The sequence below is a fragment of the Lacticaseibacillus mingshuiensis genome (assembly GCF_016861785.1).
Classification (GTDB): Bacteria; Bacillota; Bacilli; order Lactobacillales; family Lactobacillaceae; genus Lacticaseibacillus; species Lacticaseibacillus mingshuiensis.
The window spans coordinates 57047-113160 of record NZ_BOLS01000003.1 but is presented as its reverse complement, the minus strand read 5'-3'; the positions used below and the strand labels follow the sequence as shown (position 1 = coordinate 113160).

The following is a 56114-nucleotide window of genomic DNA, read 5'->3' as shown; positions in this document are numbered from 1 at the left end:
AGGTCGCGCGCGATGGTCTCGTTCATGCCGCGCTTGAATAACGCCCCGACTGCACTGCCGACGATGATCATCACCGTATTGAAAAGGGTCCCTGTCATAATTTGCCTCCGTTTGTCTATGCCTTCGATTATAGCCATTGCGCAGGGCCAAAGGTCAAGGCTGTTTGCTTGTTTTCACACCCGGCCGCGGGTATCATGGGCGCAACTGGAGGTGGGCACATGATTCTTTTGGGGAAAAAATGGCGCGCTGCGCTGGTTTTGGCGCTGGGCTTCTTGTTTCTGGCTGGCTGCCAGCCCAGTCGGCAAAACACAGCGCGTCCCGCGCCGGAAACAGTGCTGTATGTTCATGGCTACAGCGGGGGCAAAGGCTCGACCAATTTTCTGATCAATTATGCAGTGACGCATGCCGGCGCGACCAAGGCGTTAGTGGCCACTGTCAGTGGATCCGGGAAAGTCCATTTTACCGGGCGCTGGCCTCAAACTGCGACGCGGCCACTTGTGCAGGTGATTTTTCAGCAGAATCGCGACCCTGACCCCGCACACCTGAGATTGTGGCTCCGGAATGTGACACGCGCCTTGAAGCAGCGCTATGGCGTCACGAAGATCGGCATCGTCGCGCATTCCATGGGCAACAACGCGACCCTGGCGTATGAGCTGCGTGATGGGAAAAAGCCTGGCCAGCCGCAACTCGTGCATTACGTTGCCATCGCGCCCTCGATCAATGGCATTGTGGACCCAAACATCGGGGATGCTGCGCTCACCGGCATCACGGGCAACGCGACCGGCGCGCAGTTCACGCATAATGTTTTTGCCAAAGATGGCCGACCGAAATACCAAACGCCAGATTATCGGCAAATGGCCGCTCGCCGCAACCAATGGCCAGCAGGCGTTGAAGTTCTCAATTTGATTGGCGACCTCAAAGACGGCTCCGAAAGTGATGGCCGGGTTCCGGTCGCAAGTGCGCGCAGCCTGCGGTATTTGGTGCCGACCGCTACTTTGTACGCGACACGCATTTTCACCGGCAAAACCGCCCAACACAGCGCGCTGCACGAAAACGCCCAGGTGGCCGAAGCCGTGGATGACTTCATTTGGAAATGAATCCGGCACGGCCAAGTTACGCCCCGTTTCACTGACAGGCCAGATATGCTAGGATGAGAACGATATGAGAAAAATGAAAAGAGGGGTATCATGGCAGATCAGTTGAAACGGAGTGAGGCACCACTGGCGCTCACTTGGAATTTGCAGGATCTTTTCGAAACACCGGCGGATTTTGCGGCCGCGTTGGCGGATTTGAAGCAACTCGGGGCCGATTTGGCGACCCAAGCCGACGAGTTCACCAAAGACGGGGACCATTTTCTCAAGGCAGTGCGTGATTATTTCAATGCCCTGGTAAAGTTGACCCGCGCCTATTTGTACGCGGAACTGGAAAATGCGCAGGACACGACCGACGCGACCGGCCTTCAGGATTGGGCGGATGTCCAGGCGGTCGGGACGGCCTTTGACCAAGCGACGGCCTGGTTCGCACCGGCCATCGTGGCGCTGGATGAGGCGACCCTGACCGAATTTCAGAACAACACGCCAGAACTCGCGGATTACGCGCGCCAGCTTGCCAAGATTCGCACACAGGTCGGCCATGTGTTGCCGCAAGAACAAGAAGCCCTGCTGGCCCAACTCAGCTCGAGCCTCAATAGCGCCGGTGCGATTCAAGAAACGCTGGATGACTCCGACCTGACATTTGGCCAGATCGACTATGATGGCAAGACGCAGGCGCTGACCAAGGGCTTGATGGGGCCGATCGCGACCTCTGCGCCGCGTGACGTCCGCCGTATCGCCAGCAAACAATTCCAGACCAGTTATTATGACCATCGCTTTACCTTCGCGAAGACGCTGAACGACCACATGCACGCGCAAAATACGATTGCGAAGATCCGGCATTACGACTCCGCCCGGCAGATGGATCTGGCGGCCAACGCGGTGCCAGAATCCGTATACGACACCTTGATCGAACAGACACACGCGCATTTGGACCTGCTGCATCGGTATTATGCCCTCCGCAAAAAGGTGCTGGGGCTCGACCCGATGTACGGCTATGATGGCAGCGTGCCGTTGACCGGAAAAAAGCCGCCGATCGCGCCGACCTATGAGGAAGCCAAAGCCACGGCGCTGAAGGCCCTGGCCCCACTTGGCGAGGACTATTTAGCTCATCTGCGCGCTGAATTTAATGGGCGCTGGGTCGATGTTCTTGAGACCAAGGGTAAGACTTCTGGTGGCTTTGAGAACTTCGCCAATGGCACCCATCCGTATATTTTGCTCAACTGGGCGGACACATACGGCGACATGAGCACCCTGGTCCATGAAAGTGGCCACGCGATGCAAAGTGTCTACTCGGATGAGAATCAGTTGCCATGGAACTCGTGGTATCCGATCTTCACCGCTGAGATCGCCTCGACGACCAACGAAAGTCTCCTGAATGCATACATGCTTGAGCAGACCAAGGACGACAAGGAAAAACAGATCTACCTGTTGACGGAGGCCGTCAGTGATTTCACTGGCACACTGTATCGGCAGGCGGAATTCGCCGAATTTGAGCAATTCATGTACGAAACAGAGGCGAACGGCACGCCGCTGACTCCGGAAACCCTGACGACGAAGTGGGATGAGATCGATGCCGCGTACGCCGGGCCGGCCGTGACTCCGAATGATTGGCCGAAAGCCTACTGGGCTCACATTCCGCATTTCTTCTATAACTACTACATGTACCAGTACGCGACATCCAAGGCGATCGCGACTAGTTTTGCCCACCGCATCTTGACGGAAGGCGACGCTGCCGCTGCGCAATACAAGCAGTTCCTGTCCGCTGGCGACTCGCAGACGCCGGTTGATGTGTTGAAAAATGCTGGGATCGATGTCACCAAGGCCGATTATCTCGAGGAAGCCTTTGCGACATTTGAGGCCCAACTTAGTCAACTCGAAGCGCTGTTAAGTTGACGATTCGCCAATAAAATGAACGATTCGCCAAACTGGGGGTCGCAACTGTCTGCGGATGGCCGGAAACCGCGTCCTGGCGCGGTTCTTGTCTGCGCGGTGCGGCTTTCGAGTGGCGGTTCAGATTGTTGACAAGAAACCGCTTACCATCTAAAATAAAGTAGAATTCTCGATTGCAGGTGTAGGCCTTGCTAACCTACTGCTCCCCTGTACAATTAGTCGGAGATCCACCCGGTGCGCCGGGTTCCGAGCATCATCAGCTTTTCCCGGGGCCACTTGGGCGAGGTCCGCTGACTTAGTTCAAGTGGTATAAAGCCACGACGGTCACCATTACTACTATAGTGACTAGAGGTAGCGACAGTTCCATCGCCGTTACCCGCCAAGGTGAAAAGGGTCCCGCCAGTTGGTCGCATGCTGGCGGTCACATAGGGCACTGCAGTCACGTAATCGCATAAAATCAAAATTGGGGCCTTTCGGGGCCTCTTTGTCGTGGGTTCGACGAGAACAAATCCACTTTTCGAAAAAATTTTCGAACCACGCAAAATTTTCCAGCCATAGAAAAATGCAGCGCCGATTTTCACCGGTGCTGCATTTTTTTGTTCCCATACTTTCAGGCCTCACTCGCCTGCGGAAGATCCAATCCCGGCACCGCGTTCAGTGTCGCATCGGCGAAGTGGCCTTTTGCCAATTCGATGTGCGCGGCGGCCCCGATCATCGCGGCATTGTCGCCGGTCAGCCGAAGTGGCGGCACGATCACATCTACGCTTGGAAACGCCTCGGCCAGCGCGGCGGTCAATTTTTCCTTCAAGCCTTGGTTGGCCGCGACCCCACCGGCGACGATCAATTGCTGAACCGGATACTGCTGAAGCGCCTTGATCGTCTTGTGCGTCAGAACATCCGTGACCGCGGCCTGGAAGCTCGCCGCCAGATCATTTTTATCCAGCGCTTGCCCCAATTGATCCGCATGATGGACCGTGTTGATAAACGCTGACTTCAACCCACTGAAGCTGAAGTCCAGGTTGTCTTCTTGATCCATCGCGCGTGGAAAATCAAAGGTGTCTTTGCCCAGATGTGCCATCGCATCGACCTGCTTGCCTGCCGGGTACGAAATGCCAAGCACACGCCCGATCTTGTCGTAAGCCTCCCCTGCGGCATCATCGCGAGTATCCCCGATGATGGCAAACTCGCCGGGGGCCGAAACAGTCACCAGCTCCGTATGCCCACCGGAGACCACCAGCGCTAACAGCGGATAGACCAGTGGCTTGACAAAACGCGCTGCGTAAATGTGTCCGGCCAAATGATTGACGGGAATGAGCGGCAGATGATGCGCGAAGGCAACGACCTTTGCCGCAGTCACCCCAATCAACAGCGAGCCGACCAAGCCGGGGCCATATGTGACTGCGACCGCCGTCAGCTCGTCAAAGGTCACCTTGGCCTCGGCCATGGCTAAGTCGATACATTCGGTGATCTGCTCAACATGATGGCGGCTCGCGACTTCTGGCACGACCCCGCCGAAACGTTTATGCGAGTTGATCTGGGTGGCGATGATGTTGCTCAAGATCGTCTCACCATTTTCGATCACCGCCACAGACGTTTCGTCGCAGCTACTTTCAAAAGCTAAAATCAATTCCCGCTCAGCCATCTTTTTCCCCTTCTAATTCAAAGGTAACCACATGTCCATCGCGTCTTCGTGATGCGCCACATAGTACCCCTTCTTGATCTTGCCATCCTTAAAGCCCAGCGCATGATACAGCGCCTGGGCCACCACATTGTCCGTTCGCACCTCAAGCGTCATTTTCGTCGCCCCACTTGCGATCGCTCGATCGATCATTTCCTGCATCAAAAAGCGACCGAGTCCCTGATGCTGAAAAACCGGCGACACGGCGATATTGGTGATGTGGGCCTCGTCTTTACTGAACCAGCAACCGACATAGGCGGCTAACTGGCCATCTTCCGTTTCGGCCACAACATATAGCGAATGCGCGGTTTTGCGGAGCTCGGAGATGAAGGCCACGCGGTCCCACGGCGTCTCCGCATAAATGCGGCGCTCAAGATCCAACGCCGCATCGATATCATCGGTCGACATTTTACGCAGATGATAGACCCGCGTCTTGATTGTCACCACTTGGGGTTCAAACAACAGATCATCTTCTCCGCCGCGGTCAAACCATGATCTAAACTTTCTCAACATAAGGCTCATGTCCTGCTTCTTGATGTGTTTTCAGCCAGGTGGTCTCGGCTTCTGTCAGCCGCAGATAGCGCGGCACGAAAGCATCGATGTCTGCGACAGGCGCCGCGATCCGTCCCAAGGCGCCCAACCGACTGGCACGCGGCAAGGCCGAGACCGGATCCGCAAAGCGCGCGAGACTCCCAAGTTGTTCGACGATCGTTTCCCGCATGCTCAAAGCGTCCGGGCCGGTGAAAACAGTTGGCTGACCGAGGGCGGCGATCTGTGCCAACACCTCAGTCAGTGCAAGATGTCGATCCGCGATCACCGTTTTGAGCCGGCCATCATCCGTCCATTGATACCCGCCGGCAAAAACATTTCCACGCCGGGCATCCATCAAGGCGACGATCAGCTCTGACGTGTGGCGCTCACCAGCAGCCAGCGCTGCCAAACTCGAAACGCCGACCAATTCTTTATGCAGGGTCGAGGCAAACGTCTTAGCCGTCGTGACCGCGATGCGCAATCCCGTATAGGACCCGGGACCCGCCGCCACCACGAACCGATCGATGTCGTCTGCGCCAAGCCCGCTGGCCGCCAGCAAACTTTCAATTGTCGGCAGCAATTGCTCGCTGTGATCTTTCATCCGCCGGTTCAGGGTGGTCTCGGCCAGTAGTGTCGCATCTTCCATGACCGCCACACTCATCGCCTGCTCAGATGTATCTAACGCCAGCAGCTTCATGAAAAGTCCTCCCATCATATCTTTGTTGATTGTAACACAACCTGCGAAGATGCAAAGACGGGCAACGGTTCAGTATCGCTGCGCCGCGCATTAAAAAAGCCGAGGCCATCGCCCCGGCGTGTGGTACTAAAACGCAATATGCGGTTTGACCCGCTCGACTGTTTTCAAAACAGCATAACCCAACGCGACGTTGATCGGCAGCTCGATCAGGTTCTTGACCGTCCGAACGCCGATGATGCCCTGCCATGGCGTGCCCATGATATTCAGCCACAGCGTGTTCAGAAAAATGTTGGCGATCACCATGACCAACACGAACGGAATGATCGTGCGAACCAGACTGACCTTCCGCTCGTGCAAAAACAGGCCATACAGAATCGCGGCCACGGCGGCGGTCAATGTGAAGCCGGGAAAATTGCTCCCTGGCGAAAACAAAATGGTCTTGAATTGATCTGCAAATGCAGCATCGACCGCGCCCCACCATGGGCCAAGGTAATACCCCATCAGAACCGTCGCCAGAAACGCTGGCGAGATCTGAAGCCACGTGTTGCCAAACGAAAATCGGCTCAAGATCACGGAAAATACCATGAACATGGCCATGTACACCACGGTGCGGGTGGACATTTTGGGACTAGACAAAGATAAAACAGGTTGTTGCATGATGACAATCTCCCTTTGTAGGAGACGCCTAACCCAATAGGCGAATGCGGCTGCCGTACCGCGGCCAAAGCCTTCGTCCGCTGTTCACATTCCGTTCCAGCGGCACTTAACGCACGGCAACCTACTCCTTTATTTTTTGGTGCGGCTTCATCATACCGCAGCCTTCATGAAAAGAAAATATTCGTGTTTTGCCGCTGTGCCATGAAAATGGGATGACCCTCATCGCGACTTCACCGCCCACTCAGCGGCGATTCAGACGCCTACCGCTTGCGTTTTTTGGCGGTACGGCATAAGCTCAGAGCAAACCCGAAAAAAGGAGCTTGCGCAATGAAAAAAATTCTTGTGCTACATACCGGTGGCACGATCTCGATGCACGCAGATGCAAGCGGCGCCATTTTGCCCAGCGAGACCAATCCACTTTTGGCGATCGACGCGGCAATGCCGGCCAATGTCACATTGATCACCGAAGAGGCTTTCAACCTGCCTTCCCCGCACATCACCCCGGAAAAGATGCTCGCCCTGTCCTTGCGCATTCATCAGGCGGAAGACGATGGCATCGATGGCGTCGTGGTCACTCACGGCACCGACACGCTGGAGGAGACTGCCTATTTTCTCGATCTGACCCTGGACAGCACGATTCCGGTCGTTGTGACCGGGGCAATGCGCTCAGCCAACGAGATCGGCACCGATGGCAGCTACAACTTTATTTCTGCCATTCGCACGGCGGCCAGTGATGGGGCCCGCGGCAAAGGGTGCCTGGTCGTGATGAACGATGAGGTGCACACCGCGCGTTTTGTGACGAAAACCCATACGACTAACGTGGCGACATTCCGCACCCCAACTTTTGGCCCGATCGGCTTGGTCACCAAAAATGGCGTCCGCTTCTTCCAGGAGCTGATCAACTATCGCGCCTGCCCGATCGATCATGTGGTTGAGAACGTCTTTTTGCTCAAAGCATACGCCGGCATGGACGGCACACTTTTCGACGCACTGCCAGAGAACACCAACGGCCTTGTGATCGAGGCGCTGGGCGCCGGCAATCTGCCACCTGCCAGTCTCCCAGCGCTGGGCCGCCTGCTTGCCCGCGGCGTCCCGATAGTTCTGGTCTCTCGCTGTTTCAACGGCGTGGCGGAAGACTTTTACGATTACGAAGGCGGCGGCGTGCAGCTCAAACAAATGGGCGTGATCTTCTGCCAGGGTTTGAACGGCCAAAAAGCACGCATCAAACTGATCGTCGGGTTGTCCGGTGGCAAGACCGGCGCCCAACTCGCGCGGTACGTGAACAATGCCGTTAGCTGAGCTCACATTGCCGGCGCTGTACCACAAGCTCGCGCAACAAGGACCGTCTGGCTGGTGGCCCGCCGACTCAAAATACGAGATTCTTGTCGGCGCCATTTTGGTGCAAAACACCAACTGGACCAATGTCGCAAAGAGTCTCGCGAATTTACGCGCCAGCACCGAATTTGATCCAGCAAAACTTGCGGCCATGTCGCAAGAAGCACTGATCGAGCAGATTCGCCCAAGTGGGTTTTACCAAAATAAGAGTCGGGCCCTCCTCGCGCTGTTTGCCTGGCTGAAACGTCGCGATTTTGACCTGCCCGCGATCGCCCAGACCCCGCTTGACCAATTGCGCCCACAGCTTCTTGCGCTACCCGGCATCGGTCAGGAAACAGCGGATGCCATGCTACTATTTGTTTTCGACCAGTCGGTATTTGTCGCCGACACCTACGCAAGGCGATTATTCACTTGGCTCGGCCAGCCCACCGCAACATACAGCGCTTTCAAGGCCAAGACACACGAAGTTGACGCCTGGCCACTTCACGACGCGCAGGAATTGCATGGCCTGATCGATAATTTTGGCAAAACAGTGAAAGATCCGGCGACTTTTGCGGCCAGTTCACTGGCTGGCATGACGCTGGTTCTGTGAGGCCGATGAGCCGGATTAATTTTTCGCCATTCAAAAAGCACCACAGGACACCGCAGCAATGTGCGTGTGCCTGTGGTGCTTTTTTGGCCGGTGCGAACTCAGTGCCGGTCGCGCCAACGCAGCTGGGCTTCGGCGTTCACCACGCCATCCGTGACCACCTGATGCGCCGTTTCCAGGCCATCCGCGCTGACGGTGAATTGCGCCTCGGGCTGCGTCCCATAAGCAACCTCCCGGGCATATTTGATGCTGGCGCCGGTCAATTCATGCGAATTGAGAAAATCTGCCCCGAGCGAATCTTCCATCCAGTCTAAGTACCGAGTGTTGTGCACATGGCCATTCTCGTCGATGTCAAAATACCGCACACGATATGGCACCGCCTGTACCTCACCACTCAGCTTGGCCAGCCGCGGAAAGCGTTTGACGTGGGTGTCAAACGGCGCGCCGACACGCGCCGCAAAATCGGCGATTACGGGAATCAGCTTGCGCGTCGTCAGGTCCATCATCACCCACGCCCCAGTGAACCGCATCAGCTCGTTGCCAGCCTCATCCTTGATCCAGTAATCGCGATACGTCATCAATTTGTTGTAAGTCGTGGCGGCGGTTCCCAAGGTCAATTGCTCTTCGGCCTTTGGCATCCGGTTGATCGTCATTTCGTACTGCGTGATCACCCAGCCTGCGCCGTGTTTGGCTAAAGCCGCAATGCCGGCGTCGAGTTGATCGAGCTGGTGCTCAGACCCCATCAGCGCGATGTCCACCGCGCTGGCCAGCGAGATCTGCCCTTTTTGATTGCCCAGATACACTGGGACTCGGTATGGCTCTTCGTAATTCATTGTGCATCCCCCTCATCCAACTCGTGATAGGCGTTGTAGACGACTTGTTTCTTGACCCCGTTGCGTTTGGCCACTGTCTTGATCGCATCATTCGGCCGCGCCCCGGTTGCAATGGCAGCCTCGACTTGCGCCTTTAGCGGTAAGTCAGGCGCCTGCAGCGGCTCATCCGGTGCACCGGCCACCAAGATCACGAATTCGCCGCGCGCCTCTTCCGACATCGCCGCCGCCAATTCGCTAAGCGTCCCACGCAAAAACTCCTCGAATTTCTTGGTCAGTTCCCTGGCCAAAACAGCTTGGCGGTCGCCGAACACTGTTTGCATCATCGTCAGCGTCTTCGCCACTCGAAATGGTGATTCGTAAAAGATCATGGTGGCCCGCTCGTTGTTCAGCGCCTCAAGTGCCGTGCGCTGCTCCCCCTGTTTTCGCGGCAAAAAACCGTAAAACAGGAACGGCTGTGGCACCAATCCGGACGCGATCAATGCAGTCAATCCGGCATTCGGGCCAGGCAGGGGCACGACCGGCACGCCAACCTCGATCGCTGCGTGCACCAATTCCTTGCCCGGATCTGAGATGGACGGCATGCCGGCATCGGATAGTTGGGCGATGTTCTGTCCTTCTTGAAGGCGGGCCAAGAGCTCCGGAATCCGCGCCTGTGTATTGTGTTCATGAAAACTGATCTGCTTGGTGGCGATGTCAAACCGGTTGAGCAACTTTTGCGTGTTGCGCGTGTCCTCAGCGGCGATCAGATCAACGGCCTGGAGCGTGTCGATGGCGCGCTGCGTCATGTCACCCAGATTGCCGATCGGCGTCGGCACCAAATAAAGCGTCCCACTCTCATGCGCGGCAAAACTCGACACGCGCTGCATTATTGCTCACCATAGATGATATCCACGCAAAAGGCGCAGGGTTCATCATCGATTCGCCGCTGACCGTAATAATAGGGGCAGACATGAAATCCTTCTTCGTACAGGCTTTCGAGGTTCTGCTTGGATTTGGACAGTTCAACATCGCCGTTGGAGCGATGCTCGGGACTATTTTCCATCGCCTGCAAGTGCTCGCGCAGGTGCTGGTTCTCCATTTCAAGCTCCGAATTTTTGGCCAAGACATCTGCCATTTCGGCCTTGATCGCCCCGAGTTGGGCAAGGATGCTGGACGTTTGCTGCTCCAATTTGACGATGCCGTCGTATAGCGCTTTTTTTTCCATATCTATCCTTCTAACAAAGTGAGTATCAACTGCTCCGTGGTGGACTGAAAGGTGACGTTTTGGCTGAGCTGGACCTGCGCCTTGAGCACCGCGCTCAAGGCACCTTCCAGCTGTTTTTCCGACTGGTCCGCCAGCAGCTCGATCAAGGGGCCACCGAACGTCGCGGGCACCTTCGCGTGAAAATGTTGGTTCAACGCGTCTTGGTAGACAAGCGCAATCAGCGACAGCAGGACCTGCTGATCGGCCGGCTTTGGTGCGAGCGGCACCAGCGTCGTTTGCACCTGCACAAAGGCCTCGTCGTCATGGGCGGCGACCAGCCCGATCACAGTCTGGACCTTCGCCACCTGTTGCTGAAACGTCTCATCAGCTGCCACGGTCTGGGCCGTCTGCACATCCGCGCTCAAGGCCGCAGCCACTGCGGCAAGCGAAGGCGCAACGCCACTTTGATCCAGCGCGGCGATCACGGTCTCGCGACGTGGCGGCGGAAAATTGATCACTTGCGCCCGTGACAAAATGGTCGGCAGCAACTGATTTTTCGCGGTGGTGGTCAGGATGATCACCATCCCCGGCACCGGCTCCTCGTAAAATTTCAGGAGGCTGTTGGCGGCCTGGGCGGTCATTTTATCCGCATCATCGATGATGAACACACGCTGATTGCGCTCGACGCCTGTTTTCGCCATTTCCGCCTTCATGTCGCGAATATCATCGACCTTCAGACTGCGCAAGGCCGTTTGCAAGATCACCACATCCGGATGATTGCCCGTCAGCACCCGCTGACATTCACTGCAGGTGTAATCCGGCTCACCATTTTTCTGGACATGTTCACAAAAAAGGCGCAAGGCGATCCACGCGGCCAAGTCATGCTTGCCGGTTCCGCTTGCACCGTTAAATACATAGGCCTGCGACAACTGCCCGCGCGCGATCACTGAGGCAAACTGATGAACCAGCTTGGGCTGCAGCGTCGCAATATCAAAAGCACCCATTAGAACCGCTCAAATTGTTCGATTGGTAGCACAAACACGGTCGCGCCACCGACTTGCACTTCGATCGGGTAGGACATGGTGCTATCCGCGGTGGTATCCAGGTGGACCGGCGGGGTCATGAACTGTTCACGTGTCTGGGCGCTGTCTTTGATGATCTGCAAGACCTCATCGACACGCTCGTCTTCGATCCCGATCAAAAACGTGGTGTTGCCAGACTTTAAAAAGCCGCCCGTCGTCGACAATTTGGTTGCCCGAACGTTTGCGTCGATAAACTCGCTTGAAAGCAGGTTGCTATCCTTATCCTGAACGATGGCTAAGATCAATTTCATGATGATTCCCTCCTTAATCGCTGGTCATGACTGCCAATCTGAGACTAAATGTTGCTGCAGGACGCTGAGACACTCGGCGATCACCTGCGGCAGCGGCTGTGTGGCGTCGATCGTGTGAATGCGTGTCGGCGAAGCGGCCGCCAGATCCAAGTACGCCTGACGCACGCGCAGATGAAACGCCTCTTTTTCCTGATCCAACCGGTCGTATTGCCGCTCGCCTTGATGTGCCTTAATGCGGGCCAGGCCCACTGCACTTGGCACATCCAGGTACAGCGTCAGATCCGGCTGCCGGCCCGCTGTCGCAAACAGGTTGATGGCGCGCACCGCGTCTTCCCCGATGCCCCGCCCGGCGCCTTGATAAGCGATCGAGCTATCGACAAAGCGATCACAGATCACCACGCGCCCCGCCGCCAGCGCCGGCTCGATCACCTCGACCAAGTGTTGCCGGCGTGAGGCCGCGTATAGCAACGCCTCAGTCCGCGCGTCCATCGCGGTGTTGGCCGGGTCCAAAATGAGCTCGCGGATCTGTTCGGCGATCGGTGTGCCGCCTGGTTCGCGGGTCAAAAGGGCCGGCTGGCTCAAATGTGCGTTCAATCGTGGCATCAACCCGTTCAAGACACTTGTTTTGCCCGCGCCGTCGGGTCCCTCAAAAGTGATCAATTGGCCCACGCCAACGCCCCCATTTCTCATCCAGTTACTCCTAGTTTACTTGAAAAACGACGTGAAAGAAACTGCCAGCCTTCGGAAATCATGCCCGTCTACTAAAAAACGGCCGGGTCGCCCCGGCCGTCCGTCGTTTAGCGGCCATTTGCCGCGCTGAGCTGCTCGGCCGCCGTTTTTTGAATGATCGCACCAGAGACCTTGCGCACCCGGGCCTCCCGGTATAAAAAGTCAAACAGGGCTTCCTGCAGGGCGAGGCTGGCACGGGTCTGCTCATCGACCTCGCGAAAGGTCCGCAGCAAATTTCTTTGATGCGCCATGCGGCCGCGAACATCTGTCACGGCATCCATCAGCGCCTGGTCCGCATTTTCCTTGATTGCCGGTTTTGCTTTGAAAAACATCGCGCACCTCCTATAACTCAGTGCGGCCCTCGACCGCCTTCAACAAGGTCATCTGATCGGCATATTCAATGTCAGAACCCACCGCCAGGCCATGTGCCAGCCGCGTCACCTTGATGCCGGCCGGCTTGATCAAACGAGCCAGATATTGCGCGGTGGCTTCCCCTTCTGGCGTGGCGTTAGTCGCAACGATCACTTCGTCCACCGCCGCGTCATCTTTGAGCCGCTGCAAAAGACTTGAGATGTTGAGATCTTCTGGCCCGCGCCCATCGATCGGGCTGAGGACACCATGCAGCACATGATACAGGCCGTGATAATCCCCGCTGCGATCGATGCTCATGACATCTTTTGGCTGTTCGACCACCAAGATCGTCTTGTGGTCCCGGCTGGGGTCCTTGCAGATTGCGCACGGGTCCTCATCCGTGATATTGCCACAGATCGAGCAGTAATGCAGGTCGTTTTTGGCAGCCGTCAAGCTGCTGGCGAAGGTCTCGACGTCCTCTTTATTCATATCGATGGTGAAAAAAGCGAGCCGGGTCGCTGTTTTGCTGCCGATACCCGGCAACTTCATATAACTATCGATCAATTTTGCGATCGGATCTGGATATTGCATCTTAACCTCGCTACATCGGCAAGCCTTGTGTGAACTTGCCCATTGTCTTTTGTGTCTTTTCTTCGATATCAGAAAGCGCCTTGTTGACCGCTTCGATGATCAGATCCTGGAGCATGTCCGGGTCGTCAGGGTCGATCGCCTCGGGCTTGATGGTCAGATCCTTCAGCTTCTTGTCGCCGGTGAAGACCACGGTCACCATATCTTCAGCCGACGTGGCGGTGAATTCGGTCCGGTTCAATTCATCCTGAGCTGCCGTCATGTTACTTTGGAGCTTCTTCATCTGTTTCATCATACCTTGCATATTGCCCATGCCACGCATAGTCGTCACCATTCCTTTTTAATCATTTTTGATCGTGATATTGTCTGCCTGCCCAAAAAGATCGCCGATCGTTTTCACGACCGGATCCGCTTGCGGCTTTTTCTTGGTCTGCGTCGTCGGTGCGCCTTTTGTTTTCAGATAGGTGCTGCGAATGTCCGGCCAGTCCACGGCCTCGACCAAGACGATGACCGGTCGTTTGCCAGTCAGCCGCTCCAGCCCATTTTCCAGCTCCGCCATCAGGGTCTCGTCGCTGTTGGCGCGTGCGACGAAGATGTCGAACTGAAATTGGACGATCACCCCATCCGGACTGGCCGCGACAGGCTTTGAGACGTTCATCATCGCCCGTTTTGGCGGCGTCAGCATGCTGAGCAGATCCGGCCAGACCTCCTTGAGCGATTCGAGATCGCCTTTGGTGGCTTTTTCCAAAATCGGGTAGATGTGCGCCTTGTCGACCTGCTTCGGGCCTTTTTTCCGCGCTGGCCCTTTGGCTGAGGCCGGCGCACTTTTCGCAGTCAGGCGGCCCAGCGCTTCCTTGAGCGTCGTCACCTGTTGCGCCAAGTCTGCGACTTCTTGACTGCCAGCGGGGTCGACTTGGGCGACCGGCACGCTCACGGCTGGCCGCTCGCCCAAACGAACCGTTGCGACTTGCAGGTACAGCGCCGGATGATTGGTCAGGCGCAACTGTTGCTGCGTTTCATTGAGCACATCGATCATGTGGTAGAGCTGTTCGGCGCTCAACTGGCCGGCCAGGTCCTTGAAGGCATCATCTAACAGTGCTGCCTGGGTCGCATCGATCAAACTCGGGGCCGCCTGATAGACCAACAAGTCGCGCAGATATTCGATCAGGTCCTCGATCAGGCGCCCCGCGTCCTTGCCCGCCGCCAGCAACTCCGCGATCGTCGTCAGTGCTTTGGCCACATCGCGGCTCGCAATGGCCGCCAGATACACCCCAAGCTCGGCGGTGCTGGCGCTGCCGGTCACATCCAGCGCATTTTCCGTTGTGACATGGTCGTCGCCAAACGCCATCACCTGGTCGAGGATGGACAAGGCGTCACGCATCCCGCCTTCCGCGGCCCGGGCGATCACCGCCAGTGCCGTGTCGTCGTAAGTGATGCCTTTGTCGTCGAGAATGAAGGCCATGCGCTTGATCAGATCTTCCGGCGTGATTCGGCGAAAATCAAAGCGTTGGGTCCGCGAGATAATGGTCGCCGGAATTTTTTGCGGCTCGGTCGTGGCGAGAATGAAGACCACATGCGCAGGCGGCTCTTCCAGCGTTTTGAGCAGCGCATTGAACGCGCCGGTCGAAAGCATGTGCACTTCGTCGATGATGTAGACCTTGACCCGCGCCTGGGTCGGGGCGTATTTTGCCTTGTCCCGAATATCGCGGATCTCATCGACGCCGTTGTTGGACGCGGCATCGATCTCGATGACATCCGTCAGGCGCCCTTCGTTCATGGCCACGCACAGCTCGCAAGTATTATCCGGCTCGCCATCTTGGAGGTGCTCACAATTCAGCGCCTTGGCCAGAATTTTCGCGACTGAGGTCTTGCCAGTCCCGCGCGGCCCCGTGAAGAGGTAGGCGTGGCTGGTCTGCCCAGTGATCAGCGCATTTTTCAGCGTCCGCACGATCGCCTCTTGCCCGATCACGTCGGCAAATTGTTGCGGCCGCCAGACCCGGTACAATGCTTGATATGCCATCGTCACGCCTTCCTTTCAAAATGAAATCGTCTTGTCTCAGTGTACCATAATATCGGTTTACTCGACCCGGTGTCGCCGGAAAATCGCCAGTGGCAAATAAGCCGGAGAATGCCGCCAGACCCAGTGGACAACTGTCGCCCCCTTGGCCCAGGTCACCAGCCCTCAGACGAAAAATAGGTTGCCACCGGCCCCGACCATAGAAAAAGGAGCCACCCGCAGGCAACTCCATGAATAATGGCATAAAACAAGAGGCACATGACGAACTCACCTTAGTGCTGCTTCCTTCCGGATCTGACACGATTCGATGAGCCATCATTGCCTCAAGGCCTTACGGCAAAAACAATTATACCTGCTTTGATGCCTTTTGACCAGCCTGTTTTTGCTTGCGCCGCTGACGAATGCCGCGGAAAAATGTTTGCAAGAGCGCGGCAGCCTCCTGAGCCCGCACCCCTTCGACCACCGCAACTTGGTGATTGAACCGGGTATCACTGAGCAGATCGACCAAACTGCCGGCCGCACCAGCTTTTGGATCGTGCGCGCCGAAATAGCAGGTGCGAATGCGACTGTTGATCATGGCCCCGGCGCACATCGGACAAGGCTCCAGCGTCACATACAGGTCACAATCTTCCAGCCGCCATGTATGAAGCGTCATGCACGCCTCTTGAATCGCCAAGACCTCGGCGTGGAGCGTGCTGTCCTGGGCATGTTCGCGCAGATTGTGGCCGCGCCCCACGACTTGCCCGTCATGCACGATCACCGCCCCGATCGGCACTTCACCGATCGCCGCCGCGTCCTTTGCTTCTTCTAACGCCAGCGCCATCCACCGGTTTTCATTTTCCATATGAGGCTCGCCTTCTTCCTATGCTACAATGGGGGTGAAACTTTTCTGTGAGGGACGATCATTGACAACTATTTTACCATTACTCAAGCAATATTTTACCGTCTATGAGGCACCGCCATTTCCGGCTGACACGATGACCATGGCAATTGATGGCCAGGTGATCGCCGTCGCGAAGGGCGATCTATCGCCGCGGGAGCTCGCGCTGTTATCCGCGTTGGTCCCGCAGCTGAAAAGCACCCACCCGTGGGCCCTTTATTTGCAAGGCCAAGGCCCGGCTCCGAGCAAAAAAGAGGTCCGGTTCCTTCAGTTTGTGGTGAGCTTTGAAAAAGCGGCGGCCAGCGAGGCAGATTGGCTCGAGGCCTTCATTTCACTGTTCACGAGCAAGGCCACAGGCTTTTTCCTCACCTCAGGCCGCGGCGTGATCGTGGAGCCGCAATCTAAAACGCCAGCGAGCCTTGATGAGCTACAGGGCATGATGGACACGCTCGATACGGATTTTGGCACCAAGACGCGGCTTTTTGTCGGCCATTTTTGGCAGCCGAGTGATGACATGCCGAATCTTTTTGCCGAAGAGAGTCGCCTCGCCGAAAGCACAAGCGGGCGCCTCGAAGATCTGCAGAGTATCGCGTTGAATTTTTACACGCAAAACCCGCGCAGCCGAAGCACGATCATGAAGACGCTGACGGCGCAGATCAACCAAGATGATCTGGACATGAAACCGGTCATCAATGCGCTTTATCAGAATCAGGGCAATTTGACCGCGGCGGCCAAGGCACTTTACCTGCATCGTAACACCCTGCAATATCGAATCGACAAATTTCAGAGTCAGACCGGGTTTTCCCTGAAGCAAATGGATGATCTGGTGCTTTGTTACCTGCTGGTGCAAGGCAAGTAGAAAAATGCGCGAAGCCCAAGATTTTCCGGCTCCGCGCATTTTTATTTGTCAGATGATCGTCTTGATGCCCATCCCGATCAACAGCAGCGCCATGAATGGCTTGAGATAGTTTGCAAACTTGCCGCTGGTAAGATGTGTCATCAAGTGCGGCGCGACCAAAGCTCCGCCGAGCGCCCCGATCATCAGGCCGAGCCCAGCATGCCAGTCAACCGCGCCGCCGGTCAGATGCAGCAGCGCGCCGACCAGCGACATGAAGACCAGCACATATGAAGACGTCGCCGCGGCGTCCATCATATCCAGGCCCATCATCAAAAGGCCTGCGATGATCGGCCCACCGCCGGACAGCCCCGCGATGCCGACCATCAGCCCGCTGAGCACGCCGAATAAACTGGCCAGCCAGCGCCGCTGCTGCTTTGGGGCACCGCCGTTTTTTTGAAAGAGAATGTTCGCACCAAGTCCAGCTAAGATCAGGCCAATCACCCATTTATAGATCGTTTGCGGGATATAGGGTGCAACCAGCGAGCCGACGATCACCGCTGGCAACGCCGCCAGCAGCATCTGATTGCCGAGCTTCACGTTCACCTTGCCTTGACGATAATAAGTGAAAGCCCCAAGTGCGAGCGATGGTAGCGCGGTGACCAGCGAGGTGGCTGCCGCTGTGTGCGGATCAAGGCCAAAAATCGCCGTCAAGACGCCCAAGTAAAATGCGGCCCCGCCGCCGCCCATCGAGATCACAAAGACCCCGATCACAAATCCGATCACGAGCAGCCCAACGATCATCATCTAGAAGATCTCCCTTGTTGTGAATTGGTGCCGCCGCTATCTGAAAATAGCAGTATACTGATGGCATCGTCAATTACACATTGTAGTTCACATTTACTAGTTGTAAATACCGGCATAAAATTTTTTTGGAGGTCACTACGTCTAAACAAGTGCTGTCTCAAACGCGCATCATCGAATGCGGCATCGCATTGATCAACAATGGCAGCGCAGTGAGCTTTGCCAACATCGCCCGGGAACTCGGCACCAAGTCGCAGGCGCTTTACCCCTACTTCACCAATCAGCAAGCCCTCAGTTACGCGATTCTCGATCAAACGGTTGCTAGCCTCGTCGAGCGTTTGAAAACGGATCTGTTCGGCAAGACAGGTCGCGAAGCGTTAGTCGAATTTGCACTGATCTGCCGCAGGGTCTGCCTGGAACATCCCCGCCTCAGTCAGTTCATCGTCGCCTTACCGCGAAGCGAGGATGCGATCGCAGATGAACCGGTGGCCGCCTTTCGCACGCTCTTGACCCAGTCGGTCGCGGCGGTCGTGGCCAGCGAGCGTGCGCGCCTGCTTGGCGGCCGACTGCTGCGCGATCTGATCATCGGGGAATTGATCAATATTTCCTCCGGCTGGTTCAACAATGCAGAGCTGCCGCAAGAAGACAGTTTTCGCTGGATGATCGAACGTGGCATCGATGCACTGACAGTCGAAGACCGCACGCCAACAAAATAGCGGCGTCGCCCAGTCTAGGCAAACACCGCTTCAAGTAGAATGAAGGTCGGTCGAGCGAGTCAGACCGACGCTTTTTGTGCATGCAAAATATAATAGCCATGGGCCTTTTGCAACACGACCGCGTCCCCGAATGTCGCCTTCATCAACTTCAAGGCCGATGGGGCGCCTTGTTTTTTCTGCAAAACGACGAACAGTTCGCCGCCTGGCAAGAGATGCGCCAGGCTCCCGCTCAAGATCGCGGACACCACGGCCTTGCCTGCCCGCACCGGCGGATTGGTGACGATCGCCGCAAACGACCCTTCGATCGCGTCGTAAACAGAGGACTCAAGAATCTCAACGTTCTCGACCTGATTCGCCGTCGCGTTGCGCTTTGCCAAGGTAAGCGCCCGTTCGTTCACGTCGCTCATGACGACGTGGCGCGTCGGCATCGCTTTGGCCAGGCTCAGCCCGATCGGCCCCCAGCCGCAGCCGACATCCAGCACCGGCCCGGCGATCAGCGTCTGCGCCATGACCGTGTCGATCAGGGTGCGACTGCCGAAGTCGACCGTATGTTTGGAAAACACGCCGTTGTCGGTGGTGAAGGTCAGCTGATGGCCGGCCAAGTCAAATTGAAAGGTCTGCTCGTCATGGGCCAGCGCCGGATCATTTTCAAAATATTGCGTCATTCATTGTCCCGCTTTCCTGCGCGACTCACCCAGTCGGAAACTTTATCGATAAAGTCCAGCCGCCGTGCCAAGATGCCGCCATTGGACTTTGGCGCATCGACGCGCGTGTTCACCAGCAGTAAGATCTGCAGCAACGTGAACAGTAGCGAGTTGCGTTTCCGGTACGCGACATATTTTGGCACCCAGGTGGTCACATATTTATTCTTATAAGAGCGTAACCCAGCGAAGCCATAAAAGCGATAGCCATATCGATAGACCAGATGCGCCATCTTTTCTTCCAAAAACGCGTAGTCGGACTTGCCGACGTTGGCTAGGGGCGCCATGCCCATGTCGAACTGGGTGTAGCCGTCCGCCTTGGCCTGCTCAAACAGGTTGATAAACACTGCGTCCATGATGCCACTTGGCGCTTCTTCGCTTGAGCGCATCAAATCGATCGAGGTGATCTTCCCGGCCGTCATCGGCATGGCCGAGGCAAACGCGACGATCTGGCCGGCCGTGTCCTTGATCACGGCGATTGGCGCGCTGTTGAGGTAATGCGCATCGAAAAAGCCAAGCGAGAAGCCTTTTTCAGGGCGCTCCGCGAGCCAGCTGGCGGAAACGGCCTGCAGCTGCGCCAGGGTCGCGGCAGCAAATGGCGGCTGAAGCCACTCATAGCGATAGCCCTCGCGCTCAAATTTATGCATCAAGGCCCGTTCCCCTTTGCGCTTGGTGCCGGCCAAGGTGAAGGCGGTGACGTCAACGTAGCCTTCCTCACCAAATTTCATGAAGTCGAATCCAAATTCATGGAGCAACATCGTCAGCTCTTCGGTGATCTCGTAAAAGACCAGAGAGAGGTTCTGTGCGTCAGCCGCACGAATGAAATCGCCGATCGCATGTTTGACCTCAGCCGGATCGCCGATCGGTTCACCCAACACGACTAACTTATCCGTTTTTTTACGAAACAGGAACATGACCCGGTCTTCGCCATCCACCTGGTAAAAGCGCACGCGTTTGTCACGGGTGAACGCCAGATGCGAGATCTCGTTGCCACCGAATCGATCGATCAACGCCTGGATGCGTTTTTCATCATACGGATCATCCAGCGTCTTCAGCGGGCGCGACAGGTAATGATAGATCAACGCCAGCGTTAGCGCCGCCGCGATCACGCCCACCAGCGTCGTGAACCACATCCGCTCAGACGGAAAGAGAAAGACTTGCGGCACCGGCCGCCGGTGATGAATGCTCGGTGCATTATAAAACGCGGCAATGCCGTAAAACAGAGCGGTGAGGCCGAAGATACCCCCATCGACCAGCCGATTGCCCCACGGAAAATCCATCCGGTCGCGCGTCAATTCTTTTCGGGCAAAGAAACCGGCGACCAAAATGATGGCCAAAAAGGCAATGAAGCGACCACTTGCCCCGCGATGCAGCGACCAGATCAGCGCCCAGGCCATCACCGCCATGCTTGGCCAAAATGCGCGGCGAACGCGACTCGCCACCCCGCGGGCCAGCCCGAAAATGACAAAGGCCATCACGATGTTAGTCACGCGGCTGAGAAACAAGAAAGTGTATGGATACAGCCGCGTATACAGGTGATTATGCATCGCCGCTTCCGGAATGACGCCGCGGAGCAGGAGCATAATGGCGGAAAAATACATAAAGACGACAAGCAAGCCAAACGCCACTTTGCGAATCACCTGCATCGGCAGGCCTTCAAGGAACTCATTGACACGCCGGCCGGCATCTTCGATGAACAGCACAGCGCCGATCACAAACGGAATCACATAGTAGAACAGCCGGTAAAACAGCAGCCACACCATGGCGAGGTTCGGATCCACACCGATCGTCCCCAGCCCCATCAGCATGAACACGTCAAAAGAACCCAGCCCACCAGGCACCATCGACAGCACACCGATCACGTTGGCAACTAAAAACAGCGGCAGCACATGCAGCAAGTTGATCTGCACATGCAGCATTGCGCCGATCATAATGAAGAACCACGCGCACCCGCCCCATTCCAGGAACGAGCCGAGCGTCAGCCGCAACTGACGAGCCAGTGGCATATCCGCGAAAAACGCCTTGTTGGTCAAATGCGTGATCAGCATCAGCACCGGAAAATACGCCGCACCGCCGATCAGCCAGACCCAGTAGTCGGTGTACATCTTGCCGATGCCAAAACCGAAGATCATGATCAGCGCGATCATGGACCACAGGGACAGCCCTGCCAGCAGGAATAAGGCGATCTTTGAAATGGCAAACAGAATCTGTTTTTGCGTCGCGCCCTTGTGGTAAAAATTCGCCCGCAGACTGGCGCCGAGAAACCCGCCGAAGCCCAGGATGTTCGTAAAGGAGTTGACGATCCAGCCGGACCGCACGATGTAGCGTGGCTTGAACGTCCCCGGCAACATCTCGACGATCGTGAAATCGTAATTGAGCATCGGCAGCACCGCGACCAAGCCGACCCCCGCCATCAATAGCAGCGACAGCGGCCCCTGAGAAGCCAGGCTCTCCTTCATTGCGGCGCCATTCAGGTCATTGGCAATGCGGCCGAATTCAAAGAAGACCAGCACCAAGACGGAAAGCACGAACAGCACTTTCAGCAGTGTGAGATGGGCGCGCACCCAGTCGACCACGCGCATCGCGACTTTTTTCAAGATCGATTCCTCCGTTTCTTATCCTGACCATTATATCGAAAAGCGGCGGGCGATACGGTAACAAAAGCGTAAGGCACTGGCCGGTGAAAAGTCACGCGGGAGGCACTGAATCGCGGTGAGGCATGCGCGGACAGCTTTCCCGCTGAGTAAAACATCGCGTGACTCAGCAACGGTACAGCTTACGGCGCACTTGAGTTTTTCGCCCTCTTATCGAAGTATTCCGGGTTAGAGTGGACTTGTACCATACTTGTACCGTATTTGTACCGTCATTTGGCCATCAAAAGAACGAGATGATGTCGATCTTCGCGAATTCCAGGTACAAAAAAACGCGCGCAACCGCCGCCATTGCTGGCATGCGGTGCGCGTGTTCTGATTCAAGTAATCAATAAAATTACTTGAGGGTGATCGTTGCGCCAACTTCTTCAAGCTGAGCCTTGATCTTGTTTGCTTCGTCTTCGGTGATGTCTTCCTTGATTGCGGAAGGCGCAGCATCAACGAGGCCCTTCGCATCCTTCAGGCCGAGACCAGTGATCTCACGAACGGCCTTGATGACCTTGACCTTTTCCTGGCCTGCTTCGGTCAGTTCAACGGTGTAGCTGTCTTTTTCAGCAGCGGCATCGCCGGCGCCAGCAGCTGCAGCTGCAACAGGGGCAGCAGCGGAGACACCAAATTCTTCTTCGATTGCTTTTACAAGATCATTCAGTTCAAGAATGGAAGCTTCTTTGAGCTGGCTGATGATTGCTTCATTATCTAAAGCCATGTTTGTTTCCTCCAATTAAAATGAAATTATGCCGCAATGCGGCGGGAATATAAAACGTAACGCTTAGGCAGCAGGCTGTTCGTCCTTGCTTTCGGCAACCGCTTTGATCGCGTATGCGACATTGCGTACCGGAGCCTGCAGAACGGAGAGCAGCATGGAAAGCAGCCCATCGCGATCTGGCAAGCTGGCCAGTTCATTGATCTGGTCAAGCGTGGCAACCTTACCTTCGATGATGCCGCCTTTGATCTCCAATGCCTCGATCTTGTCCGCGAATTTCTTCATGATGCGGGCAGGAGCGACAACATCGTCGTTGGAAAAGGCAACAGCAGTCGGGCCAGTGAAGACCTCGTCGAGATCTTCGTAGCCGTTGGCGTCAGCAGCACGACGCAGATAGGTATTCTTGATGACTTCCATCTTGACCCCTGCATCACGCAACTCCTTGCGCAGGTCGGTGACCTGGGCAACCGTCAAGCCGCGGTAGTTGACAACAACAACACTGGATGCGGCTTTGAACTGCTCGGAAACACCTTTGACGATCTCGGCTTTTTGTGCTTGAATCGCTTCACTCATTTGATTCACCTCCTGTTAGTTGATCGAAGTTCTTTTAGGTATAAAAAAACTCCATGTCTACCAAGACATAGAGGTATCTGTTGAACCGATACCACCTCGGCAGGATAATTAAGGCTTGCGCCACCTGAGTCTTAGGCAGAGTGAATTAACACAAAAACGAGTGTAACATTCCAGGTCAGACGCGTCAACCGGAGAAAATAAAAAAGCCGTCGCACGTGGCGACGACTTTTTGCAAACGACCTTAGAAGGCGTTGCTGTCGACTGTGACGCCAGGGCCAAAGGTCGAGGTCACGGTCAAGCTCTTGATGTACTGGCCCTTCGCAGATGCAGGACGTGCACGGGTGATCACGTCGTTCATCGTCTTGAAGTTTTCCAGCAACTTCGCGGTGTCGAAGGAGACCTTACCGATTGGGGCGTGAACGATACCAGCTTTGTCAGCACGGTATGCCACTTGGCCTGCCTTGACGTCGTTGACCGCCTTGGTGACATCCATGGTCACGGTGCCGGTCTTCGGGTTAGGCATCAAGCCTTTCGGGCCAAGGACACGGCCCAAACGACCAACCTTCGCCATCATTGGCGGGGTCGCAACGGCAACATCAAAGTCGAGCCAGCCGTCTTGGATCTTTTGAACCAAGTCGTCGCCGCCAACTTCATCAGCACCGGCATCCTTTGCCTGTTGTGCCTGCGGGCCTTCCGCAAACACGATGACCTTTTGAGTCTTACCGGTCCCGTTTGGCAGGACAACGGCGCCACGGATCTGCTGGTCCGCCTGCTTGACATCGATGTTCAGGTTGTAAGCAACTTCAACCGTTGCGTCGAACTTGGCAAAATCGATCTTCTTCACGAGATCAACTGCTTCTTCCGGCGTGTAAGTCTTAGTCGCGTCGACCTGTTTGGACGCTTCGAGATACTTCTTTGCTTTTTTAGCCATTCTGGATTTTCCTCCTTGCAAATGTGGTCAACGGGCCGGAGCCCTTCCACTTGATTCATTCAGCTTTCGCCGATGATCCGGACATTAGCCCTCGACTTCAAAGCCCATCGAGCGTGCAGTCCCTTCAACCATGCGCATCGCAGCTTCAACGTCTGCGGCGTTAAGGTCTTGCATCTTCGTTTCCGCGATCTGGCGAACCTGATCCTTGGTCACTTTGGCGACCTTCTTGGTGTTCGGTTCACCGGAGCCGTGTTCAACACCAGCGGCCTTTTTCAGCAGGGTTGCTGCCGGCGGGGTCTTAGTGATGAATTCGAAGGAACGATCTTCGTACACGGTGATCACAACAGGGATGATCATGCCGACCTGATCTGCGGTCCGCGCATTGAAGTCCTTGGTGAAGCCCATGATGTTGATCCCAGCCTGGCCCAGTGCTGGGCCAACTGGCGGGGCCGGAGTTGCCTTACCAGCAGGGATCTGGAGTTTAACGATGTTTGCTACTTTTTTAGCCACGAAACATAACCTCCTTAAGTCCGTGATGTGGTGATGATGGCCAAGTTGATTTTGACCTCCCACGCGTATGCAAAAACATACCTGAGTAGATTACCATGAAAGCCGCCAAACTTCAAGCGGATTCAACGGCGGGACACGACCTGACGGAAAAATCGGTCAGCGCGTCTTTGCAGCAAGCTGCCTCGGTCCCCACAAAAAGGTGGTGATGTCATGAGCCACCACCGGATTTTCATGCAATAAGCTGTGTGCCGCTCTGGGGCCGCGGACCACCGCCTCGCGGTAATCCGCCACCGTATTTTCAGCTAAAAAGCGAACCGCAAAACTTGAATTCACGCCGACGACGCCATCATGGGCCAGGCTGCCGGTAAACAAGTCCCCTGCGATGTTCAACCAGCGCAACTGCGCCGGCAGATCCGCGCGGTGGGCCTGGAAAAAATCATACACCGGTGCCGTTTGCTCGGGGCCAGTGCCAGTCAGATGCCAATCCAAGATCGGCGTGTTCTTCGCGACTTCCAGGTCATTGTACGGCGCGGCGATCGACACCAGCGCCGCGACCGGCACAGGCGGCCGACTGATCGTGTAGAGCAGCGCCGTCACCCCGCCCATCGAATGCGCGACCAGATTGATCTCAGAAAAAGCCGCCTGCTTCTGCAAGGCAGCGACCACCCGCATCAAGCCCTCGCGTTGCGCCCGAGGCCGGATGCGCTTATCGGCAAACAGCACCTGCACGCCGACATGCGGGCCGAGTTGAAGATGGCCGCGCAATCGCACCCGCCCGCTGCGCGTCACGACCGCCACGACTTGTTTGTCGATCGGCAGGCGCCTAAGCATATGGCCAAACGACAGGCGGTTGCCGAGATACCCCGGCACAAATAACGTCGGTGTGTGATCACCGATAGCTGCTTCGCGCTTTTTTTGCGGCCGCCCAAGCATATAAAAATCGAGTGCCGCGCCGAACGCGAGACACCCGATCAGAATGAGCCAAGCCATTTTACAGTTTGTCCACTTGGTCGTAGTCGAGTTCGGCGGCGACTTCGCGATCAAACATATTGATGGTGACGCGCAATTTTTGCTTGTCGGCGTCGTTGGCGGTGATCTTGCCGGTCATGCTGGAAAATGCGCCGGCGATGATCGTGACTGTTTCGCCCACTTCATAGGACACATTGGTGCGGGCGGTGGCCATCCCCATGCTGTGCAGCACTGAGGAGACTTCTTCCGGCAACAGCGGCGCTGGCTTGGAGCCTGCCCCGTGAGAGCCAACGAATCCGGTGACGCCTGGCGTGTTTCGAACCACGAACCAGCTTTCGTCGGTCATGACCATTTCGACCAGCACATAGCCCGGGAACGTCTTTTCCATCTTGACGTTGTCCTTGCCATTTTTCATTTCGTGCTCTTCTTCTTCAGGCACGATCACACGGAAAATGTTGTTGTCCATGCCCATCGAGGTGGCGCGACTCTCGAGGTTCGTCTTGACCTTATTTTCGTAACCGGAATAGGTATGCAGCACATACCATTGTTTCTCTGCTGATTCAGCCATCGTTAAGCTCCTTTGTTTAGTTGCAAATAAAAAAACCGTTGCGCATGTGCAGCGGTTTTTTCGCTAAGGCAAGTATAGCAGACTCGCCCGATTTTTCAACTAAAAGACAAATGCGTTGAGCAAAGCCAAGATCGCCCAGTCGGCCAGCGCAAAATAGATCGCAAAAAGCAAGGACGTGATGACCACCGTCGTCGTATCGCGGCGGGTCTCACTTGCTGTCGGCCAAGTGACAGCTTTCATTTCAGCAACAACACTTTTGATAAACTTCATGATGACCCTCCGTTTACTTCGTTTCTTTATGTTCGGTCACTTTTCCGCAGTACTTGCAGAATTTATTCAAGGTCAGACGCTCGGTGCGCCGTTTGTTCTCCGGCACATAGTAATTACGCCGGCCGCAGACGCTGCACGCCATCGCTACTTTTTTTACAGACATGTTGAACCTCCATACTCGCACTTCAGCATATCAAAAAAAGGCGAGTGAGACAACTATGAAGTATTTGAAGGGTGCGCAGCGGGGCGCTTAGGGGTGAGCGGCTAACTTGGGCCTGGCGCTTGGGGCGCTCTTCGCCCCGAGTGACAGGCCCAGTTAGACGTTCCCCCCTGCCCCGCGTAGCCCAACTGAAGGGTGCGCAGGCCCGCGGGAGACCCAGTGCTCACAACAAGATCGCCACCACCATCAGCACCACTTCCCCGCTCGCCACCAACAGCAGCGACGAGATCGCAGTATTGAACGTCTCCCGCTTGCTCTGTTTTGCCATGAAGCGCTGCGTATTGCGCCGCACCAAGGGCCAAAGCAGTAGCACCGCCAAAAGTGGCCACGGCAGTAGCCGAAGCAGCACGGCCAGCACCACACAGACAAAAGCCAGGCGCGGCAACCATGGGTAGATGCGGAGTGCTTTTTCCTTGCTCAGGTAATACGGCAAAGTGAAGCGCTGATTGCGGATATCCTGGTCGATGTCGCAGATGTTGTCCGCAAACATCACGGTGCCATCCAGAATCACGATCGGCAGAGCGACCAGCAGGAGTTGCAGGATCATACCCAGATCAGCGGACAAGACAAAGTGGCTCACTGTGAAAGTCAGATCGACCGGCCGCGGGGTGATATTCACAAAGCACGCGATGAAGATCGTGCCAAAGCCTTCACACAGCCCCGCCAGCAGCTCCCCGCAAGGAATCCGCGACAACGGCACCGGGCCAAAGGTGTAGAAGATCGCCACGAAGATTCCGGCGCCACCAATCAAAAGCAGACTCAAATTGGTCCGCCAGACCAGCGCCAAACCCATGGCCACCGCCAGCGCGAGAAACGCCCCCATCAAGGCCAGCATCCGCCCCGGAGACAGATGCTCGCGGCCGATGATGTTCTGGGTCGCCCGGTACTGTAAGTCTTTTGCCTTGTAGTAATCCTGCACATTGTTGAAGCCGGTGACAAACAGCGCGATGCTCATTTGCCCGACAAAATACAGACAGGTGTTGACCCAATCCAGCTGGCCGAATGCGAGTTTTGCATAAGCCACCCCGAGCAAAAATGGCAGCAGGCTCGCTGCTTTTGCAGGCAACCGAATCAACTCCAGAAAAAGTGGCCAGGTCAGCGGCCGGTATGCGGTTTCCTCATCCATCAGCGCACCCCTCCCTTCACTAGCAGGCTGAGCAAAAGACCGGCGATCAGCCCGCCATTTTCAAGGAGCAAGTTGTACAGCGAGGTCTTGAACGTCAGGCGCTTGTCCTGGCGATGCCGGAAGCGGTTCGTATTGCGCATCGCCCAGGGGAGCGTCACCAGTGCCACCAGCGTCGGCCACGGCAGCAGGCCGACTGCAACCGCCAGCGCCACTGCTGCATAGCCGCCGTATGCCAGCAGCGTGTACAGCAGTCGGCTGTTGGCTGGCCCCAGATACATCGGCAGGGTCATGCGCTTGTTGGCGGTGTCCTCTGCGAGATCAGACATGTTGTTGGCCAGCATCACATTGGCGATCGTGGCCATTGGCGTGACGCAGACGAAGGCCAAAGCGACCAGCGCCGGCCAATCCCCAGCCAGCGCCAGGTTTGGCCAGGCAAACGTCAGCTGCAAAAATGGCGTTGTGCGCGCGGTCACATAGGCGGCAATACCGGGAATGCCCAGGCCCATCACCACCCCGGAAAAAAGTTCGCCCAGCGGCATGCGAGACAGCGGCAGCGGCCCAAATGTGTAGAAAATGCCGACCACAAAACACGCCCCGCCTGCCAGCAGCAACAGCCAGTCCGTGCGCCAGACCAACACCAAGCTCAGCGCGGTGGACACCGCCAGCATCCCCCAGATCACGGCTCGCACCAAGGCAATCGGCAACTGCCGGCGCCCGATCACGTTCACCGTTTGTCGATACTGGTCGTCTTTTGCCTTGCGATAATCCATCCAGTTATTGATCGCGGTGGTGGTCATGTCAAACAACAGCATCGCGATGAAAAACAGGGTGCTGTTGACCCAATTGACCTGTCCTAACACCACGGCCGCAAACAAGGTCCCCACACAAAAAGGCAAGATACTTGCCAATTTTGTCGGTCCCTCAACTAACTCCCAAAATGCACGAATACTCATGTTGACCCCCAACTTGTTGTCGCGTTGCCTCCAGCATCTGCCGACCGGCCGGCAAATGATTTTCTTCTATAATATATGCGTTAGAAAAATGACACCCGATCAATTGCCCATCGTGTAGCCAAGGCCGGTGATCAGCTTGAACGTCTTTTTCAGCCCGCTGCTGATGTACACTTTTTTGTCCTTGGTGATGAAGATCGCCTCGGTGTCCTTGCGTTTTTCAATGAAGGCCAAGCCATCCTTGAGCCCCTTGTCGAATGTGGCCGTCGACAGCGCATCCCCGTCAACGGAATGTTTCGTGATGATCGACACCCCCATCAAGTTGTTGTCGAATGGATAACCCGTCTTTGGGTTCATCAGATGCATGTAAATCTTGCCATCGACCTTCAGATACCGTTCATAGATGCCAGAGGTGACGATGGTCTTATTGCTGGCCGGAATCGTCCCAAGTGAACTCCCGCGCGTCTGTTTGGGATCCTGGATGCCGACCGTCCAATCTGCGTCTTTTGCCTTGGGACTGTGGCCGAGCACATAAATGTTTCCGCCGAGGTCAACGATCGCGGTGGTCACCCCATTTTTCTTGAGGACCTTGACCACTTGATCGGTGATGTAACCCTTGGCGATGCCCCCCAGGTCGATCGCCATCCCCTTTTTTTGCAGATAGACGGTGCGCTTGGCAGCATTCAGGGTCACATCTTGATAATGGACCAGCGGCAGGCGGGCATCGATCTCGCTTTGGGTCGGCTTTTTGGCGTCCGCGAAGCCAATGTGCCACAAGCTGGTGATTGGCCCGATCGCGAGGTCAAAGCTCCCATTGGACTGTTCACTGTATGATTTGGCGTAAGTGATCAGGTCAAAAACGTCCTTGTCGACTTTCACCGCATGCTTGCCGGCTGCGGCGTTGACCGCATCGACCTGCGAGCCTTTTTGGTTGACGGTGATCGCATCAGCCAGCTCCTTGATGCGATCGAACGCCTTTTCAAGAACGGGCTGTTTGCCTTTGTCATAAATGCGCAAGGTCACCACGGTCCCCATCAGAAACTGGGTGTCCTGATACGGGGTCTTCACCAACTCCGGTGCCTTGGTCGCCGGTTTTGCCTGATTGCAGGCCGCCAGCGGTAAAATGACTAGCGCGATAAGCGCCAGTGCTGCTTGTTTGAGCCATCTTTTTTTCACTCGAGTGCGCCTCCCACGCGTATTATCGATTTAAATATACCGGCGTTTGACCAAAAAGAAAAGGGTGCGAAGGTGCGCGTTTATGGTCGAGCAGCTAGGCTAGCCAGCCGCGCTGCATCCGCCGCCAATTTTCCCTAGACATAGGAACAGGGACAAAACCGAGGTTTTGTCCCTGCTTCGCCGTACTATGAATCGCGAGTTAAGTTGCGCGTCGCGACTGTTATTCGCCGTAAACGATGTTGTCGATCTCGATCGTGTTGGTGTTGCCAGCCTGAGCAGCGTTGATCAACTGTTGTGCATAAAGGATGAAGGAGTCAGAGGAGCTCGTCGCACCGGAAACAACTTCGACCTTGGCTGGTTCCTGGTTCTTGACCAAAGATTCGTTGAGGGCCTTGGTGTACTCCTTAGGACCGACGTTGTTGACTTTCTTCATTTGCTTTTCGTAAGCCGCATCATCGGTCTTGGACTTGCCATCCTTGTCGATGTTGTCGTACTTGCTTTCGGTGATCTTCCCGCCAGCAACCACGATCTCAAAGTGGACACGGTAGCCGTGAGAATAGTTCTTTTCCTCAAGCGTGTAAGTGCCGTCTTTCATCTTCGCGGTGTTGTCGATCTTGATCGTGTCCGTGCTTCCAGCTTGGGCAGCCTGGATCAGTTGCTGGACATAGTTCTTGAAGGTCAAGGATGAATCGGTCGCACCGGACACAACGTCGATGGCGCCAACATTCGTGCCGTTCTTGTCGAGGGATTCCTTGAGTTCAGGAATGTATTCCTTCGGGCCGACGTTGTTGACTTTCTTCATTTGCTTTTCGTAGTCGGCATCATCTTGCTTGGACTTGCCATCTTTGTCGACATAGTCATAGGTCGAATCAGAGATCTTGCCGTCTGCGACAGTGATCGACATCTCCACTTTATAGCCGTGAGAGAAGTCAGCTTCTTCAAGCTTGTAGGTCCCGTCCTTCAGCGCCCCGCCAGCAGTCTGCTTGGCTTCTGAGGATTCCTCGGTCTTGCTTGACGAGGACTTCTCAACTTTCGAGCTGCTTGCTTTGGAGCTCGAGTCACTGGATGAGCTGCTCCCACATGCAGACAATGTCAAAACAGACACTGCGAGTACGGAGACAGTTGCGAATACTTTACTTAACTTCATGGTGTTTTCCCCTTTGCGCCTTTTTTTGCAACACTTGTTGCCCCTTGTGTTACATTTCACACAAACCAAGTGTACTCACAGCATGTGCAAAAAGCAACAATAGCCATTCGATTATGAGCGGTTTCTCATTTTTATGGCACCGTTTGCGGTTGCGATAAGCGCGCGCTTTTGACACGCTTACATCAATTTCACAGAAAACGGTATCAATCCTCGTGAAGGCGTGGACAATGAACGCAATTAGAGGGTATAATTTGTCATGCAATCAGCCATTATCTGGCATCATCTACACTAAGGAGTGTGTATCCATGGCGCAAAAAAATATCGTTGTTGTCGGCGCGGGGTTTGCCGGCGTTTACGCAACGAAGCGACTCGCAAAACATTTTAAGCGAGACCAAGATGTCACCATCACCTTGATCGACCGTCACTCGTATTTCACCTATATGACCGAGCTACATGAGATCGCAGCCGATCGAACACCTGAAGATGCGATTCAATACGACCTGCAGCGTCTCTTCTGTCGCCGCAAGAACGTCAACTTGGTCACCGACACGGTCACCAACATCGATCGCGAAAATAAGGTCGTCAAGACCAAACACGGTGCTTATCCCTACGACTATGTAATGCTCGGCATCGGCTCGGAGCCAAATGATTTTGGCACCCCTGGGGTCAAAGAGAATGGCTTCACATTGGGTTCATGGGAACAGGCCATTCAGCTCAAGGCGCATATTGAAGACGTTGTTCGCCGCGGGGCGGTCGAACAAGATCCCGACAAGCGCAAGGCTCTGCTTTCCATTGTTGTCGTTGGCTCCGGGTTCACCGGGACCGAAACGATTGGCGAGCTTCGCGATTGGCGCGATGTGCTGGCCAAGGAAAATAAGATCGACCCTGAAGAGATCACCTTCTCTTTGATGGAAATGGCCCCAACGATCATGAACATGCTCGACCGCAGCGATGCTGATAAGGCCGAACGCTACATGATCAAGCGCGGCATCAAGGTCATGAAAAACACCGGTGTGATCGGCGTTCACGAAGACTATGTCGATCTGAAAGACGGCTCGACCTTCCCAACTTCGACTTTGATCTGGACCGCTGGCGTCAAGGCCACCGACCAAGCCAAGAATTTTGGCCTGACCCAGGGCCGCGCCGGCCGCATCGTGGTCAACTCTCACATGGAGAGCCAAGACGACCCGAACGTTTATGTCGTCGGTGACGTTTCCTTCTTCGCTGGCAATTCAGATCGCGGCGAACCTCAGATCGTTCAAGGCGCCGAAGCCAGTGCCCAGACCGCGTTGACCAACATCGAAAAGAAGATGGCTGGCCAAGCCGGTGACACGGATTACAAGGCTTCCTATTCTGGCTTCATGGTCTCCCTTGGCTCCCGTTACGGTGTGGCCAACATCATGGGCTGGCTGCATCTGTCCGGGTTCTTCGCGATGTTGATGAAGCATCTTGTCAACATGCTTTACTTCGTCCAGATCTTCTCCGGCTACTATCTGTTCCAATACTTCATGCACGAGTTCTTCCGTACCCGCAACGACCGCAACCTGATGCGCGGCCACATTTCCCGTCAAGGCAATGTGCTCTGGGCGGTGCCGGCGCGTATCTTCTTGGGTCTGATGTGGTTGGTGGATTGCTGGCCGAAGATCTTCAGTTCCAGCGAATCCTGGTTCGTTGATAAGCTGCGCCTGCCATTTTCCTGGCTCCAGCCAGCGGCGACCAGTGGTGCATCCGCAGCCGGCGCTGATGCCACAAGCGCGGCGTCTGGCGCAGCGGCTGATGCCACCAAGGAAGCGGCTAAGGCTGTCTTCTCCCTTTCCTATCAATATGGCAAGGATCCGATGATGGTTTTTGATCAAATGCCAAACTGGATGTACAGCATCACCAAGACGCTGATTCCAAACCAGCAAGTCGCCTTCTTCATGCAAAAGTCGATGACCGTCATCGAAGTGCTGATCGGCTTGGCGCTTGTCGCTGGCCTCTTCACTTGGCTGAGCGGCGCCGTCTCCGTTGCCTTCACCGCGATCTTCTGCCTGAGCGGGATGTTCTACTGGGTCAACATTTGGATGATCCCGATGGCCATCGCCGTCATGAACGGTTCAGGCCGCAGCTTCGGGCTCGACAAGTGGGTGGTTCCTTACCTGCAGAAGGTCTTTGGCAAGTGGCGGTATGGGAAACCTAAAGCACTTTATGGCAGCTCGGTCATGAAGTAAGTCAGCTGCCCGCAAGCAAGTGGCCTCGATGCCCCTTGCCCGCTAGAAAGGTCCTGAGGTAGACTGGCCTCAGGACTTTTTCATTGGCAAAAAAGGAGGGACGAAGGATGGACCATGGCATTCGAAAATATTTGCACATGATCCGCCCTTTCGACGTGATCATTGTGGTCGCCCTCATGCTTGCCGCATTCATTCCTTATGTCGTGTTTGCCCGGCAGCAGGCGCAGGAAAAAGCGACCCGCACTGAGCCCGCCGTCTACACCGCCGTTGTCACGCATGACGGCAAAGAGGTCTACCGGCTAAAGCTCACCGGCCACAAGGGCACCACACGTTTTCGCTACAACGATGGCGACGAATGGAACGAGATCGTCGCGACCGGCTCGAAGATCGCGATCAAAGAGGCCAACTGCAAGGATCAGGTCTGCGTGCGCGAAGGCCAGATCAGTCGGCCCGGTCAAACCATCGTCTGCTTGCCACATAAACTGCTGATCGAGATCAAGAGCACCACGGCCAGCAGCGGCAACAACACAGGCGGGATGGTGACAGAATGACCCGCGTTTATCGGCCCGAACGCACCAGACAGGTGATCTACATCGCCCTGCTGTGCGCACAAGGCGTCATCATCGGCCTGCTCGAGCGCATGATTCCGTTTCCGTTTGCGTTTGCGCCTGGGGCAAAACTGGGCCTCGCCAATCTGATCACGATCGTCTCGCTGTTTACCATGTCGGTCCCGGACAGCTTTTTGCTGATGGTGCTTCGCTTGGTTTTGACCACCCTACTTGGCGGCACGCTGTCGACCTTTTTATACAGTGGCGCCGGCGCCTTACTGAGTTGGTGTGGGATGCTGCTGATCAAACAGCTCGGGCCAAAACGCGTCAGCATGATCGGCATCTCCACGGCGGGCGGGATCTTGCACAACGTCGGGCAGCTGACCGTGGCCAGTTGGATCGCCCAGAGCTGGACAGTCATGCTTTATCTGCCGGTTCTTTCCTTTATGGGGATTCTGGCAGGGCTGGCAGTCGGCGTTGCCGCAAACTTTTTATTCGAACATGTCGACACACTGCAGCGGCTGCGTTTTGATCGCGGCCGTCGCAAGAAGAAGGAGACTTAGTCATGCAGATTCACCCAATGTGGGCGGACTATCCAACCCTGGCACCGGAACTGGTCGCAACGCTCGACCTGATCGAGACCAAGATCGCCCCCGATAGCGTGCCGGTGAAAGAGGCATTGCTCCAAATGATCAACGCAGGCGGCAAGCTGTTGCGGCCTGCCTACTGCCTGCTTTTTTCCCAGTTCAAGGAGACAGATCGCGAGAAAATGATCGCGCTGGCTGCCGCCGTTGAGACGTTGCACACGGCCACCTTGGTGCATGACGATATCATCGACCGCGCCGCGACCCGCCGGAATCAAAAAACGGTCGCGGCCCAATTCGGCCCCGACGTCGCAGTTTACGCAGGTGATTATCTGTTTGTCGTGTGTTTCAAACTGCTGGCCCAATACGCCAGCTCGCTGCGTAGTGTCCAAAAGGATGGTACCAGCATGGAGCGCATCCTCAACGGTGAGCTCGCGCAAATGGCCACGCGCTATAACTACGACATCACGATCGATCAATACTTACATCAAGTCTCGGGCAAAACTGGGCAACTTTTTGCCTTGAGTTGCTTCATCGGGGCCTACGAAGGCGGCAACAGCCTGGCCTTCGCCAAACGCGCCGAGACGATCGGCCTGAATATCGGCATCGCGTTTCAGCTGCGCGACGACATCCTCGATTACACCAGCGACGCGACCAGTTTTGGCAAACCGGTGCACGAGGACATCAAGCAAGGCGTTTACTCCGCCCCGCTGATTCTCGCCATGAACGACGACCGTGCCGCATTTCGACCGCTTCTGGCGAAAAAACAGACGATGCAGCCTGAAGACATGCGCCAGATCGCCACATTGATGTCCGCCCATGACGGGGTGGCAAAGGCGCAGGCCATGGCCCAGACCTACACTGACAAGGCTCTGGCTGGCCTCGCAAAACTGCCCGCTGGCGCCGCAAAGGATACCTTGGTGCAACTGACCCAACAGCTGTTGAGCCGGCAAAATTGATTATGTAAGGGGAGGCCGCGTGCTTCCCCTTTTTGTGTCCCACCGAATCAGTCACGGCGGCCCATCTTCTTGCAGATAGTTGCTCAGTTTCTCGCGCGTCCGGCGCAGCACACGATCTTTTTTCGCATCGCGCACAGAGATCGCGTCGAGTAATGCGCGCACCTCAGCTTCATTCAGTGTCAGCAAAAAGCCGTCCATTGTGACCCTGATCAGCATCCGGTCCTCGATCTGCTTTGGCGTCGGGCGCGCCGTGATCACATCAAGCGCCGGCGTGTCCCCGATCAGCACCGCATTGGCATCCGCCTTGCGCTTTTGGGCAAAATAATACCGGAGCCGCGAGCGAATGTGCGACACCAAGACGAGTTTGTAAAACGGTCCAAACTGCGAGCCCGCGCGTCCGTTAAAATGGCGAGCCGCCTTGAGCATCGCGATGCGCGCCTCCTGCAGCCAGTCCTCTTGTGTCATTCCCTGCAGGCGATACCCTTTGAGCACCCCGAGCACCATCGGCTTGTATTGCTCGAACAATTCGCTGAACGCATCCGAGTCAGAAACGGCGCGTTGCACTAATTCGAGTTGCCTTTGATCCACTGCCTCACCCCCTTTCCTATTTGGTGCCCACAGTATAAACGAGGCGAGTGAAAATTGACTACCGAACATTTGTTTTGCCGACTTGATGGGACGGCGTTCTCTGTGCAAATGTTGTGTAACGAATTTTACGGTTTGATGAAATCGATTACATTTACATGGCTTTTTCACAGAGGCAGACCTTCCGCCTCATCCCCGCAACGCGACCGTATTGAGATAGCCCAACCAGGTGCCGCCGCGTTTCGTGTACACCGAGTAATACTTGGCCACGCCATTGTTGTACCGCGTGGCCACATAAACGGTACGCCCATAATAACGCGCCGTGGACCCCAGCGCTTTGGTATAAAACAAATTCTGCCAGCGAGACGCGTTGCGGCTGACCACGACCATGGTCCGTGCGATCGTGGTCGGCGTGACCACCCGTATCGCGCCGGCGTTGACATAGCCAAGAAATTGCCCGGCGGCGGTGTTGAGGCGATAATAGATCGCCCCATTTGGGTGAAGCGTCTGGCTGACCAGCCGAACGCGCAGACCGAGCGTGGTGACACGCACCTTCTCTGAAAACTTCAGGTCCTGCCAAATGGTCCAGCCAGCTTTGGTTGCGACGCCAGTCTTCCCCATGGCGGTGCTCGCCAGCGTGTTGCGCCAAGCCACCAGGACCTTGTAAACGGCGGCCGTGATGACCACCCCTTGGTTATAGCCGACCCCGGCGGACGTGTGGACGATCACCACGCGATTTTGCGCCGTGAAGAGACCGCTACCACTGGCGCCGGGGCTGGTCGGCAACTGATATTGCGCCAGCATCGGCGACCACATCGAGGTGATCGGCCCCGTGGCGACACCCAGCTGACCTTTCAGATCCTGTGAGTAGCCGGCCAAGGTCACGCGCTGACCCACGGAAGCGCCGGTCCCAAATGTCAGGGTCCCTGTCTGATTGCCGATCTGCGTCATTGGGCGTCGCCACATAAGCGGCTGGCACAAATAGCCGGCTACTTCGCGCAATGCCATAAGGTGCCTTGCCGCGGTCGTAGCCGGGAATCACCTCGACGCGCTGAGCCCAGCCGCCATAGCGTGCATCATAGAGAACATGGCCAGCTGTCAAAACGGTCTCCGCGCCGATCAACGTGCCCGTCCCTTGCACATACATCCCGCCACCTAATTTTGGAAAATACACCTTCAAAAACGCGATCGCCCGATACGGAAATTGCATCGTGTTGGCGACCACCGTGCGGGTATCCTTGCCGATCACACTTTCATTCACGATCGGCGTCGTCACCGCCGCTTGGGGCAATACCGCCCCACTGACAGGCGCGCCGGCCGTTGCGCTGACAGGCTGCATTCCCGCCAGCGGCCAGCTGCTCACAAGGAACCACGCCACAAAGACTTGAAAAAGACGTCGATTCATCTCCGATTCCCCCAATCATCGATGGCAAAACTACGAGACGACCACTTGCGCCCCGACCTGCCCAACCCGCTTTAGCTGGTCAGGCCCGCCCGGCGAGTGGTGCCGCCTGAGTCAGACGGCAAAAAAACAGACCCAACTTGCGTACTTAGCAAGTTAGGCCCTAAGTTAAGGATGCGCTCGGCGCTGATAAAATCATTGATAATGTGATTCGACGACACCTCTATATTCACTTTTACGCGTGGGCGGACGTTATAGTTGATGTTGCGAGATAACTTCGCGTTGTTTGGTGGACCGGTTGCGCCACCCTATTTAGCCATCTAATGACGTTCTGCCGTTGCGCTTGGATCAATGAGCCTTGTTATTAGACTCACACCTCCAATTTGGTTAGATGAAACGGTTATGGCACTTGATTCTTGGAGCTTAGATCGATGATGCTGTGGAACTTGAACTTGGTACTCAGAGCTACTGATGTGGCACTGTAACCCTAGATCTTGTAACTGATGCATGAGCAACATTCTTGGAACGAGGCGCTTACACTACGCCCGACCATCGCGGCTACTTCTCAGCAGGCGTTAAATGGTGCTTAGCTTTGAGGAGCCGCGGGCCAAGATCGGACCGTTGGCTACTGCGTGAGAACCATCCTCGGGTCAGTGATACCGTGTTGAACGACTGTCGAGAATTCACGCGCTTGCTGTGGTTCTTACCGAGTATTGCTTCCTTAACTCTGACTTTAGTATAGCAGGCACCCACTATTTTAGCAAGCGCTTACACGTTATTTTTTTGGTTGAACGGGTCAATCTTTTTCCAGTCCCACACGGTCCTCAAAGCCAGCCGTCCATACAGGCCCCGTGCCGAACGCGCCGCCTCAATACCGGAAGCGCCGTGTTTTCGCTGCCGCCCCATAGCCAAAAATACTGAGCAATCGCGCTTGATCATCGATGCTGACCACATATCCAGCGTACTCGCTTGGTGTGGCGATCACACGGTTCTGGCGGCGGTTAAAGCGCGTCGTCAACGCGTGATTGCGGCCCATCAACGCCGACACATTTTGCAGGCTGTAATGAATGCCGTTGACGGCAAAATCCTCTTCAGTGTGCCAGTGACCGGCAAGATACGCGATCACCTGGCCGCTGGTCTCGGCAAAATCAAACCGCACCTGCCCGCCAAAATCCGGATCACTCCCGCAATTCAACCGGCCGCTCAATTTTTCGTTATAGGCGCGCAGCAATTCATGTAGCTGCCGGGCATTGAAGCGTAGCCCGACTTTGCCGCTGCGGGTCATCGCCGGTGCATGCGCCATGATCAGCACATTGCGGCTTCCCGCCCCGGCCAGTGCATCGGCAAGCTCTTGCAACTGCCCGGCCGTGACGCCCAGTGTCTTCTTCAGGTCATAATTTTTCCGGCCGCCGACCCAGCGCACCGGAATGTCGCTGGTGTTGAGGGTGATCACGCGCAACGTGCCTTGATCGAACACGGAAAGGCCATGCAGGGACACGAATGGCCCGCCCACTTGCGCCTTCATCGGCAAAAAGACATTTTCGTTGAAGACCCAGGGATGGAAGCTGCCGGAAAAGCGGCGGTTCTTTTCCGCGTATTTATCGTTGTCATCATGGTTGCCCTTGGCGATCACAAACGGCAAACTATCCGCCTTGTAGTCATTCATGATATTCTTTAAGCGCCACAAGGTGAGAAAAGACGGCTCGGAGCCATCGACCAAGTCGCCGAGATGCACGCGCCAGTCGATCGGCAGCTCGCCGGCGAGCCAGTGCTGCTCCTGCACATGCCAAAACCCGTTCGGTCCGTAAAATGTCCGACTGAACTGGGTGCGGTCATGTGTGTCAGTGATCAGCGCCAGATTCAGCGTCGCGCCGGTGATCTGCGGGCGCACCCACTGGGCAAACGCGCCGAGGTCACGTTTGGCAAAGCGGCGAATCGTGATATTACGAGGATGAAGTGCCATCATTTTTCTCCTTAGATATTGACCCAAACGCCCAAGGCCATGGCGAGCACCTGTGCAAGCGTCGTAAGAAACAGATTTTTAACAGCCAGAATGAAGGTCTCTTTTTTGACCTGCTTTTGCCAAAACTGAGCCACGTTGCGCCAGACCAGCGGCACCGTTACCAACGCCAAAAGCGTCAGCCGAGGCAAGATACCCAGCAGACTAGCCGCTGTCAGCATCGCAAAGCCGCCCACATACAGCAAGGTGAAAAAGCGCAGACTGTTTTGCTTGCCCAGATAAAAGACGATCGTGCGGCGCTGCAGCTCCCGGTCCTCGACCTCATCGCAAATATTGTTGGCAAGCATCAACGCCGCGATCGCGCCTTGCGCCAATCCGCTGGCCAAAAAGACGCGGCCGATCAGCGCCCAGTCGAAGTCCGCAACTGAAAACACGTTGACGTACACGGCGATCAAGAAGATCACAAACCCCATCGTGAAGCCGGAGAAAAATTCGCCTAGCGGAGTCGTCGAGATCGGACGTGGCCCGCCTGCATAAAAGTAGCCGACCGCGAAGCTGAACAATCCCAGCCACAGCAGCGGCCACCCAGTCCGACTGACCATCCACAGCCCCAGCGCCGCCGACACGGTCATCATGCCGATGATCAGCGCCAAGATGCGCCCGGGGTCCAGATGATTGGCCCCGATAATATTTGTCTTTTCTCGAAACTGATGGGCCTGCGTGCGCTGAGAACGCTTATAATCTTGATAGTTGTCGTTTGCATCGACCGCCATGTTGAAAAGAAGCATCGCAATGAAAAAAATCACCAGCTCAGGCAGGTGTAACATGCGATAATGATACCATGCATAAAGGGTGCCCATCAAAAAAGGAAAGACCGAGGCTGTTTTTGCCTTGATCTCGACAAGCTCGAAAAAGAGTCTTGGTGTCACGTTGGTTCCTCCCTCACCTGACCCGCGCCAATAAACAATTCCTACGAAAGAGGTCCAGTCTGATGATTCATCGTCTTTGGTCCCGTTACCCAGACATTGCCCCGCATCTTGAAGCCGCCCAGCGCCTACTTGCCGCGCGGGCGCATTTGCGTGTGCCGGCGGTCGAAACGATCGTTCAGACCCAGATCGCCGCGGGTGGAAAAATGTTGCGCAGCGGCCTTATGTTCATGCTAGCGCGTTTCCATGATGCTGACAATCCCGATTTGGTGACGGCTGCGGCGGCGATCGAGGCGTTGCACCTGGCCACCTTGATTCATGACGACGTGCTGGATGGCGCCGCCACGCGCCGCGGGCAGGCCACCTTGCAGCCAACCGTGGGCGCCCGCAACGCGATCTATGCAGGCGACCTGCTGTTTTCCGTTTACTTTGAGCTTCTGGCTCAAGCCGCACCCAATGTTCGGACCGTGGGCGTCAATGCCCGCAGCATGCACCGCATTTTCCTCGGCGAGCTCGACCAAAATGCGCAGCCGCCCGAACCGCTCAGCATGCCGACCGTCCACCGCTATTTGCGCCAGATCAGTGGCAAGACCGCGGCCCTGTTCGCCTTGGCCTGCTACGAAGGCGCCCTGCTGTCTGGGGCCACGCGCGCCGAACAGCAAGCCGCCAAACGCTACGGCCGCCTGCTTGGCATGGCCTTTCAAATGACGGATGACCTGCTGGATCTGACTGGCGACGACCGCCTGCAAAAGCCCAAGCGCGAGGACTTGCAAAATGGCGTGGCGACCTTGCCCGCGATCTATGCGCTGCAAGCCGACCCGAGCCTCTTGCCCCTGTTGGTTCAGGCCCAGACCGATGTCCAGGTGCAAGCCCAGGCCGCGGCCCGCATCATTGAAAGTGGGGTGCCGCAAGCTGCTGAGTTGGCCGCCCGCTACACACAAAAGGCCCTGGCCGCCCTCGCCATTTTTCCAGACACCGCTGTCAAACGCGACCTCTTGGCTTTGACTCAAGCCCTGCTTGCGCGCCAGCAATAAGATGTGAACCAAGTCGCCAAAATAAGTCAGCCCCAAGCGTTGCACATCGCAAGCGACTCGGGGCTGATTTTTTTGAATCTAGGCTTCGCCCGCATCCAGCGCATACAGCCGCCGGTAACGCGCATTGGTGGCCGCGAGCTCACGCGGCGCCCCGGCCATTGTCAGCACACCGTCTTCAAGGAAGATCACCTGATCACAGCGCGAGACGCCCTGCAAATGATGGGTCACCCACAGCACCGTTTTATCCCGAAGCACCGTGAACATTGTCTCAAGCAGCGCTTGTTCGGTGAGAGGGTCGAGGCCGACCGTGGGCTCATCCAGTAGCACGATCGGCGCATCCTGCAGCAGAATCCTGGCCAAGGCCATGCGCTGCCGCTCGCCGCCGGAAAAATCAAAGCCGCTTTCGGCCATCGGCGTGTTGACCCCTTGCGGCAGCTGGGCGATCAGGTCGGTCAGCTGAACGGCCTGCAATGCTGCCGCCACGTCTTCGTCGCTGGCCTGCTCATTGCCGAGCCGAATGTTGTTTAAGATCGACGTATTAAATAGAAACGGACTTTGATCGAGCACCGCAAACAGCGAACTGCGCTGCGCCTGATAAGCCAGCACATTGACCCCAGCCAGCGCGACTTCACCCTGCGTTGGTGTGAGATCGCCGAGGACCAGCTGCAGCAAGGTCGTCTTGCCCATCCCACTGGGACCTAGAATCGCCAATTTTTCCCCGCGGTGGATGGTCAGCGACAGATCCGTGATCAGGGGCGCACTGGCTTGGTCATAGCGAAAATTCAGATGCGACAGCGTCAGCGTCCCCACGTCAGCCGGGGCCGGAAGCTGCTTTGGCAGCGGTCGGGTGACCGGCGTCAGGGCATTCAAGTGCGCCAGGGAATCGCGCGACGTCGGCCACTCGCTGACGCCTTGCGCGACCCCGGAAAATGCCTGGTTCAGCGGAAAGACTACGAGCACGAAACTGCCGACCCAATCGGCGATCAGTTTGCCGCCGGTCCAATACTTGCTGGTCCACACCAGAAACGACACCGCGATCAGGCCGAAAAATAGTTCACCGATCAGGTCACGCACCCACTGGAACTGCTTTGAGCGCTGCATCGAGGCCGCCAGCTGTCGGGGTTTGGCGACCGCCCCGTCGACAAAAGCCGCCTGGCGATGCGTGATCACCCAATCGCTCAGGCCCATCACGCTGTCCGTCAGCGCGACATAGGCTTCCTGATTGAGCCGTTTTTGCGCGGACTTGCGCCGTTTTTCCACCAGCAGGCTCCACCATGGTAACAAGAGAATTTGCACCAACAGAAGGAGCGCGATCCACAGGGCAAACAGCCAGTCAAACCAGCCCAAGAGCAGCGTCGCGATCAGCGTCAGACCACCGGCCACGACCGCGGGAAAAACGGTGCGCAGATACAGATTCTGGATGTGGCCGATATCATCCGCCAGCAGACTCAGCAGGTCCCCGGTTTGATGATGTGCCTGGAGGAACGCGGCATCCCCTTCCAGCACCTGGTACAATTTTCGCCGCATGTGACTCGTCACCTTGAGCACCCAGTTGTGGCTGGTCAGGCGCTCCAGATATTGAAACACAGGCCGCCCGATGCCAAACGCCCGCGTCAGGACCACCGGCACATAGATCGCCGCAAACAACGGCATCCGCGCGGAAAAGTCGATCAGGTAGCCCGAGGTGAACATCAACGCCCCGGCGGCCATGAACGTTAAAATGCCCAGCGCCAGCGACCAAAACAGGAGCCAGCGGTAGCGCTTGAGATCTGGCTTGACCCAGTGATCATTTTTCAGCCATTGCATCGAAGTCACCTCGCATTTCATGGACCAATTGGCGATACGCCTCAGACGTTTGGGCCAAGTCGGCTGGCCGGCCTTGTGCGACCACCTGCCCCGCCTGCATCACAAGCACCCGATCCATCTGGTTCAACCAGTGCAAGCGGTGCGTCGCAAAGATCACCAAGTGGCCGGCAAATAGCGGCACCATGGTCTCTTTGAGCGCGGCCTCAGTCTCGATATCCAGATGCGCGGTCGGTTCATCGAACAGCCAGATCGAGCGGTCCGTATCAAGCAGCGTGCGGGCCAGGGCAATGCGCTGGGCTTGGCCGCCGGAGATGCCCCGGCCGCCTTCGCCGATGCACGTCGCAAAACCGGTCGGTAGCGTCTGAATCCACGCCAGGATCCCCGCCGCTTCGGCCGCCTGCTGCACTGCCTCATCATCGGCATCAGGCCGGTAAAAGCGGATGTTGGCCGCGATCGAATCCGCAAAAATATACGGTTGTTGCGGAATATACGAGAGATGGGCCTGCCAGTTTTCTTGGGCAAGATGCGGCAAGGGCTGGCCATTGATGGCAAAAGGGGTGGCGTTCGCCTTCCCAGACGTTTCCGCGCCCAGTGCCACAGTCGCATTCGCAGCCGCATCTGCCGCAGCGATATTCGGCTGCAAAAAACCGCCCAGCAGATTCAACAAGGTGGATTTGCCCGCCCCACTGGCACCGATGATGGCCACTTTCTCAAACCCCTGAAAACGAAACGTCGCATTTGTGACGCCTGCGCGTTTGCCCGGATACTGAAACGACAGGTCCTGCGCGGAAACGGTGCTTGCACTCGTCCAGGCCGGCAGCGTCTTCAAGGCATCCGTTTGTGTCGGCAGCGGGGCCGCGAGCACCGCTAAGATCGCCGTCAACGCATTTTTCCCATTCAGGGTCGCGTGGTAATCACTGCCGAATTCGCGAATCGGCATAAAATATTCCGGCGCCAGAATCAACGCGACCATCGCCGGGTACAAGGCAAGCTTGCCGGCCAGCAAGTCGACCCCCATGAACACCGCGATCACCGCGATCGACAGCGTCGCAAAAAAGTCCATCGCAAAGCTCGACAGCATCGCGATCTTCAGCACGCCCATGGTCTGCTTGCGATAACTTTCGGAGACTTGATAGACATTATCCGCATACTGCCGGGAAATGCCCATCAGCTGTAGGGTCTTCAGCCCGCGCAGCGAATCGATGAAGTGGTTGCTCATCTGCTGAAAGCCGGCGTATTGAGTCTCGGACTTATCACGCGCGGCGTAACCGAGGATGATCATGAATAAAATGATCACCGGAAACATCAGCAGTAGCGCAATGCCCGCCACGGGATGTTGCACCCAGATGTAGACCAAAAGCACGACCGGAATGATCATCATATTCAGAATCTTGATCAAGATCAGCTCAATATAATTTTGTGTTTCGGGAATACCATCCAGCGCCATGGTGACCACATTGCCAGTCCCCGCATCCGCCACCGCCCGCGGGCCAAGCGCGAACAAATGCGCCATCAACTCTTCCTGCAGCTGGCCGGCCGTTTTCGCCGCAAAATGCCCCGCCAGCCGATTTTTCAGCCAGGTCAGCCCCTGCCGCAGCGCATACGCCGCCGCAAACCAGCCGATCAGTGGCCAGAGTCCGGCGAGTGTTTTCAGATGCCAAGAATGCACGATGCCAAGTGCCAAAAAGTGGCCTTGCCCTAAAATGACAAATGCTTGCACGAGCGTCAGCCCGGCAAGCATCATCATCACCGCGCGCATTCCCGGCAAACGCATCAAGCGTTTATCGATCATGCTGCGCCTCCTATGAATTGAGCGGCGCGATACGTTTGTGGAACACGACATACGCCCAGATGAAGTAAGCCAACGCGATCGGCAGCAGCACACAGGTCACCCCAGTCATGATCGACAGGGTGAGCGGACTGGCCGACGCGTTTTTGATCAGAAGCGAATTCGCCGGATCCACGCCGATCAGCACCCGCGGGAACAGCCCGTTGAAGATCAGCCCGACCACCAGCGACAGACTGAGCCCACTGCCGATGAAGGACAGGAGCTCCTTATTTTGCAGCGCCCCGACATGCATGACCACCGCGGCGCAGACGATCAGAATCACGATCAAGCTCGTGGACACCGGCCGTTTTTGGAAAAAGTCGGTGAAGACGAAGACCAACACCGCAAACACCGCCTCGCCGGCATACAGCACCCACGCGAGTTTCGCATTCAGCCGGCGCGCGCGATCACGCAGCGGCCCAGTCGTTTTCAGCCGAATAAAATTCAGCCCGTGCATCAAGCAAAGCAGCGTCACCGCCACGCCGCCGACCACCGTCAACAAGTTGACCTGGTCGCCAAACGTCGCATACACGTTGTAAGCCCCGTTGTCATTGGCGATCGGCAGCGGCTGCATGATCGCCGTGAAGATCATGCCCAGTAAAAACGGCGGCACCACACTGCCGACAAACAGCGCCCAGCGCCAGATATTCCGGCCACGCGGCGTTTCCGCGTGCGCGGCAAATTCAAACGACACCCCGCGCACGATCAATCCCACCAGGACCAGGAAAAAGAGGATGTAAAAGCCGGAAAACAGGCTCGCGTACCACAGCGGATAAGAGGCGAACATCGCCCCGCCGGCCGTGATCAGCCACACCTCGTTGCCATCCCAGTGCGGACCGATCGTCGCCACCAGCTGCGTGCGCTCATTTTCATCACGCGCAAGGACCCGTGTCGCCATCCCGACGCCAAAATCAAAGCCCTCCAGGAAGAAAAAGCCAATGAATAAAACAGCCAACAGGAGGAACCATAATAATTGTAATCCGCTCATTTGACGAACGCCTCCTTTGCAAAAGGATCCGCCGACACGCCGTAATCCGTGTCAAGATCGGCATCCGGCCCGTGGAACAGGACCCGCCGGCAGTAATAGATCATCACCCCACCGAGCAGGCTGAAGATCAGGAAGTACGTGATGTTGGTGAACCACAGCTGGCCCGCGGTGGTCGTCGGTGAGATCGAATCGGCGATCGTGTACAGCCCATAGACCGTCCATGGATACCGGCCAAGCTCCGTGATCAGCCAGCCACATGTATTAATGAGGAACGGCAGCCACAGCGTCAGCCCAAGTGTCACCAGGAGCCAGCGTTTGCGCGCCAGCGAATTGTTCTTGGCCCGCGAGAAAAACAGGCCGAGCACCGCGACCAGCGCCAGCAACATCCCGCCGCCTGCCATCACGCGGAAGGACCAAAATAGCGTCTTGACCGGCACATAATAATTCTTATCCTTGCCGTATTTTGCCTCGAGCTCCTTATTCACGGTGTCCATGCCTTTCACCGAGCCATGAAGCTTGTGATAAGAGAGAATACTAAGCAGATAAGGCACCTCGATGTTCGCCTTGGTGGTGTGATCTTCGGTGTCGATCAACTCGACCAGACTCCACGCCGCCGGATCACCGGTATCCTTGTAGATGCCTTCCGTCGCCGCAAACTTCATCGGCTGGTCCTTGATGATGAAGCGCGTCTGTAGATCGCCCATCCCCATCGCCGCGACAACCGCGACTAGGCCGACCCACAGCCCAATGCGCAGCGACTTCGTGTAAAACACCGCGTCACGTTTTTTCCATAACTGCCAGGCAGCCATCCCCGCGACCGCAAATCCAGCCGTGGTGAACGCGCCAAAGATCACATGCGGAAATTCGACCCACAGCTGCGGATTGGTGATCACCGCCATAAAATCGACCAGCTTCACGCGCCCAGTCTCCGAATTGATCGCAAACCCGGTCGGATGCTGCATGAACGCGTTGGCCGCCAGAATCCAGATTGCCGACAGCGTTGTCCCGAGCCACACCAACCAGATCATCACCGCATGAAGCGCCGGCTTGAACCGATCCCAGGTGAACATCCACAACCCGATGAACGTCGATTCCAGGAAAAATGCCAGCAGCGCCTCGATCGCCAGCGGGGCCCCGAAGATATCGCCCATGAAGCGCGAATAGTCGGACCAGTTCATCCCAAATTGAAATTCCTGGATGATCCCTGTGACGACGCCGACCGCAAAACTAAGTAGGAAGATCTTGCCCCAGAACTTAGCCATCTTCTTGTACATCTCGTCTTTTTTGAGCACGAACAAGGTCTCCATGATCGCGGTGACCAAGGCCATGCCGATCGAGAACGGGACGAAAAAGAAGTGAAAGACAGTGGTCATGGCGAACTGGAAGCGTGCCAGATCAAGCACATCTATCGCAAATAGCATACCCTTTTCCTCCTTCTCCCAGGCTTTCTACGAGCCGGGAAGTCATCTCACTTGCGCGAAAAGAATGAAAGCGGTTGACCAGACAAAAATGGCGCAAGCGTTCAACTTAATGATACACGCTTGCGCCATAAAAAGGGATTTGACCTCAGTAAAAATAAATAGCGGGAATTGAACTGAAGGGTGCGGAGCGGGGCGCTTAGGGATGAACGGCTAGTTTGGCTCGGGTGCTTGAGGCGCACTTTGCCTCGAGTGCACGAGCCAACTAGACGTCTCATCCCTGCCCCGCGGAGCCCAACTGAAGGGTGCGGAGGCCCGCGGGATAGTCGAGTAGCTAGTTTGGCTCGGGTGCTTGGTGGCGCACTTAGCCACCGAGTGCACGAGACAACTAGCTACCTCGACTATGCGGGCCGGAGCCCAACTGCGAAAGGGTGCGGAGCCGAGCGTTTAGGGATGGGCAGGTAGTTCGGCCTGGGCGCTTGGTGGCGCACCTTGCCACCGAGTGACCAGGCCGACTACATGTCCCACCCCTGCTCGGCGGAGCCCAACTGCGGAAGGGTGCGGAGCCGAGCGTTTAGGGAGTATGTCTCGCTCTGTCCCTTTCCCTTACGCTTCCGGCCGCACGACCTGCAGAATCAGTGGCGTCTTTTCCGGTGCCGCTTCGCCAATCACAAAGGCCTGACGCACCGCCTCAAGCAGCGCTTCCTGTGGTTCGCTGTCAGCATGGACCATTGCCAGCGTGTCGCCTTCATGGACGGGTGTGCCGACTTTTTTGTGCAGCACCAGCCCCACGGCGAGATCCAGCACATCATCCTGCTTGGCGCGACCGCCGCCCAGTTGCATCACCGCCGTACCCAATGCCTCGGCGTCGATGCTAGTGAGATACCCGCTGGTCGTTGCCTTGACGGGTACCTTCAATTTCGCTTGCGGCAGTGTTTGCGGCTGATCCACGATCGAGGCATCGCCGCCTTGTGCGGTGATCAGCTGTTTGAACTTGCGCAATGCGCGTCCATCACGCAACGCGTCTTCGGCGAGGTTGGTCGCCACTTCCAGACTGTCTGTTTTGCCTGCCAAAACCAGCATCTGGGCGGCTAGCGCGATCGTCAGCTGCCGCACATCGGCCGGGCCTTGGTTACGCAAAATTGCCACGGATTCGGCGATTTCCAAACTGTTGCCGATCGTCACACCCAGCGGCTGATCCATCGCGGTCAAAAGCGCGACGCTGGCCACCCCGGCTGCCTTGGCGATCGCCACCAGGGCCTTGGCCAATTTTTCGGCCTGGGCGCGGGTCTTCATGAAGGCCCCTTCCCCGACTTTGACATCAAAGACTAAGGCGTTGGTGCCACTGGCGATTTTTTTGCTCATGATCGAGCTGGCGATCAGTGGAATCGACTCCACCGTTCCGGTCACATCGCGCAGCGCGTAAATGCGCCGGTCCGCCGGGGCAAGATCCCCGCTGGCCGACACGATCGCCGCGCCCACGTCTTGGACCTGGTCGATGAATTGAGTCTCCGTCAGATCGACCTTAAAGCCCGGAATGCTTTCCAGTTTATCCAGCGTCCCGCCCGTGTGGCCCAGGCCGCGGCCCGAGATCATCGGCACCGATACGCCCAGCGCCGCCACAAGTGGGGTGAGGGGAATGCTGATCTTGTCGCCAACACCGCCCGTGCTATGTTTATCGACCTTGATGCCTGGAATACTGGACAGATCCAAGCGGTCGCCGGAATCAAGCATCGCAAACGCGAGCTGGGACTGCTCCTCGTCCGTCATCCCCTGAAAATAAGTGGCCATTAAAAAGGCGCTCATTTGATAATCCGGAACTTCGCCCGCCACATACTGGCCAATGAGCCAGGTGATCTCTTCTTTGGTAAGTGTTTTGCCATCGCGTTTCTTGGTGATCAGATCGACCATCCGCATGAAATCGCCGCCTTTCTTTCTTATCTGTATTGTACCGCATTGACCCGCGCGGTTGGCGCAAATCAGAATATGCTACACTACTAGCAGGAGGCGACATTATGTTGAGTGAAAAGGCCTTGCGCCAACTGGGAAAAATCGAGTTGCACTGTCATTTGGATGGGTCGCTGTCACTGCCGATGGTGCGGCGATTGGCAAAGATGGCCGCCATCGCCGTCCCCGCATCGGACGAGGCGCTTCGCCAGCTGGTGCAGGCGCGCGCCGATGCAAAGACCCTGATGGATTATCTGCGGCCGTTTGATTTTGTACGCCCATTATTGCAGACAAAAGAGGCACTGCGCCTGGCCGCGTATGATGTTTTGGCCCAAGCGGCCGCAGAAAACGTGCGCTACATCGAAGTCCGCTTCGCACCGGAGCTTTCAATGGACAAAGGCCTGACTGCCACCGACACGATTTTGGCGGTGATCGCCGGCCTTCAAGATGGCATGGCAGCGTTTGATATTCAAGCCCAGGCCCTGATCTGCGGGATGCGCCAAAGTCGCCCAGAACTTTCCGCCACGATTTTTCAGGCAGCCGGCCCATTTCGCGGTCAAGGTGTGGCAGGGGCGGATTTTGCCGGAAACGAAGCGGATTTTCCGCCTGATGTGTTGACCATCGCCAGTGAGGCCGCAAAAAAAGCCGGCCTGCCGCTGACCTTCCACGCCGGCGAATGTCACTGCGCGGCAAATGTCTACCAAGCGCTCTCGGCAGGCGCCACCCGCATTGGCCATGGCACCGCGCTGTTCGATCAGCCCGCGATGGTCCAGCAACTTGCCAGCGAACATGTCGCCGTCGAGCTCTGCCTGACCTCTAATCTGCAGACCAAGGCCGCCGCCACCTATGCCGAATTTCCATATCCGGTGCTCGCACGCGCTGGCGTGTCGCTATCCATCAACACCGACAATCGCACCGTTTCCAATACCACGTTGACGCGCGAGTATGAGTTGTTCCAGGAACACTTCGGCCTGACCGCCGCGGATTTCGCCCGCATCAATCATCAAGCCGCCGATGTCGCATTTTTGGCTGACGCGGAAAAAGCGCAACTGCAGGCCCGCCTGACTGAGGATTATCGGTCACTGCTTGCGGACTGAGACAGTGATTCTTTGAAAAATAGTGCCGTTCGCGCGGCCACGAAAAAAGTTCAAAAAAGATGTAAGCGCATACTTGACAAAAATTGTGACCCGGATCTATACTTCACTTACTAAAAGTTTAGAAGCTCGCACCTGGCGGCAGGCATGTCATTGATCTGCCAGGCAAAAGCGACGAACGGCCGGCTTCTTTGCGGCTCGCAACCATTGATAGTGTTCAGATCAGACATTAGGGAGCATGGGCTGCCTCCTACCATCAATGCACGCGTGACGGGAAGTCCGGAGTTTAAAGCCAGCGGCCGGGGTACATACCGCGCTTAGGGCAACTGAATAGGATGAGACAGTTTTCTTTCCTGTACCCAAGGGGAAAGGGAGGACCGCGGCTCACCGGCACCAAACAGGCTGGCGAAAAATTTGGACCTCGGCGGCCTGTTTGCTTTACCGCGAACGCGAACGCTTAAAACCAAAAAATCGGGATCTGTACGTGCAGGGCCAACTACCCCTGCCGCTCAGATCCCGATTTTTTGTCTTGACGTTTTTCTTCTATTAAAAGTAATCGTACAGTTGCCCCTGCGTCTTCATGAACACGTCAGACAGATTGGCTGCGGCAAATGCATCGCCATCCACCAAGCCGAGCTGATACGCCTCGCGCAGCGGGCGGACGCCGAAACTGGCTTTGACGAGCTGTTGTTCCGTCATCACCACAGCCGGCTGTTGATCAGTTTTCGCCAAATGGACGCGGCCATCATCGATCGCCAACTCCCAACTGGCATTATTTTCCGGCACGTAATCATCCTTGATGCCGATCACGACAGGTGCGAGGTCGGACACTTGATATGGGTAGCGCTGCAGGAAATCCGCCACGTCGACGATGCGCGCCATCATGAACGGCACCAGTTGCGTCGTCAACACGCCAGGCTCCGGCAACAGGTCGTGCAACCCAGCCGCATCCCCTGCCTCATACTCGAACTGGGAAAATGCGCTGCGATGTGCGGTCACGAAGCGGCCCAATGCCAACAACGCGTCCAGGTCATCATAAAACAGTTCATGAACGCGGAAAGTCGTCCCCATTTTCTCAAACACGACATAGCCGACCGGATGATCGCCCAACGCCGCCACGGCCACCTGCCGCGCCGGATAATGGCTGGCCACATTCAGCCACCACCAGTCTTCACGCCGCAAGCCCCCGCGCGTTGCATTGCGGTTGCGGCTGTAGACCTCGGCCATGGCCGGAATCGCCGCACCATAAGACAGCCGCGTCACGGTCGTCTTGCTTTCGCGCACCGGTACCTTGGGCAGGTCGCGGGCCGCGATCGAATGAATGGCGTGCTCGAAGGCATTTTCATACCCGAAGCGCCGATAGAATGTTGCGGAAAATGGCGCCAGGTAGGACAGTGTCTCGCCGTTTTCCCGCATGTCGGCAAACGCCTGGCGCATGATCGCACCGATGCCGCCATGGCCGCTGGCTTCCGGATAACTGGCGACGTAGCCCACGCCACTCATCTTGAAGGCAGTCCCGGCCAGGTCAACGGTAAAATGCGTCCCCAGCAGGCCGGAGCTCAGCGGCTCCCCTGTCGCCCAGCCGCTGCTATGGGTAAATAAGCTCTTGAAGGTCGCATCACGCGCTGGACTTTGCGGCTTGTTGAAGGCATACCGCGCCAACGCGTAAAAAGCGGGCAGGTCCTGTTCCTGCATCTGATACACATCTGCCATATCGGCTCATCGACTCCTTTGTCTTAATAAAAATGTAAGCGCTATTCACAAAATCATCACAAACTCATCGGCCGCCGACCACATTCAACTGCGATGATAGAGACAGTCGAAAGGAATGATGCTTATGTTACGCGACCAACAAGATGTTTACACCGCCAAGCTCGATCAGATCAGCTACCCCAACATCACCGGCCACATGGAAAACGGCCAGGCGATTCTCATCGAGACGAACAAAAAACAGCGCGACGACCCTGCGTTTTGGCAGGCCATCAGCGCCATCTTGAAAGCCCAATTGTGGGTACCGGTCTCCAAACGCCTGCATCAATTGCTCGATACAGATTGGCTGGCCGCGCCGCAGCTCGGCTGAGCCCTGACTCACGCGGGGTCTAGTAGCCGAAATGCGCTGAGCAACTCAGGCTTTTTGCCAATCCGCAAATGCCTGCGCCGCCACGATGAACGTCACCAAGGCGTCATGTGACAGCACATCGGCCAGCGTGTCGTCATCGCCCGTGCTTGCGGCCGCGCCGACGACTTCCAGGCCAAACTTCACGATGTTGAGGTCTTTTTTCGGGGAATACGTCCCGTCGAAAACAGGCTCGTGGTTATACGTGAAGTTCAGCGTGTCTTCCGTGATCGAGCCATCCACATGGTTGACCATGATGCGGTCTTCCAAGGCAGAAAGCGGCTGGTCATCCGCCAGCAAGTTTAATTTATGATCGGATTCATTTTGAAAATACTGACCTTGCCGCACACTGAGATAGTGTGCCGCTGGCTGCTGCAAAACACTGAGCTGATCGACGGCGGCAAAAACGCGGTCGACCGGCATCGCCTCTTTCTTTTCCAAAAGTGCGGTGCTGTGTGCTTCAAGCCAGTCTGCTAAGTCACTGATACCGAATTGATCCATGGGGTTCGTCCTCCCTTGAGCGTCAAAATCATTTTCATTGTATCATTTATTGCGCGGCACGCCTATGATAAGCGCCGCAAAGGGTGTCGAGCTGGGTGTTTTAGGGTGGGCAGCTAAGTCGACCCAGCCGCTCGATGGCCAAGTGCGCCATCAATCGTCTCGGCCGAACTACCTGCTCAGACCGAACGCCCCGCTACGCACCCTCACCAAAAATCGCTATAATAGACGTGAGGAGGCGAGCATCATGCCAGCACGTCAAACTGTTTTGCCAGTCGTCGATGCAGAAGGCAACCCGCTGCGGCTCCAATCGCACATCACGTACAAGTTGCGCGTCAAAAACGGCTATATCCTAGCCCTGCGAGCCGACCAGCACCAGGTCCGGCTGCCAAATCTGATGACTGTTCACGCGCATTGCCAGAAACGCTAATATAATAGAAGAAACGCACCGCGCGATGAAAAAGGCGTCGCGAACTTGGCTTTCCGTAGCCGGTTTGCGACGTCTTTTGTGTCCTCAGTTTTCTTTCAGTTGCGGCGCTTTTGGCGTGGTGATCACCATCAGCGCAACCGTCGCGATGATGATCGCCCCGCCTGCCAACTCCGCCGGGCCCATGTGCAAATGAAGCAGCGTCACCGCCACCACCGTTGCCCCAAGCGGCTCAAACGCATCGAGCAAGCTGGCCGCCTCGGCGGAAATATATTGCAGGCTGGCTAAATAGACCAGATACGCCACGATCGTCCCGAATACCACGATGAACGCGTAGCTCCACCAGCCATCCGCTGGCATATGCGGGATGCCGACCCAAAATGGATGATAGATCGTCATGCCGATGCCGCCCAACAATTGTGCCCAGGCCGTCACCGTCAGCGGGGAATGCCGCGCCAGCAGGCCTTCCGGTAACATGTTATAAGCCACCGCCGCCCACGCGGCCATGATGCCCCAGAAAAAGGCACGCGGCGAGATCGCCAGCTGCGTAAAATGGCCCTTGGTCACCACCAGCGCCGTGCCAAAAAGCGCCATCGCGATGACGACCACATCGATGCGCCGGGGCAACGACCGGGACCGGATCGCCATGATCACCATGATCAAGACCGGCGCCAGGTACTGCAGAATCGTCGCGGTCGCAGCATTGGCCACCTCGACCGCCTTGAAATAGATGTACTGCATCGTGACCATGCCGAAGATGATGAAAATAATCATCTGAATCGCATCTTTTTTGGTCCGCCACGGATCCAGCACATGCCGTTTATCGATCAAAAGGGCCAAGATCATCGTGACGACCCCCGCCATCAGCATTTTTGAGCTGATCAACCAAGAGACCGACACCCCATACCCAAAAATATGTTCACTGGCTGGGCCGGAAACACCCCACAGCAATGAGCCAAATGTCGCAAGGCCAATGCCCAGCTCGCGTTGATGCTTCATATCCCTACTCCTTACCGCGCGCCTCCCCCCGGAGATGGTCATCGATCAGCCCCGCGCCCTGCATATAGCTGTAGGCAGTGACGGGCCCGATGAACGAAAAGCCGCGCTGTTTCATATCTTTGGCCAACGCCCGCGATTCATCGCTGGCACTTGGCACGTCCGCTTGCGTCGCCGGTGCATGAACAAGCGGTTGGTGATTCACAAAGCCCCACAGATAAGTGTCGAGGCTGCCAAATTCTTGCTGGATGCGCAAGGTCGCCTGCGCATTTTGGACAATTGCATTCAATTTTCGCCGATTGCGAATCAGCGCCTGATCTTGCATCGCCGCATCGAGCTCAGCCTCCGTCATGACGGCCACTGCACTTGGGTCGAAGCGGTGGAAAGTCGCATTGAACGCCGCCCGCTTTTTCAGCACCAACTGCCAGTTTAACCCAGCTTGCAGAATCTCTAAAGACATTAATTCAAACAATCCCTGATCCTCGTGGTGCGGCTTGCCCCACTCATTATCGTGATACGCGCGCAAGACAGGGTCGCGGTCATACCAATATTGTGCCATGCCGATTCCTCCTTATTGAAAAATACGAGTCGCGTGTCGTTTCGTTCAGCTTACTATCAATGACGCGAATTGGCGAAAAAAAGAACCGCGGGTCACCCCACGGCTCAACAATTGCCTAGTCGTTTGTCTTTGTCTTGACGATCAACACATCGCAAGGCGCTGTGCGATTGACATACTCGGTGACAGATCCGACCAGCACGCGCTCCACGGCATTTAAGCCAGTGGCGCCGATCATGATCAAGTCGGTGTGATGGTCATGCGGAAAATCCGTTGCGATGACCGTCTTCGGATTGCCGAAACGAATATGGATCGCAACATCGTCCAACCCGGCTTTTTTGGCCCGCTCCGCCAGCCCGTCCAGGTACTTTTCAGCATCCTGCGTCAGCTGGTAGATCGCGTCACCGGAGATCATGCCGCCATAGCCACCGACAAACTGCTTGGTGTCCAGGACGTTCAGAATATCGAGATGCGCGTGGTTCGTCGTTGCGACCTTGACCGCTTTATGGAAAGCCAGATCTGACTCATCAGAGCCATCAACGGGAACCAAGATCGTGGTATACTCCTGATCCATATGATCACTTCCTTGTCTTCTATACCAATAAGCCTACGCCAGCCAGCCGCGAAAAACAAGAAAAAGACAGGGTGCGAAGCGGGGCGTTCAGGGGTGGACAGCTAGGTCCATCAGGCGCGTGAGGCGTTCTTTGCCTCGGGCGCCTGATGGCCTAGATGCGCCACCCCCTGCCCCGCGTAGCCCAACTACGGTGCGAAGCGGGGCGTTCAGGGGTGAGCAGGTAGGGCGGCCTGGACGATTGATGGCGCCCTTGGCCATCGAGCGGCCGGGACGACTACCTGTCTCACCCCTGCCCCGTGTAGCCCAACTCGACAGGGTGCGAAGGCCCGTGGGATGGTGGAACAACTATATCGGGCCAGGGCTTGCGGCGCAATGAGTCCCAAAGTCACTCCCCACCCCCCTGTCCTTCAGCCGTAAAAAATA

At 56.3% G+C, this 56114-nt stretch carries 59 protein-coding genes, 1 other RNA gene, 1 riboswitch and 1 other annotated feature (1 of these 62 cut by a window edge); of the genes, 14 read left to right on the top strand and 46 right to left on the bottom strand.

Annotated elements, in window-relative coordinates; genetic code table 11:
- Window positions 1-98, bottom strand: partial view of a DUF554 domain-containing protein gene (locus JUE67_RS03070; RefSeq protein ID WP_203626118.1) — the start only. It extends 598 nt beyond the left edge of the window; only the first 98 of its 696 coding nucleotides appear in the window; its start codon is at window positions 96-98; the stop codon falls past the left edge of the window.
- 120 nt (window positions 99-218) lie between these two features.
- Between JUE67_RS03070 and JUE67_RS03065 the strand changes: the two genes are divergently transcribed.
- Window positions 219-1097, top strand: a complete 879-nt coding sequence (locus JUE67_RS03065) for an alpha/beta hydrolase (protein WP_203626119.1) — start codon at window positions 219-221, stop codon at window positions 1095-1097.
- Between the two features lie 90 nt (window positions 1098-1187).
- The gene (pepF, locus tag JUE67_RS03060) at window positions 1188-2987 is read left to right on the top strand and encodes an oligoendopeptidase F (protein WP_203626120.1); all 1800 of its coding nucleotides are present in this window, start codon (window positions 1188-1190) and stop codon (window positions 2985-2987) included.
- A 607-nt stretch (window positions 2988-3594) separates the two neighbouring features.
- Here pepF and tsaD read toward each other — a convergent pair.
- The 4 genes from tsaD to JUE67_RS03040 all read right to left on the bottom strand — a co-directional run bounded on the left by tsaD (window position 3595) and on the right by JUE67_RS03040 (window position 6547).
- Window positions 3595-4626, bottom strand: coding sequence for a tRNA (adenosine(37)-N6)-threonylcarbamoyltransferase complex transferase subunit TsaD (tsaD, locus tag JUE67_RS03055; RefSeq protein WP_203627324.1), 1032 nt, complete (start codon window positions 4624-4626; stop codon window positions 3595-3597).
- 12 nt (window positions 4627-4638) lie between these two features.
- The gene (rimI, locus tag JUE67_RS03050; protein ID WP_203627307.1) at window positions 4639-5175 is read right to left on the bottom strand and encodes a ribosomal protein S18-alanine N-acetyltransferase; all 537 of its coding nucleotides are present in this window, start codon (window positions 5173-5175) and stop codon (window positions 4639-4641) included.
- Window positions 5159-5890: a tRNA (adenosine(37)-N6)-threonylcarbamoyltransferase complex dimerization subunit type 1 TsaB gene (gene tsaB, locus JUE67_RS03045; RefSeq protein ID WP_203627300.1), complete on the bottom strand. Its 732-nt coding sequence runs from the start codon at window positions 5888-5890 to the stop codon at window positions 5159-5161. Before tsaB ends, rimI begins: the two co-directional genes overlap by 17 nt.
- A 126-nt stretch (window positions 5891-6016) precedes the next feature.
- On the bottom strand, window positions 6017-6547 hold the full coding sequence (locus tag JUE67_RS03040) for a folate family ECF transporter S component (RefSeq protein ID WP_203627296.1): 531 nt from the start codon (window positions 6545-6547) through the stop codon (window positions 6017-6019).
- Between the two features lie 36 nt (window positions 6548-6583).
- Window positions 6584-6678: riboswitch (THF riboswitch) on the bottom strand.
- Window positions 6679-6874: 196 nt separating this feature from the next.
- On the opposite strand from JUE67_RS03040, the gene JUE67_RS03035 reads away from it, so the two are divergent.
- Complete coding sequence (locus JUE67_RS03035) at window positions 6875-7846, top strand: asparaginase (RefSeq protein ID WP_203636965.1); 972 nt, start codon at window positions 6875-6877, stop codon at window positions 7844-7846.
- On the top strand, window positions 7833-8474 hold the full coding sequence (locus tag JUE67_RS03030; RefSeq protein ID WP_203636964.1) for an endonuclease III domain-containing protein: 642 nt from the start codon (window positions 7833-7835) through the stop codon (window positions 8472-8474). The genes JUE67_RS03035 and JUE67_RS03030 overlap by 14 nt, the downstream gene beginning before the upstream one ends.
- A 98-nt stretch (window positions 8475-8572) precedes the next feature.
- Here the strand turns inward: JUE67_RS03030 and JUE67_RS03025 are convergent, their stop codons facing one another.
- The 12 genes from JUE67_RS03025 to tadA all read right to left on the bottom strand — a co-directional run bounded on the left by JUE67_RS03025 (window position 8573) and on the right by tadA (window position 16349).
- Window positions 8573-9304: an acyl-[acyl-carrier-protein] thioesterase gene (locus tag JUE67_RS03025; protein ID WP_203627290.1), complete on the bottom strand. Its 732-nt coding sequence runs from the start codon at window positions 9302-9304 to the stop codon at window positions 8573-8575.
- Window positions 9301-10170 (bottom strand): 16S rRNA (cytidine(1402)-2'-O)-methyltransferase, encoded by an 870-nt coding sequence (gene rsmI, locus JUE67_RS03020; protein ID WP_203627288.1) that lies wholly within the window; start codon window positions 10168-10170, stop codon window positions 9301-9303. Before rsmI ends, JUE67_RS03025 begins: the two co-directional genes overlap by 4 nt.
- Window positions 10170-10508, bottom strand: coding sequence for a DNA replication initiation control protein YabA (locus tag JUE67_RS03015; RefSeq protein ID WP_203627286.1), 339 nt, complete (start codon window positions 10506-10508; stop codon window positions 10170-10172). The genes rsmI and JUE67_RS03015 overlap by 1 nt, the downstream gene beginning before the upstream one ends.
- Before the next feature lie 2 nt (window positions 10509-10510).
- Window positions 10511-11491 (bottom strand): DNA polymerase III subunit delta', encoded by a 981-nt coding sequence (gene holB, locus JUE67_RS03010; protein WP_203627284.1) that lies wholly within the window; start codon window positions 11489-11491, stop codon window positions 10511-10513.
- Window positions 11491-11820, bottom strand: a complete 330-nt coding sequence (gene darA, locus JUE67_RS03005) for a cyclic di-AMP receptor DarA (RefSeq protein WP_125696527.1) — start codon at window positions 11818-11820, stop codon at window positions 11491-11493. The genes holB and darA overlap by 1 nt, the downstream gene beginning before the upstream one ends.
- 24 nt (window positions 11821-11844) lie before the next feature.
- Window positions 11845-12510 carry a dTMP kinase gene (tmk, locus tag JUE67_RS03000; protein ID WP_203627282.1) on the bottom strand — a complete coding sequence of 222 codons (666 nt, stop codon included), beginning with the start codon at window positions 12508-12510 and terminating at the stop codon, window positions 11845-11847.
- A 107-nt stretch (window positions 12511-12617) separates the two neighbouring features.
- Entirely contained in the window at window positions 12618-12881 is a 264-nt protein-coding gene (locus JUE67_RS02995) for a YaaL family protein (RefSeq protein ID WP_125696525.1), read from the bottom strand.
- 10 nt (window positions 12882-12891) lie between these two features.
- Window positions 12892-13491, bottom strand: a complete 600-nt coding sequence (recR, locus tag JUE67_RS02990) for a recombination mediator RecR (protein WP_203627280.1) — start codon at window positions 13489-13491, stop codon at window positions 12892-12894.
- A gap of 10 nt (window positions 13492-13501) precedes the next feature.
- Window positions 13502-13810 carry a YbaB/EbfC family nucleoid-associated protein gene (locus JUE67_RS02985; RefSeq protein WP_125696598.1) on the bottom strand — a complete coding sequence of 103 codons (309 nt, stop codon included), beginning with the start codon at window positions 13808-13810 and terminating at the stop codon, window positions 13502-13504.
- Between the two features lie 18 nt (window positions 13811-13828).
- Entirely contained in the window at window positions 13829-15508 is a 1680-nt protein-coding gene (gene dnaX / locus JUE67_RS02980) for a DNA polymerase III subunit gamma/tau (protein WP_203627278.1), read from the bottom strand.
- Between the two features lie 235 nt (window positions 15509-15743).
- An RNA gene (gene ffs, locus JUE67_RS02975) (signal recognition particle sRNA small type) lies at window positions 15744-15841 on the bottom strand.
- Between the two features lie 10 nt (window positions 15842-15851).
- Window positions 15852-16349, bottom strand: a complete 498-nt coding sequence (tadA, locus tag JUE67_RS02970) for a tRNA adenosine(34) deaminase TadA (RefSeq protein ID WP_203627276.1) — start codon at window positions 16347-16349, stop codon at window positions 15852-15854.
- A gap of 61 nt (window positions 16350-16410) precedes the next feature.
- On the opposite strand from tadA, the gene JUE67_RS02965 reads away from it, so the two are divergent.
- Window positions 16411-17244 carry a helix-turn-helix domain-containing protein gene (locus JUE67_RS02965; protein ID WP_203627274.1) on the top strand — a complete coding sequence of 278 codons (834 nt, stop codon included), beginning with the start codon at window positions 16411-16413 and terminating at the stop codon, window positions 17242-17244.
- A gap of 48 nt (window positions 17245-17292) precedes the next feature.
- Here JUE67_RS02965 and JUE67_RS02960 read toward each other — a convergent pair whose 3' ends face one another.
- Entirely contained in the window at window positions 17293-18027 is a 735-nt protein-coding gene (locus tag JUE67_RS02960; protein ID WP_203627272.1) for a sulfite exporter TauE/SafE family protein, read from the bottom strand.
- Window positions 18028-18152: 125 nt separating this feature from the next.
- Here JUE67_RS02960 and JUE67_RS02955 point away from each other — a divergent pair, with 125 nt between their 5' ends.
- Window positions 18153-18740 carry a TetR/AcrR family transcriptional regulator gene (locus tag JUE67_RS02955; RefSeq protein ID WP_203627270.1) on the top strand — a complete coding sequence of 196 codons (588 nt, stop codon included), beginning with the start codon at window positions 18153-18155 and terminating at the stop codon, window positions 18738-18740.
- Between the two features lie 59 nt (window positions 18741-18799).
- On the opposite strand, the gene JUE67_RS02950 is transcribed toward JUE67_RS02955, so the two are convergent.
- The 14 genes from JUE67_RS02950 to pplA all read right to left on the bottom strand — a co-directional run bounded on the left by JUE67_RS02950 (window position 18800) and on the right by pplA (window position 31235).
- Complete coding sequence (locus JUE67_RS02950) at window positions 18800-19405, bottom strand: class I SAM-dependent methyltransferase (protein ID WP_203627268.1); 606 nt, start codon at window positions 19403-19405, stop codon at window positions 18800-18802.
- Window positions 19402-22038: a bifunctional lysylphosphatidylglycerol flippase/synthetase MprF gene (mprF, locus tag JUE67_RS02945; protein WP_373300915.1), complete on the bottom strand. Its 2637-nt coding sequence runs from the start codon at window positions 22036-22038 to the stop codon at window positions 19402-19404. Before mprF ends, JUE67_RS02950 begins: the two co-directional genes overlap by 4 nt.
- Before the next feature lie 391 nt (window positions 22039-22429).
- The gene (gene rplL / locus JUE67_RS02940; protein WP_125697226.1) at window positions 22430-22798 is read right to left on the bottom strand and encodes a 50S ribosomal protein L7/L12; all 369 of its coding nucleotides are present in this window, start codon (window positions 22796-22798) and stop codon (window positions 22430-22432) included.
- Window positions 22799-22861: 63 nt separating this feature from the next.
- Complete coding sequence (gene rplJ / locus JUE67_RS02935) at window positions 22862-23368, bottom strand: 50S ribosomal protein L10 (protein ID WP_125697225.1); 507 nt, start codon at window positions 23366-23368, stop codon at window positions 22862-22864.
- Window positions 23369-23402: 34 nt separating this feature from the next.
- Window positions 23403-23522: a sequence feature (ribosomal protein L10 leader region), on the bottom strand.
- A gap of 87 nt (window positions 23523-23609) precedes the next feature.
- Window positions 23610-24299, bottom strand: a complete 690-nt coding sequence (rplA, locus tag JUE67_RS02930) for a 50S ribosomal protein L1 (protein ID WP_125697224.1) — start codon at window positions 24297-24299, stop codon at window positions 23610-23612.
- Window positions 24300-24383: 84 nt separating this feature from the next.
- Window positions 24384-24809 carry a 50S ribosomal protein L11 gene (rplK, locus tag JUE67_RS02925; protein WP_125697223.1) on the bottom strand — a complete coding sequence of 142 codons (426 nt, stop codon included), beginning with the start codon at window positions 24807-24809 and terminating at the stop codon, window positions 24384-24386.
- Between the two features lie 156 nt (window positions 24810-24965).
- The gene (locus JUE67_RS02920) at window positions 24966-25799 is read right to left on the bottom strand and encodes an alpha/beta hydrolase (protein WP_203627266.1); all 834 of its coding nucleotides are present in this window, start codon (window positions 25797-25799) and stop codon (window positions 24966-24968) included.
- 1 nt (window position 25800) lies between these two features.
- Window positions 25801-26346, bottom strand: a complete 546-nt coding sequence (nusG, locus tag JUE67_RS02915; protein WP_125697221.1) for a transcription termination/antitermination protein NusG — start codon at window positions 26344-26346, stop codon at window positions 25801-25803.
- Window positions 26347-26445: 99 nt separating this feature from the next.
- A complete protein-coding gene (gene secE, locus JUE67_RS02910; protein WP_125697220.1) occupies window positions 26446-26616 on the bottom strand; it encodes a preprotein translocase subunit SecE in 171 nt (56 codons plus the stop codon).
- A gap of 13 nt (window positions 26617-26629) precedes the next feature.
- Window positions 26630-26779, bottom strand: coding sequence for a 50S ribosomal protein L33 (gene rpmG, locus JUE67_RS02905; protein WP_125697219.1), 150 nt, complete (start codon window positions 26777-26779; stop codon window positions 26630-26632).
- A 220-nt stretch (window positions 26780-26999) separates the two neighbouring features.
- Window positions 27000-27962, bottom strand: a complete 963-nt coding sequence (locus tag JUE67_RS02900; protein ID WP_203627264.1) for a UbiA family prenyltransferase — start codon at window positions 27960-27962, stop codon at window positions 27000-27002.
- Window positions 27962-28915, bottom strand: coding sequence for a UbiA family prenyltransferase (locus tag JUE67_RS02895; RefSeq protein WP_203627262.1), 954 nt, complete (start codon window positions 28913-28915; stop codon window positions 27962-27964). Before JUE67_RS02895 ends, JUE67_RS02900 begins: the two co-directional genes overlap by 1 nt.
- Before the next feature lie 99 nt (window positions 28916-29014).
- Window positions 29015-30028, bottom strand: coding sequence for an FAD:protein FMN transferase (locus tag JUE67_RS02890; protein WP_373300918.1), 1014 nt, complete (start codon window positions 30026-30028; stop codon window positions 29015-29017).
- A 280-nt stretch (window positions 30029-30308) separates the two neighbouring features.
- A complete protein-coding gene (gene pplA, locus JUE67_RS02885) occupies window positions 30309-31235 on the bottom strand; it encodes an extracellular electron transfer flavoprotein PplA (RefSeq protein WP_125697215.1) in 927 nt (308 codons plus the stop codon).
- Between the two features lie 305 nt (window positions 31236-31540).
- Here pplA and JUE67_RS02880 point away from each other — a divergent pair, with 305 nt between their 5' ends.
- The 4 genes from JUE67_RS02880 to JUE67_RS02865 all read left to right on the top strand — a co-directional run bounded on the left by JUE67_RS02880 (window position 31541) and on the right by JUE67_RS02865 (window position 35536).
- A complete protein-coding gene (locus JUE67_RS02880; RefSeq protein WP_203627244.1) occupies window positions 31541-33445 on the top strand; it encodes an NAD(P)/FAD-dependent oxidoreductase in 1905 nt (634 codons plus the stop codon).
- Window positions 33446-33552: 107 nt separating this feature from the next.
- Window positions 33553-33996, top strand: coding sequence for a NusG domain II-containing protein (locus JUE67_RS02875; RefSeq protein ID WP_203627242.1), 444 nt, complete (start codon window positions 33553-33555; stop codon window positions 33994-33996).
- Window positions 33993-34556, top strand: coding sequence for a Gx transporter family protein (locus tag JUE67_RS02870; protein WP_203627240.1), 564 nt, complete (start codon window positions 33993-33995; stop codon window positions 34554-34556). Before JUE67_RS02875 ends, JUE67_RS02870 begins: the two co-directional genes overlap by 4 nt.
- A 2-nt stretch (window positions 34557-34558) precedes the next feature.
- Complete coding sequence (locus JUE67_RS02865; RefSeq protein ID WP_203627238.1) at window positions 34559-35536, top strand: polyprenyl synthetase family protein; 978 nt, start codon at window positions 34559-34561, stop codon at window positions 35534-35536.
- Between the two features lie 51 nt (window positions 35537-35587).
- Here the strand turns inward: JUE67_RS02865 and JUE67_RS02860 are convergent, their stop codons facing one another.
- From JUE67_RS02860 to JUE67_RS02845, 4 genes are all read right to left on the bottom strand, one after another.
- Window positions 35588-36124: a sigma factor gene (locus JUE67_RS02860; RefSeq protein ID WP_203627236.1), complete on the bottom strand. Its 537-nt coding sequence runs from the start codon at window positions 36122-36124 to the stop codon at window positions 35588-35590.
- 186 nt (window positions 36125-36310) lie between these two features.
- Entirely contained in the window at window positions 36311-37072 is a 762-nt protein-coding gene (locus tag JUE67_RS02855; RefSeq protein WP_203627234.1) for a trypsin-like serine peptidase, read from the bottom strand.
- Between the two features lie 1319 nt (window positions 37073-38391).
- The gene (locus JUE67_RS02850; RefSeq protein WP_164510121.1) at window positions 38392-39486 is read right to left on the bottom strand and encodes a metallophosphoesterase family protein; all 1095 of its coding nucleotides are present in this window, start codon (window positions 39484-39486) and stop codon (window positions 38392-38394) included.
- An 11-nt stretch (window positions 39487-39497) separates the two neighbouring features.
- A complete protein-coding gene (locus JUE67_RS02845; RefSeq protein ID WP_203627232.1) occupies window positions 39498-40412 on the bottom strand; it encodes a prenyltransferase in 915 nt (304 codons plus the stop codon).
- Between the two features lie 62 nt (window positions 40413-40474).
- On the opposite strand from JUE67_RS02845, the gene JUE67_RS02840 reads away from it, so the two are divergent.
- Window positions 40475-41443 (top strand): polyprenyl synthetase family protein, encoded by a 969-nt coding sequence (locus tag JUE67_RS02840; protein ID WP_203636963.1) that lies wholly within the window; start codon window positions 40475-40477, stop codon window positions 41441-41443.
- 78 nt (window positions 41444-41521) lie between these two features.
- Here the strand turns inward: JUE67_RS02840 and cydC are convergent, their stop codons facing one another.
- From cydC to JUE67_RS02815, 5 genes are all read right to left on the bottom strand, one after another.
- Window positions 41522-43249, bottom strand: coding sequence for a thiol reductant ABC exporter subunit CydC (cydC, locus tag JUE67_RS02835; RefSeq protein ID WP_203636962.1), 1728 nt, complete (start codon window positions 43247-43249; stop codon window positions 41522-41524).
- Entirely contained in the window at window positions 43230-45041 is a 1812-nt protein-coding gene (cydD, locus tag JUE67_RS02830) for a thiol reductant ABC exporter subunit CydD (protein ID WP_203627225.1), read from the bottom strand. Before cydD ends, cydC begins: the two co-directional genes overlap by 20 nt.
- 10 nt (window positions 45042-45051) lie before the next feature.
- Window positions 45052-46065 carry a cytochrome d ubiquinol oxidase subunit II gene (cydB, locus tag JUE67_RS02825; RefSeq protein WP_203627216.1) on the bottom strand — a complete coding sequence of 338 codons (1014 nt, stop codon included), beginning with the start codon at window positions 46063-46065 and terminating at the stop codon, window positions 45052-45054.
- A complete protein-coding gene (locus JUE67_RS02820; RefSeq protein WP_203627214.1) occupies window positions 46062-47486 on the bottom strand; it encodes a cytochrome ubiquinol oxidase subunit I in 1425 nt (474 codons plus the stop codon). The genes cydB and JUE67_RS02820 overlap by 4 nt, the downstream gene beginning before the upstream one ends.
- Window positions 47487-48089: 603 nt before the next feature.
- Window positions 48090-49400 (bottom strand): pyrimidine-nucleoside phosphorylase, encoded by a 1311-nt coding sequence (locus JUE67_RS02815; RefSeq protein WP_203627207.1) that lies wholly within the window; start codon window positions 49398-49400, stop codon window positions 48090-48092.
- 101 nt (window positions 49401-49501) lie between these two features.
- On the opposite strand from JUE67_RS02815, the gene add reads away from it, so the two are divergent.
- Window positions 49502-50527 carry an adenosine deaminase gene (add, locus tag JUE67_RS02810; RefSeq protein ID WP_203627328.1) on the top strand — a complete coding sequence of 342 codons (1026 nt, stop codon included), beginning with the start codon at window positions 49502-49504 and terminating at the stop codon, window positions 50525-50527.
- 543 nt (window positions 50528-51070) lie between these two features.
- Here the strand turns inward: add and JUE67_RS02805 are convergent.
- Entirely contained in the window at window positions 51071-52237 is a 1167-nt protein-coding gene (locus tag JUE67_RS02805) for a GNAT family N-acetyltransferase (RefSeq protein WP_203627205.1), read from the bottom strand.
- Between the two features lie 124 nt (window positions 52238-52361).
- Between JUE67_RS02805 and JUE67_RS02800 the strand changes: the two genes are divergently transcribed.
- The gene (locus JUE67_RS02800; protein ID WP_203627203.1) at window positions 52362-52604 is read left to right on the top strand and encodes a hypothetical protein; all 243 of its coding nucleotides are present in this window, start codon (window positions 52362-52364) and stop codon (window positions 52602-52604) included.
- Between the two features lie 45 nt (window positions 52605-52649).
- Here the strand turns inward: JUE67_RS02800 and JUE67_RS02795 are convergent, their stop codons facing one another.
- Window positions 52650-53141, bottom strand: coding sequence for a hypothetical protein (locus JUE67_RS02795; protein ID WP_203627201.1), 492 nt, complete (start codon window positions 53139-53141; stop codon window positions 52650-52652).
- Window positions 53142-53385: 244 nt separating this feature from the next.
- Here JUE67_RS02795 and JUE67_RS02790 point away from each other — a divergent pair, with 244 nt between their 5' ends.
- The gene (locus JUE67_RS02790) at window positions 53386-53568 is read left to right on the top strand and encodes a hypothetical protein (protein ID WP_125697197.1); all 183 of its coding nucleotides are present in this window, start codon (window positions 53386-53388) and stop codon (window positions 53566-53568) included.
- 84 nt (window positions 53569-53652) lie between these two features.
- Here JUE67_RS02790 and JUE67_RS02785 read toward each other — a convergent pair whose 3' ends face one another.
- The 3 genes from JUE67_RS02785 to JUE67_RS02775 all read right to left on the bottom strand — a co-directional run bounded on the left by JUE67_RS02785 (window position 53653) and on the right by JUE67_RS02775 (window position 55691).
- Window positions 53653-54564 carry a DMT family transporter gene (locus JUE67_RS02785; RefSeq protein WP_203627199.1) on the bottom strand — a complete coding sequence of 304 codons (912 nt, stop codon included), beginning with the start codon at window positions 54562-54564 and terminating at the stop codon, window positions 53653-53655.
- Window positions 54565-54568: 4 nt separating this feature from the next.
- A complete protein-coding gene (locus tag JUE67_RS02780) occupies window positions 54569-55120 on the bottom strand; it encodes a DNA-3-methyladenine glycosylase I (RefSeq protein ID WP_203627197.1) in 552 nt (183 codons plus the stop codon).
- Window positions 55121-55235: 115 nt separating this feature from the next.
- Window positions 55236-55691: a universal stress protein gene (locus JUE67_RS02775; protein ID WP_203627195.1), complete on the bottom strand. Its 456-nt coding sequence runs from the start codon at window positions 55689-55691 to the stop codon at window positions 55236-55238.
- Window positions 55692-56114: the final 423 nt, after the last annotated feature.

What these genes read in the sequence shown, in the direction of transcription:
- JUE67_RS03065 (WP_203626119.1), top strand. Translation starts at nt 219, where the DNA reads ATGATTCTTTTGGGGAAAAAATGGCGCGCTGCGCTGGTTTTGGCGCTG.
- pepF (WP_203626120.1), top strand. Translation starts at nt 1,188, where the DNA reads ATGGCAGATCAGTTGAAACGGAGTGAGGCACCACTGGCGCTCACTTGG.
- tsaD (WP_203627324.1), bottom strand. Translation starts at nt 4,626, where the DNA reads ATGGCTGAGCGGGAATTGATTTTAGCTTTTGAAAGTAGCTGCGACGAA.
- rimI (WP_203627307.1), bottom strand. Translation starts at nt 5,175, where the DNA reads ATGTTGAGAAAGTTTAGATCATGGTTTGACCGCGGCGGAGAAGATGAT.
- tsaB (WP_203627300.1), bottom strand. Translation starts at nt 5,890, where the DNA reads ATGAAGCTGCTGGCGTTAGATACATCTGAGCAGGCGATGAGTGTGGCG.
- JUE67_RS03040 (WP_203627296.1), bottom strand. Translation starts at nt 6,547, where the DNA reads ATGCAACAACCTGTTTTATCTTTGTCTAGTCCCAAAATGTCCACCCGC.
- JUE67_RS03035 (WP_203636965.1), top strand. Translation starts at nt 6,875, where the DNA reads ATGAAAAAAATTCTTGTGCTACATACCGGTGGCACGATCTCGATGCAC.
- JUE67_RS03030 (WP_203636964.1), top strand. Translation starts at nt 7,833, where the DNA reads ATGCCGTTAGCTGAGCTCACATTGCCGGCGCTGTACCACAAGCTCGCG.
- JUE67_RS03025 (WP_203627290.1), bottom strand. Translation starts at nt 9,304, where the DNA reads ATGAATTACGAAGAGCCATACCGAGTCCCAGTGTATCTGGGCAATCAA.
- rsmI (WP_203627288.1), bottom strand. Translation starts at nt 10,170, where the DNA reads ATGCAGCGCGTGTCGAGTTTTGCCGCGCATGAGAGTGGGACGCTTTAT.
- JUE67_RS03015 (WP_203627286.1), bottom strand. Translation starts at nt 10,508, where the DNA reads ATGGAAAAAAAAGCGCTATACGACGGCATCGTCAAATTGGAGCAGCAA.
- holB (WP_203627284.1), bottom strand. Translation starts at nt 11,491, where the DNA reads ATGGGTGCTTTTGATATTGCGACGCTGCAGCCCAAGCTGGTTCATCAG.
- darA (WP_125696527.1), bottom strand. Translation starts at nt 11,820, where the DNA reads ATGAAATTGATCTTAGCCATCGTTCAGGATAAGGATAGCAACCTGCTT.
- tmk (WP_203627282.1), bottom strand. Translation starts at nt 12,510, where the DNA reads ATGAGAAATGGGGGCGTTGGCGTGGGCCAATTGATCACTTTTGAGGGA.
- JUE67_RS02995 (WP_125696525.1), bottom strand. Translation starts at nt 12,881, where the DNA reads ATGTTTTTCAAAGCAAAACCGGCAATCAAGGAAAATGCGGACCAGGCG.
- recR (WP_203627280.1), bottom strand. Translation starts at nt 13,491, where the DNA reads ATGCAATATCCAGATCCGATCGCAAAATTGATCGATAGTTATATGAAG.
- JUE67_RS02985 (WP_125696598.1), bottom strand. Translation starts at nt 13,810, where the DNA reads ATGCGTGGCATGGGCAATATGCAAGGTATGATGAAACAGATGAAGAAG.
- dnaX (WP_203627278.1), bottom strand. Translation starts at nt 15,508, where the DNA reads ATGGCATATCAAGCATTGTACCGGGTCTGGCGGCCGCAACAATTTGCC.
- tadA (WP_203627276.1), bottom strand. Translation starts at nt 16,349, where the DNA reads ATGGAAAATGAAAACCGGTGGATGGCGCTGGCGTTAGAAGAAGCAAAG.
- JUE67_RS02960 (WP_203627272.1), bottom strand. Translation starts at nt 18,027, where the DNA reads ATGATGATCGTTGGGCTGCTCGTGATCGGATTTGTGATCGGGGTCTTT.
- JUE67_RS02950 (WP_203627268.1), bottom strand. Translation starts at nt 19,405, where the DNA reads ATGACGCAATATTTTGAAAATGATCCGGCGCTGGCCCATGACGAGCAG.
- rplL (WP_125697226.1), bottom strand. Translation starts at nt 22,798, where the DNA reads ATGGCTTTAGATAATGAAGCAATCATCAGCCAGCTCAAAGAAGCTTCC.
- rplJ (WP_125697225.1), bottom strand. Translation starts at nt 23,368, where the DNA reads ATGAGTGAAGCGATTCAAGCACAAAAAGCCGAGATCGTCAAAGGTGTT.
- rplA (WP_125697224.1), bottom strand. Translation starts at nt 24,299, where the DNA reads ATGGCTAAAAAAGCAAAGAAGTATCTCGAAGCGTCCAAACAGGTCGAC.
- JUE67_RS02920 (WP_203627266.1), bottom strand. Translation starts at nt 25,799, where the DNA reads ATGGCTTGGCTCATTCTGATCGGGTGTCTCGCGTTCGGCGCGGCACTC.
- nusG (WP_125697221.1), bottom strand. Translation starts at nt 26,346, where the DNA reads ATGGCTGAATCAGCAGAGAAACAATGGTATGTGCTGCATACCTATTCC.
- secE (WP_125697220.1), bottom strand. Translation starts at nt 26,616, where the DNA reads ATGAAGTTTATCAAAAGTGTTGTTGCTGAAATGAAAGCTGTCACTTGG.
- rpmG (WP_125697219.1), bottom strand. Translation starts at nt 26,779, where the DNA reads ATGTCTGTAAAAAAAGTAGCGATGGCGTGCAGCGTCTGCGGCCGGCGT.
- JUE67_RS02900 (WP_203627264.1), bottom strand. Translation starts at nt 27,962, where the DNA reads ATGGATGAGGAAACCGCATACCGGCCGCTGACCTGGCCACTTTTTCTG.
- JUE67_RS02895 (WP_203627262.1), bottom strand. Translation starts at nt 28,915, where the DNA reads ATGAGTATTCGTGCATTTTGGGAGTTAGTTGAGGGACCGACAAAATTG.
- pplA (WP_125697215.1), bottom strand. Translation starts at nt 31,235, where the DNA reads ATGAAGTTAAGTAAAGTATTCGCAACTGTCTCCGTACTCGCAGTGTCT.
- JUE67_RS02880 (WP_203627244.1), top strand. Translation starts at nt 31,541, where the DNA reads ATGGCGCAAAAAAATATCGTTGTTGTCGGCGCGGGGTTTGCCGGCGTT.
- JUE67_RS02875 (WP_203627242.1), top strand. Translation starts at nt 33,553, where the DNA reads ATGGACCATGGCATTCGAAAATATTTGCACATGATCCGCCCTTTCGAC.
- JUE67_RS02870 (WP_203627240.1), top strand. Translation starts at nt 33,993, where the DNA reads ATGACCCGCGTTTATCGGCCCGAACGCACCAGACAGGTGATCTACATC.
- JUE67_RS02865 (WP_203627238.1), top strand. Translation starts at nt 34,559, where the DNA reads ATGCAGATTCACCCAATGTGGGCGGACTATCCAACCCTGGCACCGGAA.
- JUE67_RS02855 (WP_203627234.1), bottom strand. Translation starts at nt 37,072, where the DNA reads ATGACGCAGATCGGCAATCAGACAGGGACCCTGACATTTGGGACCGGC.
- JUE67_RS02850 (WP_164510121.1), bottom strand. Translation starts at nt 39,486, where the DNA reads ATGGCACTTCATCCTCGTAATATCACGATTCGCCGCTTTGCCAAACGT.
- JUE67_RS02840 (WP_203636963.1), top strand. Translation starts at nt 40,475, where the DNA reads ATGATTCATCGTCTTTGGTCCCGTTACCCAGACATTGCCCCGCATCTT.
- cydC (WP_203636962.1), bottom strand. Translation starts at nt 43,249, where the DNA reads ATGCAATGGCTGAAAAATGATCACTGGGTCAAGCCAGATCTCAAGCGC.
- cydD (WP_203627225.1), bottom strand. Translation starts at nt 45,041, where the DNA reads ATGATCGATAAACGCTTGATGCGTTTGCCGGGAATGCGCGCGGTGATG.
- cydB (WP_203627216.1), bottom strand. Translation starts at nt 46,065, where the DNA reads ATGAGCGGATTACAATTATTATGGTTCCTCCTGTTGGCTGTTTTATTC.
- JUE67_RS02820 (WP_203627214.1), bottom strand. Translation starts at nt 47,486, where the DNA reads ATGCTATTTGCGATAGATGTGCTTGATCTGGCACGCTTCCAGTTCGCC.
- JUE67_RS02815 (WP_203627207.1), bottom strand. Translation starts at nt 49,400, where the DNA reads ATGCGGATGGTCGATCTGATCACCAAGAAACGCGATGGCAAAACACTT.
- JUE67_RS02805 (WP_203627205.1), bottom strand. Translation starts at nt 52,237, where the DNA reads ATGGCAGATGTGTATCAGATGCAGGAACAGGACCTGCCCGCTTTTTAC.
- JUE67_RS02800 (WP_203627203.1), top strand. Translation starts at nt 52,362, where the DNA reads ATGTTACGCGACCAACAAGATGTTTACACCGCCAAGCTCGATCAGATC.
- JUE67_RS02795 (WP_203627201.1), bottom strand. Translation starts at nt 53,141, where the DNA reads ATGGATCAATTCGGTATCAGTGACTTAGCAGACTGGCTTGAAGCACAC.
- JUE67_RS02790 (WP_125697197.1), top strand. Translation starts at nt 53,386, where the DNA reads ATGCCAGCACGTCAAACTGTTTTGCCAGTCGTCGATGCAGAAGGCAAC.
- JUE67_RS02785 (WP_203627199.1), bottom strand. Translation starts at nt 54,564, where the DNA reads ATGAAGCATCAACGCGAGCTGGGCATTGGCCTTGCGACATTTGGCTCA.
- JUE67_RS02780 (WP_203627197.1), bottom strand. Translation starts at nt 55,120, where the DNA reads ATGGCACAATATTGGTATGACCGCGACCCTGTCTTGCGCGCGTATCAC.
- JUE67_RS02775 (WP_203627195.1), bottom strand. Translation starts at nt 55,691, where the DNA reads ATGGATCAGGAGTATACCACGATCTTGGTTCCCGTTGATGGCTCTGAT.